Origin of the sequence: Pseudomonas sp. RIT409 (genome assembly GCF_003052515.2) — a bacterium.
Lineage (GTDB): Bacteria > Pseudomonadota > Gammaproteobacteria > Pseudomonadales > Pseudomonadaceae > Aquipseudomonas.
This window is the reverse complement of record NZ_QARE02000004.1, coordinates 115,026-169,165: the sequence shown is the minus strand read 5'-3', so window position 1 is coordinate 169,165 and position 54,140 is coordinate 115,026. Positions and strand designations below refer to the sequence as shown.

Here is a 54,140-nt window from a genome sequence, read left to right as displayed (position 1 = left end):
CTTCCTCCTCCGACAGCCCGGCCATCACAACCAGCGGGTAGCGGTCCAGGCGCTTGTAGCCATAAATGCGTAGCTCGTGGTCGAGGATCGAGCGTACGGTGGCGGTGCCCTCGTAATGCTCCTTCAGATACGTGCGAAACAGTTCGCCATCAGCGATTGACGCGCCCCTGACGTTTTCCAGCGCAGGTCGACGGGTCAGCACCGTGCCGTCGGCCAGCGCCAGCGTGATGACGCCCCGATGCCCGATATCGAAGCGGTCGAAGAAGCGGTCGAAGTAGGACAGGTCGATGGTCGCCAGCACCACCCCGGCGAAATGACCGGCCGAGTCGTTCACGCGCCGTGAAAGCGGGATGATCCAGTCGCCGGTGCTGCGGCTGCGGATGGCCTGACCGATATGAGGCAAGGTGCTGTCGATCGCCTTGTGAAACTGGAAATATTCGCGGTCGGCGTTGTTGGCATCGGAGGGGATGTGGTTCATGGACGTGCCGGCCCAGTTGCCGTCCTTGTCGTAAATGAACAGCCCTTGAATCTGTTCGACACTGGCCGCGGTGGCGCGCAGGTAGTCGTGCATGCGCGAACTGCTGGCCGCCCCGAGGCCGTCATAGGACAGTCGCTCGACGATACCGACGACAGGAATGTCGGCCTGATCGAAGGTGTCGTCTGCCTGCTGTGCCATCGAGCGTGACAGGTTGGCAGCGTTGATTTCGGCGATGTCCAGCTCGTGGGCGCGCGACTGGCGCAGCTGCCACAGGGTGATGCTGGTAATGGAGAAACACACCAAAACGGTGAAAAAACCTGTCAGCCACAGCACAGGCATGCGCTTCAGGCGCCTATTTCTGGCGTCGAAGTCCGTCGCTTCTACTTGTCTCAAACCCAACCCTCGCTGACGTCTACGATTTCAGACCCGCCGTGGGACGGACGCTAATGGGTCCGCTAACACGGTATCGCAACAGCGACCGCCTGACACAGAGCGTAGGACAAGTCGGGGATTTTGAAGGGAAAAATCGTGCGTCACAGCACCCTGCGGCCATGGATACATCCATGTCGCAGTCAAAGTGGGCCATCGGTCGTGATGACCGGTATGATCGACGCCATCTACCCGACCTCGGTGCGACATGAACTCTCCGGATTCCGGCAAAATCCCAGCTCCCGATCGCGATCGCGTGTCTGCCGCCCTGTTGGGCGGTGGCTGCGAGCCCGACCCTCGCTTCACGTTGGCCAACGAGCGTACGTTCCTGGCGTGGATCCGCACTGCGCTGGCGTTTCTGGCCGGTGGCATTGCGGTGGAGGCCTTTACGGGGGATGTCTTCACCCCTGGCTTGCGAAGGGCCGTGGCGCTGTCGCTGTTGCTGCTGGCAATGCTGGTGAGCGCCAGCGCCTGCGTTCGCTGGCTGAAGGTCGAGCGGGCCATGCGGTTGCGTCGGCCACTGCCATTGCCGGTACTGGTGCCGATTCTTTCGCTGGGTGGCGCGCTGGTGGCGGCGGGGCTGATCGTGTTCCTGCTTTACGGCGCCCCATGAGCCGCCGCGCCCCGCTAACCTTGAGCCATGACGATCCTGGTCTGCAACCGGAGCGTACGCTGTTGGCCTGGCGTCGGACGTTGATGACGCTGCTGGTGGTGTGCACCCTGTTTCTGCGCTGGATTCCGCGTTTTGGCTTGATAGCGCTGCTGCCGATCATGGTTTCGCTGGCGGCGGGCATCCTAATCCAGATCGGCCTCAATGCCCGCTATCGCAAAAGCGCCAAGGGCCTGAAGCAGGAGCGGATTCCCGCGCCGCTGCGTGAGGTCGTGGTGCTGGGGAGCACGGTGATCGTGCTCGGTTTGGTCGGAGTTTATGGGGTGGTATTCGGGTAATCCACAGCTTGTCAGCGGTTCATGTCCAGAATCATGCAGGTGGTGGTCCCGGTCGCGAACAACGACCGTCGGCGTCGTAAATCTTCCCCTCGGCCAGCGCGGTCGACCGACCCAAGTGCACCACCGTGCCTTCGGCGCGAATCGGCCCGCTTTTGTCGGTCAAGGCGCGGATGTAGCTGATGCGCAGGTCCAGGGTGGTGTACCCCTGGCCCTTCTTCAGTTGCGTGTGAATCGAGCAGCCCATGCAGGAGTCCAGCAGTGTCGCGGCGTACCCGCCGTGGACGATGCCCAGCGGGTTGTAATGCTGCGGGCCGGGTGTGCCTTGGAACACGAAGCGACCAGGCGTCCATTCGATGGGCACGAAGTCCATCAATTCTCCGATGGGCGGATGAGGGTAGATACCATTGCCGATGCCGTCGAAAAACGCCTGGGGTGTGAGCGTGGCGACCTCACTCAGGCTCATGCTCCCGGCCTTGCCCAGTCGGGCGCGCATGGCGTGTTCCTGTTCGTGCCAAAGGGCCAGGGTTTCTTCGCGAGAAGTGTTCTGCATGGACTGCGCTCCAGGAAACGGCATCCCGCGAACGGCAGGATGTCAAAAATTACACCCATAATCCCGTGCATTCATGACGGTCGCAATATCATAAATGTCCATGCAGTGACCAAAGCGTTCAATTACGCGGAACCGTTCTCCCGGAACACATGTTTGTGCATATCGGCAGTGAGGGCTTCGACTCGCTCTGTCAGCACTTTGGTCATTTCGGTGAGCCGGGTGTTCTGCTCCAGCAATTCGAGCATCTGCGCCGTGTTCTGGGCAGCCCGGGCCATTCGTTCTTCATTGGCCACCGCGAGGGCTTCACGGTGCTGGGCGTCGGCCTCGGCACTGGCTTTGTCCCGCGCGGCCTGGCGGGTCTGAGCCAGTAGAATCAGCGGTGCGGCGTAGGCCGACTGGAGACTGAAGGCCAGATTCAGAAGAATGAACGGATAGACATCGAAGCTCACCAGGCCGCTGAGGTTGGCGCCCACCCAGAGCAGTACCACCAAGGTCTGCGCCCCCAGGAACGTGGGCGTGCCAAAAAATCGTGCAAACGCTTCGGCCTTGAGTGCGAACGCGTCAGTGCCGAACGTCGGCGCCAGATGGGTGTGGGCCTTGTGAAAGCGCAGGTGGTCGGTTTGGGCGGGGGCTTCGGGAGGTACGGCGGGCATGGAACATTCCTGATATCAGAAAGAGGTTTGCCCACTATAGGCCCGTGCCCGCTGGCTTTGTACTGAACCGGCGCTGAACGTCATGGCGCATCAGTGCTGTCACCTACCGGTGCCCACCGGGTGTGGCGATGTTGATGATGGGAGCGTGCGCCGCGGGCCCCAAGCAAGGCAGCCTGAGACGGCATGCGGCTCAATCCCGGCGATCGGGGTACAGTGGCTTGGAACGGTGCATGATGTTGGCGTAGTCGTAGACATACTGGCGGCCGGCATGACTGGTCATGCGCAGGCAGTCGATGAGGTGGCGTTCTTTTTCATTCAAATACGTCAACCCATGGCGGTCACTGGACTTTAGGCGATCACGTTCATGGGCGTCAGGGAAGGTGATGACGTTCGTCATGAAATATCTCCTTGGTTAAATCCTTGTGCCCGGCTCCATATTCCGGGTGCACCTTTGTGATGCGACGGTGCACCTTACCCACAAAAACCGGGGGCCTTCAACCCTGAAATTGTTCGATCGATCACAGTGCCTGGGTAATTTCGAACCTCTGCCGGCTGCCGTTCACCATAACGTCCACTTCATCGCCGTCGAGTTTGCCCAACAGGCTTTGCCCCAGTGGCGCACGGCGTGTGATGACGGTGATCCACCTGTCATCCATTTGAAGTTTAAGGCCGGCGGCATCCGGGCCGAGGAACAGCCATTGTTCACTTCCATTCGCTGAGGCCAAGGCGATGAGGTCACCCGGCTGAATGCCCCGTTCACCATCGAAGGGTTTGAGTGTCATCTGCCGATACAGCGCCAGCGCCTGACGTATCTCTTCGACGCGCCGCGCCTGACCGGCTGCCAGGTAGGACGCCTCCAGACCCAAGGTGTCGTATTTGTTCTCGGCGATGTTTTCTTCATGGGTCGCCGCCTCATAGGCCGTCTGGGCGGCGCGAATGGCGACGTCCAGGTCCACTTCGAGGCGATCGAGAATCCTTTCCAGGACCCGTTGCTTATTCATGGGGGCGCACCTGTTCAATGCCATCAGCCGCAGAATTGATAAATGGCGGCGCGGCTTTTCTCGCTGGGAGCGGTCTGGTTCTGCTGCATCCAGAATTGGCATTTCGGGCCATTGAAACTGCGCGCGCGCTCGGCGTCTTCCGCTTCCTGGGCTTGACGCGCCTCGCTGTCGCGCAGCCGCTGGCGGTACTGGTCGAACATCGGATTGTCGCTTTCAGGTTGGGTCTGTTCGACGGGACGGGTCATTCGGTTGGCTGCGTCATTGAGCGCCTGGGCCTTTTCGGCAGGCAGCATCGTGTAGATCGACCAGCCCGTGAGCATCACAGCCAGGCCCCCGAGCCAGATGCCTGCGGCAATGGACAAGACGAGCGTGAGCGGCTTGATCGTGACGGACAATGTGCGGTGGTTGACGTACATGGCAGACTTCCCGATTGCGGTGGACGTGGCCGGATTGTCGCATGACCGGGCTGGCGATTCCGCGTCGTTATGACGGACAATCCGCTTTTTTGAGCATCCTTGAGGAGCCGGGATGAAAGCCTCTTGGGATATTTTCTGCACCGTTGTGGATAACTTCGGTGATGTGGGCGTGACCTGGCGTCTGGCCCGGCAGTTGGTCGCCGAGCACGAGATGAACGTGCGGTTGTGGATCGATGACCTCTCGGCCTTCGTCCGGCTGTGTCCTGACGCCAATGCCGGTGCGGCAAAGCAGTATTGCGAGGGGGTAGAGGTGCGCGTGTGGGCCAAGGACTGGCAACCCGTCGAGCCTGCCGACGTTGTGATCGAAGCCTTCGGTTGTCATCTGCCGCCCATGCAGATCGAAGCGATGAAAAACCGCGATCCGAAGCCTCTGTGGCTGAACCTCGACTACCTCAGTGCGGAGGAATGGGTCACCGGTTGTCACGGTCTGCCGTCGCTGCAGTCGAGCGGCATCCAGAAATTCTTCTTCTTCCCGGGGTTTCGTCCTACTACCGGGGGGTTGTTGCGGGAGGCCGGCCTGATCGAACAGCGTCACGCTTTCGAGCAAGACCCCGCAGCGCGGCAGGCTTTCCTGGCCGGCCTGGGCATTTATCCACAGCCGCAGGCCCGCTTGATGTCACTGTTTGCCTACGAGCACCCGCAGTTGGGGTCGTGGCTGGACCGCTTGGCAGAGGATTTCCCGCCCACGCACCTTCTGGTGCCGGAAGGGCGCATCCTCGGCGACGTCGAGCGCTGGTTGGGCAGCGACGGCCTGCAAGCCGGGGCGCTGCATGTGCGCGAGCGACTGACGATTCAAGTCCTGCCCTTCGTGCGTCAGGAGGACTATGACCGCTTGCTCTGGTGTTGCGCCTTCAACGTGGTGCGTGGCGAGGACTCGTTCGTACGCGCGCAATGGGCTGGGCAACCCATGATCTGGCACATCTATGCACAAGACGACGATGCCCACTGGGCCAAGCTGGACGCTTTCCTGGAGCTTTACCTGACCGGCCTTTCGGACACTGCGGCGCAGGCGCTGACTGACGTCTGGCGCGATTGGAATGCGGGTCACGACATGGCACACAGTTGGCCCGCTTTGGAGGAACACCGCGCGGAACTGGCGAGCCATGCCGAGCGCTGGTGCCTGGAACGAGCCTTGCAGGACGATCTGACGACTGCGCTGGTGCACTTTTACCGAAATTGGCTATGATACGCGGCCTTGTAGTAAGCCCTGTACGAAAAGTGGCTTTTCGTACAGGGCTTAGAAAGAACTTCAATCCAAATTCGGATACTCGTAATGAAAACTGGTAAAGAGCTTAAACCCGGTACTGTGCTGCGTATCGACAACGATCCTTGGCTGGTTCAGAAAGCTGAATTCACCAAGTCGGGTCGTAACAGCGCGATCATGAAGACCAAGCTGAAAAACCTGCTGACCGGCTACAAGACTGAAACCGTCTACTTCGCCGACGACAAGCTGGACGACGTGATCCTGGACCGTAAAGAAGCCACTCTGTCCTTCATCAGCGGTGATTCCTACACGTTCATGGACACCACTGACTACACCATGTACGAGCTGAACGCTGAGGACATCGAAGCTGTTCTGCCGTTCATCGAAGAAGGCATGCAGGACGTCTGTGAAGCCGTTTTCTTCGAAGGCCGTCTGGTTTCGGTAGAACTGCCGACCACCATCAGCCGTCAAGTGACCTACACCGAGAACTCGGCCCGTGGCGACACTTCCGGTAAAGTCATGAAGCCAGCCAAACTGGCCAACGGCACTGAAATTCAGGTCGCTGACTTCATCGAAATCGACGAGTGGATCGATATCGACACCCGCGACAGCTCTTTCAAGGGCCGCACCAAGAAGTAATATGCGCTGATTGCGCATACGAAAAAGCCCGACCATCGCGTCGGGCTTTTTTGTGGATTTTTTTCGGGGCTGTTCTGAAGGTCGGGTGAGTAAGCCGGACAGTACCATCCGGCCTGTCCGGCCCGTTTGCCTCACTTCAAGTGAACCTTCAGTTCCTGGGCCGCCTGCTGCATTGCCGATTTCACTTCCGGCACCTGACTGATGACATTCAGCAGCCCGTAGTCGTGGATCATGCCGTTGTAGCGAACGGCGGTGACCGCCACGCCTGCCTGATCCAGTTTGCGAGCATAGGCCTCGCCCTCATCACGCAGCACGTCGGCTTCCGCAGTCTGGACCAGCGCAGGTGGCAGTCCCTTCAACTGATCCGTGGTAGCGCGCAACGGAGAAGCGTAGATCTCGGCGCGTTGCTTCGGATCAGTGGTGTAGTTGTCCCAGAACCACTTCATCATGTTGCGGGTGAGGAAATGGCCCTCAGCGAACTGGTTGTACGAACCGGTATCGAAGTTGGCGTCCGTCACAGGCCACAGCAGCACCTGGTAGCGAATCGACGGGGTGCCTTTGTCTTTGGCCATCAGGCTGACGACTGCCGCCATGTTACCGCCAACACTGTTACCCGCCACTGCCAGACGCTTGCCGTCGACGTTGATTTCCTTGCCATGCTCAGCCACCCACTTGGTCGCTGCATACGCTTGGTTGATCGCGGTCGGGTAGTGCGCTTCCGGCGAAGGGGTGTAGTTGACGAAGACCGCCACCGCACCGGAGCCGTCCACCAGATCCCGCACCAGACGCTCATGGGTTGGGTAATCGCCCAGCACCCAGCCGCCGCCGTGGAAGAACATGAACACAGGCAGCGTGCCTTTTACGCCGGCGGGCCGCACGATGGTCAGGCTGATGTCCTGCCCATCGGCCTTGATGGTCTTCTGGCTGACATCGGCTTTAGGCAGTGTCAGTTTGACCCCAGCCTGTGCGCCGGTCAGTACCGCCCGGGCATCTTTGGGCGACAACTGCTCGATGGGTTTTCCCGTGCCTGAGTTCAAGGCATCGAGGAATGCTTGAGTGTTGTGCTCGACGCCGCCATCGCCTGCTGCAAAGGCATTGCCGATCGAAAGGGCGAGAAGCGAACCCGCCATGATTTTGCCGAATGTGTTCATGTTTTTCTCCTTAAGGTCGGTAGGTCAGACAGTCACGTGCAGACGGACGTCAACGTTGCCACGAGTGGCGTTGGAGTAAGGGCAGACCTGGTGGGCGGCATCGACCAGCGCTTGTGCGTCCGCCTGGTCAAGGCCTGGAAGGCTGATGTTCAGATCGATGTCCAGACCGAAACCGCCAGGGATCTGCCCGATGCCGACGTGGGCAGTGATAGATGCATCGGCAGGAATGCTGCGTTTGCTCTGACCGGCAACGAATTTCAATGCACCGATGAAGCAGGCCGAGTAACCCGCCGCGAACAGTTGCTCTGGATTGGTGGCTTCACCACCGGCACCGCCCAGTTCTTTGGGCGTAGCCAGTTTGACGTCGAGAATCTTGTCGCTGGAGACAGCACGGCCATCACGGCCACCGGTTGCGGTTGCGACTGCGGTATAGAGTGCTTTCATGATCATTCCTCACTGAGTGCTATGGGTTGAAGCCGGTAAGCTCTGCGCTAAATGTTTGTGCGCTAAGCAAGTGAGATGAAATGTAATGCGCTAATGTTTAGTGCGCAAGGTAATTTTTCGTTTTTTTTCTGTAAATCCCTTGTTTTTTGAATAACTGATTGATTTAGAAGAAGAAAAAAATTTTAAGTACGGCTTGCGCCTGTGCTGCCGCCTGGAAACGAAAAAGGCCAGCAGAGCGCTGGCCTTGGACGGGGCAGGGAAGGAGGGTCGCGTTACAGACTGTTGTGGAGATTTCCGCGCAGCCCCAGAAGATCCTTTTGCAACGCTTGCAACTGGTCGAGGCTGATGCCACTCGCGGCCAGAATGCAGTGGGGAATGCGGCGGGCCTTTTCATGCAAGGCCTTGCCTTGGTCGGTCAGCGTCAGCAGGACCACCCGCTCGTCATCCTTGCTCCGGTTCCGGCTGATCAAGCCCTCACTTTCGAGTCGCTTGAGCAGCGGGGTCAGCGATCCTGGATCGGTCAACAAGCGTGTGCTGATTTCCCCTACGGTGAGACCATCCTGTTCCCACAGTACCAGCATGGCCAAGTACTGCGGATACGTCAGGTTGAGTTCCTGCAACAGCGGCTTGTAGACCTTGGTCATCATCAGCGAGGTGGAATACAGGGCGAAACAGAGCTGGTTGTCCAGCAGCAGCTCTTCGCAACTGCCAGCACCCGCCGTGGTGCAGCTTGGGTCGGCATTCATTGAGGGTGTCCTCGGGGTGATCGATAATGAGGGCTAATTTAGCGTCATGATCTTTAATGCGCCAAATAATTTTGCTAATCGATTCGGCGACGTCTTTCTATCACGCTCGTGCGAGCTCTTTGCTTCACACTCCGTGAATCGACGTTCCACGATCCGTGAGAGCGGAAAGCCCTGTAGCCGTTTATTCGACTTCGGAGACTGCGTAGCATGCGCGCTGGATTCAGGCCGAGGGTCGCGTGTGATTGTCGATGTTGTGATGTACCTGCTGTTGGGGGCGGCCATGGGGACGCTGGGTGGTCTGTTCGGGATTGGGGGTGGCTTGGTGGCGATTCCCGCACTCGGTGTGTTGTTCGGCCTCGATCAGCAGTTGGCGCAGGGCACCGCGCTGCTCATGGTGCTCCCGAATGTGTTGGCGGCCCTCTGGCGGTACAACCAGCGCAATCGGATTTCGGCCCGCAACGCATTGATGTTGATCGGGCCCAGCTTCATTGTCTCTTGGCTGACCTCGTTATGGGCCGTGCGGGTCGAAGCTCACAGCATGCGCATGGGGTTCGTGGGGTTCCTGATCGTGCTCACGCTGTTCAATCTGGCGCAGATGTATTGGCATAAGGGCAACACGGGCACCCAGTTGCGTCATCGGCACTGGCTGTGGGCGCTTGGCGTGGGGTCGGGGGTGACGGCAGGTCTGTTCGGCGTAGGAGGCGGCGTGATTGCCACGCCGATTCTGACGAGCGTGTTCGGCGCCTCCCAGGTGGTCGCACAAGGGCTGGCGCTTTCCCTGGCAGCGCCCGCTACCGTGATTACCCTGGCCACCTACGCATCCCACGGCCACGTGAGCTGGTTGATGGGCATTCCATTGGCGATCGGCGGCCTGGCGAGCATCAGCTGGGGCGTCGCTCTGGCACACAGTCTGCCGGAGCGTCTGCTGCGTTCGCTGTTCTGCGGCTTTCTGGTGATCTGCGCCGTCATGCTGTGCTTCAGGCTCTGAGGTCTAGACCTTGAATCCCTCGGCAATATGTTCGGCCAGGCATTCGGTGATGGGCGAGGGGTTATTGGGATTGCGCAACAGCACGATGCTCGCCGCGGGTAGTTGGGGCAGCCCCTCGGCTTCACCGATCACGCGCAGGTCCGAGGTAATGAGGCTTTCCAGTTGCGCTGTCACGGCGAGCCCTGCGCTGACCACTGCCATGATCGCCGAGAGGCTGGCGCTGGTGTAAGCGATGCGGTATTCGCGGCCTGAGGCGTCCAGCGCGTTGCTGGCCCAGAGTCGGCAGAAACAGTCGCTGTTGAACATGGCCAACGGTATCGGCGTCTGTTCATGCGGATAAAAACCTGCCGCCTCAGCCCAGACGAAGCGTTCCTGACGCAGAATCTGCCCGATCTCCTTGCCCGGCTCGCGGGTCACGATGCTCAGGTCAAGGTCCTGGCGTTGCAGCAACTGGGCTGACGACTCGCAGTGAACCTCCACTTGTATCAGCGGATAGGCCTGAGCGAATCGCGAGAGAATCCCCGGCAGGAAACGCATGACGTAATCGTCCGGCGTGCCGATTTTTACGGTGCCCACCATATGCGGCTCGCGCAGGGTATTGAACACCTCGCTGTGGAGTTTGAGGATGCGCCTTGCATAGCCCAGCAACACCTGCCCCTCTGCCGTCAGATTCAGCACCCGACCGTCCTTCTGAAAGAGAGGACGCTGAACGACGTCATCCTCCAGCCGCTTCATTTGCATGCTGACGGCCGACTGCGTGCGATTGACGACTTCGCCCGCTTTGGTGAAACCGCCCTGATCGGCAATGGCAACGAAGGTGCGCAGCAGCTCGCTGTCGATGCTGGGGTAGGTGGCCATGGATCAATCTCCCAGATGCAGTGCATCAGAAACATTCGTTGGATTGATCTTAATCCTGGCGAGAGAATTTGCCCATCCCCACTTGGAGGGCAAGATGATGAAACGTCAAAAAGGTTATGTGCTGGTCCTGAAAACCCTGTCTCGCGATTCGGCGCTGGAGCGCGGTTGGCATGCAGTCGTCGAGCAACTCGCGCGCTGGCACAGGCTGCACCGTGAACGTGTACAACTGGCCAGTTTGAGCGACGACGCCTTGAAAGACCTTGGTCTGTCTAGGGCGGATGTGGCGGAAGAGTCCGAACGGCCCTTCTGGGACGACCCACTCAAACGCTGAAGCGTGCCCCGCAGAGCGCGGCTTGCCGACAGCGATGCCGATAACATGGCTGCGGCATGCCGCGTTGCTGCAATTGACCTCCACCGACGCATTTGGCGGGCTACCGACCCGCCGCACAGGTACCCAGGGATGCCAGGATCAGGTAGCGTGGCAGCTTCGACCCGGAGGTCCTGAATGCCCGCCGCCCAGCCGACTCAACAGCAATTGTCACTCAAACAAGCCCGTCGCGTTGCCTTGGCCGCTCAGGGTTTCAACGGCCGGCAGCCACCTGCAGCCATTACGGCCCGTCATGTCATCCAACTGATCGAACGCCTCGGCGTCGTGCAGATCGACTCGGTCAATGCGCTGGTTCGTTCGCACTACCTGCCGCTGTTCTCTCGCCTGGGCAACTACCCGCAAAAGCTGCTCGACCAAGCGGCCTGGAGCCAAGGGCGGCATCGCAGGCTCTTCGAGTATTGGGGCCATGAGGCGTCTTTGCTTCCCGTCGAGTTGTACCCGCTGTTGCGCTGGCGGATGCGGCGTGCCGCCCAAGGCGAAGGCATCTATCAACAAATGGCCAGGTTCGGTCGAGAGCAGCAACCCACCATCGCTCGTGTGCTGCAAGCGGTCCGCGATCAGGGCGCGTTGGGCGCCGGCAGCCTCAGTACTCGACAAGAGCGGGCCGGGCCCTGGTGGGACTGGAGCGATGAAAAGCACGCGCTTGAGTGGCTGTTCGCCGCCGGGGAAGTCACCGTGGCGGGGCGCCGGGGGTTCGAGCGGCTGTACGATTTGCCAGAGCGGGTGCTGCCACCTTCCATTCTTGCCCAGCCGGAATTGACCGAAGCCCAGGCCCAGCGCGGTTTGCTGCTCCACGCTGTCCGCGCACTGGGGGTGGGCACCGAGAAAGACCTACGCGATTATTTTCGTTTGGACCCGGCCCCGGCGAAGGCGGGGCTGGCCACGCTGAGGGAGGAGGGCGCCATCGAGCAGGTTCAGGTGCAAGGCTGGAAGCAGCCCGCTTATGCGCTGCCTGACCTGAAAATTCCTAGAAAGGTCCACACCAGCGCTTTGCTTTCGCCCTTCGATTCTCTGATCTGGGAGCGGGGTCGGACCGAGCGTCTGTTCGATTTTCACTACCGGCTGGAGATCTACACCCCTGCCCATAAGCGGGTCTATGGCTATTACGTGCTGCCGTTTCTGCACCATGAACGCATCGCGGCGCGGGTCGATCTGCGAGCTGAACGTGCCGCGGGACGGCTCGCGGTGCATGCCGTGCATGAGGAAGATCCGGGTCTTGACACCGAGGGCTTGCGGGCGCTGGCGTCGCACCTCAGGACCCTGGCTGACTGGCTAGGGTTGCCGGAGGTGCTGATCAACTGCCAGCGGACGAGCGGTGCCCGGCTACGGACTGCGTGGGTCGACAGCGGTCTTTCCCACGCCCCACGCTCTTTGGGCCATGCCTAAGCCACCGTCTCGCTGCCTGTGGCGGAGGGCGCGTCTTGTGTCGATCCCGTTGGGAAAGCTGACGTCACGAACGACGCACCTGCTTCAACGTTTCGGCGATCAGAAACGCCAGTTCCAGTGACTGATCGGCGTTCATCCGTGGATCGCAGTGGGTGTGGTATCGGTCAGACAGGCCGTCTTCGGTGATGGGGCGCGCGCCACCGATGCATTCGGTGACATTTTGCCCGGTCATCTCGATGTGGATGCCGCCCGCGTAAGTGCCTTCGGCCTGATGAACCTGGAAGAACTGTTTCACCTCCCCCAGAATCTGCGCAAAGTCACGGGTCTTGTAGCCGCTGCTGGCCTTGATGGTGTTGCCATGCATCGGATCGGAACTCCACAGCACCTTTTTGCCTTCCCGCTCGACAGCGCGAATCAGCCCCGGCAGGTGATCGCCTACCTTGTTGGCGCCCATGCGGGCGATGAGGTTGAGGCGACCTGGGTCGTTCTCCGGGTTGAGCAGGTCGATCAGGCGGATCAGATCGTCGGTGTTCATGCTCGGGCCGACCTTCACACCGATCGGGTTCTTCACCCCCCGCAGAAATTCCACGTGTGCGCCGTCCAACTGGCGGGTGCGGTCGCCAATCCACAGCATGTGCGCCGAGCAATCGTAAAAATCGTTGGTCAGGCTGTCGCGGCGTACGAAAGCTTCTTCGTAGTTCAACAACAGCGCTTCGTGCGCCGTGAAGAAACTGGTTTCCCGCAGTTGCGGCGAGGTGTCCAGGCCACAAGCGCGCATGAACGCCAGGGTTTCGTCGATACGATCGGCGAGTTGGCTGTACTTGTCCGACAATGCCGAGTTGGCAATGAAATCAAGGTTCCACTGATGCACTTGGTGCAGGTCAGCGAAGCCTCCCTGTGCGAAGGCGCGCAGCAGGTTCAAGGTGGCGGTGGATTGGTGATAGGCCTGCAGCAGACGTTCCGGATCCGGCACTCGGCTTTTTTCGTCGAAGCCGATCGCGTTGACAATGTCGCCACGGTAAGCCGGCAACGTGATCCCATCCACGGTTTCATCGTTGGCTGAGCGCGGCTTGGCGAATTGACCGGCCATCCGTCCTACCTTCACCACCGGGCAGCCCGCAGCGAAGGTCATGACGATCGCCATCTGCAGCAGCACCTTGAAGGTGTCGCGGATCTTCGCGGCGGAAAATTCGAAGAAGCTTTCCGCACAATCGCCCCCCTGCAGCAAAAATGCGCGGCCTTCGGTGACCTCGGCAAATTGTCGGCGCAGTTCTCGAGCTTCTCCGGCGAACACCAGTGGTGGGTAGCTGGCCAGCGTCCGTTCGACACGCAGCAGATGCTCGGCGTCGGGATATTGAGGTTGTTGCTGAATTGGCAGGGTCCGCCAGCTATCGGGGCTCCACGGGTGGCTCATCGTCGACTCGGAATCAAGGCAAAGGAGCCGCCATGGTAGCAGCCGCCCCGATAATTTGCGTGACCTGCCAGGGGTGCATGGCTGACAATCCCGCGTCTTCGGGATCGTCGTGCGATCCCTTGCAGCAGTCCGGCGACCAGTGGCGGTGTTGATGGCCACCGTGGGTCGAGCCGGGCGTTCTGATGGCAAACGGCAGAGAGCAGTAATGAACCAGGAGCGTGTAGAGCGCGTACTGGCCGAAGTTCATGATGACTTCGGCATGATCCGCGTGCTGGAAGTGGAGGACTATCGCTTCCTGGAATTCGGCGATGCGATTGAGCAGAGCTGTACGTTCACGGCCGATCCGAGCTGGCTGGAGTACGACTACACCCGCGCCATGCTGATTGGCGCACTGTGCCACGATGCCCCCGAGAGCGCGCTCTTCATGGGGCTCGGTGCAGGGACGTTGACGCAGGCATGCCTCAGGTTCCTGCCACTGGAAGATGTCGAGGCCATCGAACTGCGCCCGGATGTGCCCCGGCTCGCGATGGAGTACATGGGCCTGGCCGATGACCCGCGGCTTTACATACGCGTGGGCGATGCCCTCGAATTGTTGCCTTCGGCGGAAAACGCCGACCTGATTTTCGTCGATCTCTACACCGACACCGGCCCGGCGGTAGGGCACCTGGCGTGGGGATTTCTGGAACAGTGTCAACAGCACCTGAACCCTGGTGGCTGGCTGATCATCAACCAATGGGCGTCCGATGACGGCAAACCGTTGGGCGCGGCGCTGCTTCGCGGGCTCTATCACCGCCATTACTGGGAACTGCCGGTCAAGGAGGGCAACGTGATTTTGATCGTGCCTCACGACCTGGACCAGACCCTGGATATCGATGCCTTGATGGTGCGCGCCGAAGCACTGGCCCCTCAACTGGGCTACTCGCTGTTGCCATTGATCAAGACCCTGCGCGTTGCGACTTGAACGTCGCGACGGGTGGACGCTGCCGTCCAGAGGTGAAACGTTTAAGCTGCTTCCTGTGCCTTCTCGCACATTTCAGGGAAGCGACACCGAGATCGGTTTGCGCAGGGCCTGTGACAGTTGGACGCAACGCCTGGTTGTGCTGAAAAAAATCCTCACTTTTTTCGGCAATTCCGGTATAGTGCGCGCCGGTCTTTCATAGGGCCGTCGTCAAGACGTACGTTTGCGGAGCTCTCTCCGTAAACCGGTTCTCTCACGAGCTATCCTTGACGATCCATTCATCCATACGTTTTCGCAAATCCCCGCCGACAAAGCAGCCAGGGTGACCTTCGGGTCTTACACGGCACGCGCAGCTTTGAAGCATGGGTCTTTGCGGATGCACTCAGAGGCAGACCCATGACCCAGGAAACCGGCGGCTTCGCCGCTCTTGACCTTAATCCGAATATTGTTGCTGCCGTCATCGCGACCGGCTACGAAGAGCCGTCGGCGATTCAGCAACAATCGATCCCGATCATTCTCGCCGGTCACGACATGATCGGTCAGGCGCAGACTGGTACCGGTAAAACCGCCGCCTTCGCACTGCCCATCCTGAACCGCATCGACCCGGCCAAACGGGAACCCCAGGCGCTGATCCTCGCGCCGACCCGCGAGCTGGCCCTGCAAGTGGCCACCGCGTTCGAAACCTATGCCAAGCAGATGCCAAGCGTGAACGTCGTAGCCGTCTACGGCGGTGCCCCGATGGGCCCGCAACTGAAGGCCATCCGCAACGGCGCGCAAATCGTTGTCGCCACGCCGGGTCGTCTGTGCGACCACCTGCGTCGCGACGAAAAAGTCCTCGCCACGGTGAATCATCTGGTGCTGGACGAAGCCGACGAAATGCTCAAGCTGGGCTTCATGGATGACCTTGAAGTCATCTTCAACGCCATGCCGGAGAGCCGTCAGACCGTTCTGTTCTCGGCCACGCTGCCGCAGTCGATCCGCGCGATCGCCGAGCGTCACCTCAAGGATCCGAAACACGTCAAGATCCAGAGCAAGACCCAGACCGTGACCGCCATCGAGCAGGCTCACCTGCTGGTTCACGCCGACCAGAAGACCTCGGCCGTGCTGAGCCTGCTGGAAGTCGAGGATTTCGACGCCCTGATCATGTTCGTGCGCACCAAGCAGGCCACTCTCGACTTGGCCAGCGCGCTGGAAGCCAAGGGCTACAAAGCCGCTGCGCTGAACGGCGACATCGCCCAGAACCAGCGCGAGCGCGTCATCGACTCGCTCAAGGATGGTCGTCTGGACATCGTCGTCGCCACTGACGTCGCTGCCCGCGGCCTGGACGTTCCGCGTATCACCCACGTGTTCAACGTCGACATGCCGTACGACCCTGAGTCCTACGTTCACCGCATCGGCCGTACCGGCCGTGCCGGTCGCGAAGGCCGTGCCCTGCTGCTGGTCACGCCGCGCGAGCGCCGCATGCTGCAAGTGATCGAGCGTGTGACCGGTCAGCGCGTTGCAGAGGTTCGCCTGCCGGACTCGCAAGCCGTTCTCGATGCGCGCATCAAGAAGTTGACCAACAGCCTCGCGCCACTGGTGGCCGATGCCGAAGCCAGCCATGGCGAACTGCTCGACCGCCTGACCGCCGATATCGGCTGCAGCCCACGTGCGTTGGCGGCCGCGCTGCTGCGCAAGGCAACCAATGGTCAGGCGCTGAATCTGGCAGCCATCGAGAAAGAGCGTCCGCTGGTACCGAACAGTGCACCGCGTGAGCGCAGTGGCGACCGTCCTGATCGTGGCGACCGCGAGCGTCGCGCGCCGGTGCCGTTGGCTGAAGGCCGCGCCCGCTGCCGTACCGCGCTCGGTGCGCGTGACGGTATCGCCGCCAAGAACCTGCTCGGCGCTATCCTCAACGAGGGCGGCCTGGCTCGCGAAGCCATCGGTCGCATCCAGGTGCGCGACAGCTTCAGCCTCGTCGAGCTTCCAGAGGAAGGCCTGGAGCGTCTGCTGGCCAAGCTGAAGGACACCCGTGTCGCTGGCAAGCAGCTGAAACTGCGCCGCTATCGCGAAGACTGATCCGCAACAGGCGGGTCGTCTGAATAAAAAATCCCCGGCGTGTCCGGGGATTTTTTTGTCTGATTTTCCGTGGCGTCAGGGTGTCTTGCGAGAGCAGTGGAGCGTTGCTGCCAGCGTCAGCGTCGGCTCAGCGCCTTACCCAAACCGGTAGATATCCATGCCGAGCGCGCCCATGGTGAAGCCTTGGTGGGCGATGCTGAACTCACCCCCAGCGCCCCGAGCAAAATACAGCGGCAGCAAGTGCTCGTCGCTCGGATGATTGCGCACGGCATTCGGAGCCAGGCGGCGGTAATCGTGCAAGGCGACCTCATCGTCCGCGCTCAGCTTTTCCACCATCCAGTCCCGGAAGACCTGAGCCCAAGGCTCGATGCTTTCCGGCCCAGCGTGCCAATCCAGCTCCCGAAGGTTGTGAGTGATGCTGCCGGAGCCGATCACCAGTACCTGTTCTTGCCGCAAAAGGCTGAGCGCCCGGCCGACGCGGGTCTGCAGTTCGGGGCCCATGCGCGACGGCAATGACACCTGCACGATCGGCACGTCGGCCTGGGGGTACATCAATGAGAGAGGCACCCACACCCCATGGTCGAAGGGGCGACGCGTGTCCATCTGAGCCGGAAGGTCCGCAGCCGCGAGCAGCTCCATGACCCGACGAGTCATCTCCGGCTGGCCGGGCGCCGGGTACTGAACGGCGAACAACGCAGGTGGAAACCCACCGAAGTCGTGCCAGGTTTCAGGGTGCGGATTGCCATTGACACGAAGATCTTCGCTCTCCCAGTGCGCCGAAACGATCACCACTGCCTTCGGGCGTGGCAGCTCGGCCGCAAGCCGGGCCAGTGCCGGGCCGCTTTCACCAGGTTCCAGCGCAAGCATGGGCGAGCCGTGAGAGATGAACAGGCTGGGGAACATGTCGGGCGTCCTGTGCGTATAAGATGTCACCATGATCAGGCAGAACATTGATCTAAATCTAATATAAGTTTTTGTGCCGTTTGATCGATGTATCGGGAGTATTTATGGGGCCGGAGTTTTGGCTAGAGCGCTGGGCGATCAATCAGATTGGCTTCAATCAAGCGGAAGTGAATCCTTACCTCACCCAGCTGTGGCCCGAGTTGCAGGTCAAGCCTGGCGAGCGGGTATTGGTGCCGTTGTGCGGAAAAACCATCGACCTGCACTGGCTACTGGACCAGGGCCATCATGTCGTCGGTGCAGAGTTGTCCGAGAAAGCGGTCGCCGCCTGGTTCAGCGAGGCCCGGCTGACGCCGGAGACGGAGGTACGCGGGGCCTTTACGGTTTATCGCTATGGCGCCTGTGAGATCTGGTGCGGTGACTTTTTTGCTCTGCAACCGGAGGACGTCGGCGACTGCACAGCGTTCTATGACCGGGCCGCGTTGATTGCTCTACCTGCAGAGATGCGCTGGCGATACGTCGAGCAGTTGAATCGTCTGATGGCTCAAGACTCTCGTGGACTGCTGATTACGCTGGATTACGATCAATCGCAAATCGCCGGTCCACCGTTTGCGCTGGACGAAGACGAGGTGCAGCAATTGCTTTCCCCGGAGTGGCGGGTCAAGCAGGTGGGCGAATGGGACGTGTTGGAAAAAAGTGCCAAGTTCAAACAGGCGGGCGCCACGCACCTGATGGAGCATGCCTACCGACTGTTCAGGCGTTAGCTCCAAACCTCCCGTGACTGGCGATGAAACGGGCCATGAAAAAGGGCGACCGAAGTCGCCCTTTTTCATCCGACGCTGTAATCAACCGCGGCGGCGAAGCGCCTCGATGCGCTCTTCCAGCGGTGGGTGGCTCATGAACAGGCCCGCAAGGCCGTGTTTCAAGCCGCCGTTGATGCCGAAAGCGGTCAGGCTGTCCGGCATCTGCACTGGAACGCCTTGCTCCGAGCGCAAGCGTTGGAGTGCACTGATCATCGCACCGGTACCGGCCAAGCGGGCGCCAGCGTCGTCGGCGCGGTATTCGCGGCGGCGCGAGAACCACATCACGATGGCGCTGGCCAGGAAGCCCAGCACGATCTCGGCGAAGATGGTCGCGATATAGAACGCGATGCCACGGCCTTCTTCGTTCTTGAAAATCACTTTGTCGACGAAGTTACCGATGATCCGCGCGAAGAACATCACGAAGGTGTTCACCACGCCTTGGACCAGCGCCAGCGTCACCATGTCGCCGTTGGCCACGTGGCCGATCTCGTGAGCGAGTACCGCTTTCACCTCTTCCGGCGAAAACCGCTCCAACAGCCCCTGGCTCACGGCAACCAAGGCATCGTTCTTGTTCCAGCCGGTAGCGAAGGCGTTCGCTTCGTAGGCCGGGAAAATACCGACTTCCGGCATTTTGATGCCTGCGTCGCGGGACAACTGCTCGACGGTTTGCAGCAGCCATTGTTCATGGCGAGTGCGGGGCTGGGTGATGATTTCGGTCCCGGTACTCATCTTGGCCATCCATTTGGAGATGAACAGCGAGAACAGCGAGCCGGCGAAGCCAAATACGGCGCAGAAAATCAGCAGCTGATTGAGGTTGAGATCAACCCCGTTGGCCGCCATGAACCCATTGAAGCCAAAAAGGCTCAGGGTAATGCTGGCAATCAGCACGACCGCAAGGTTAGTGGCCAAAAACAGCAAGATGCGCATCATGATCTGGAATTTCTCCTCGTGAAGAATGTGTAACGCGTTGCGGGGTATATAAGGTGATGTCGGGGTCTATTCAACCGGCCGACTATTTCAAACTGTGTCGTTTTCAGCGCCTCGGTCAGTATGGACCATCGGCAAGAGGGCAGGGGGTGCAGTGGTCGGGCGGCGTGCGCTCAGGATCGTGCGCGCCCGGGGAAGCGAGCACGATCCGCGACATTCGAGTTTACTGCTTGTAGGTCTTGAGGAAATTGCCAATCCGGCCGATCGCTGCTTCAAGGTCATCGACCCGTGGCAGCGTCACCACACGGAAGTGGTCCGGCCATGGCCAGTTGAACGCCGTGCCCTGCACGATCAGCAGCTTTTCGGAGAGCAGCAGGTCCAGCGCGAATTTTTCATCATTGTGGATCGGACAGACCTTGGGGTCGATCCGCGGAAAGGCATACAGCGCCCCCATAGGTTTGACGCAGCTCACGCCCGGGATGTCGTTGAGCAATTCCCATGTCCGATTGCGCTGCTCCAGCAGGCGGCCGGGGGGCAGGATCAGGTCGTTGATACTCTGATAGCCGCCCAGCGCGGTCTGGATCGCATGCTGGCTTGGCACGTTGGCGCACAGGCGCATGTTGGCCAGGATGTCGATGCCTTCGATGTAGCTTTGGGCATTGTGTTTCGGACCGGAAATGGCGATCCAGCCGGAGCGGAAGCCTGCCACGCGATAGGACTTGGACAGGCCGTTGAACGTCAGGCACAGCAGGTCCGGTGCCAGCGATGCGGTGCAGATGTGGACGGCGTCGTCGTACAGGATCTTGTCGTAGATTTCGTCGGAGAACACCACCAGATTGTGCTGGCGAGCGATTTCCAGCATGCCCAGCAGCACTTCTTTGGAATAGACCGCGCCGGTGGGGTTGTTCGGGTTGATGATCACCATCGCCTTGGTATTGGGCGTGATCTTGGCCTTGATGTCGTCGAGATCGGGCCACCAGTTGGCCTGCTCATCGCACAGGTAGTGCACCGGATTGCCGCCGGACAGGGCCACGGCAGCGGTCCACAGCGGATAGTCCGGGGCCGGCACCAGCACCTCGTCGCCGTTGTTCAGCAGCGCCTGCATCGACATCACGATCAGCTCGGACACGCCGTTGCCCAAGTAGATGTCTTCGATACCCACACCGTCGACCTGCTTTTGCTGGTAGTACTGCATGACCGCCTTGCGGGCGCTGAACAGGCCTTTGGAGTCGCTGTAGCCTTGAGCGGTCGGCAGATTGCGGATGACGTCCTGGAGAATCTCGTCTGGCGCCTCGAAACCGAACGGCGCCGGGTTGCCGATGTTCAGCTTGAGGATGCGATGGCCTTCCTCTTCCAGGCGCTTGGCGTGCTTGAGCACGGGCCCGCGAATGTCGTAACAGACGTTGGCGAGCTTGTTCGATTTGCTGAACTGCATGGTGATTGATCCCGAAGAGAACGATCCGCCGTCAGTCAAGAAGGCGAATCTATGAGCACGACGCCATCAAAATGAATTTGTATGCCTGCAAGGCCGGTGACAGACTGGCGACTGACGAAGGCGCAATCATACGTGCCACCCGATGTGTGGAAAAGACACAGTTCGGGCTTTTTGAGTGTGGAGGTACACCCGTGGACAAGCTTGAAAAAACCCTCGAAGAATGGAAGGAAATGCTCGATCCAGAGCAGTATCAAGTCTGCCGCCTGAAGGCCACCGAGCGGCCGTTCACCGGCAAGTACAACATGACCAAGACGCCGGGCGTCTACCATTGCGTGTGCTGCAACGAGCCGTTGTTCGACTCCTCGACCAAGTTCGACTCCGGCTGTGGCTGGCCCAGCTTCTACGCGCCCATCGAGGGCAGCGCCGTGGTGGAGGTCAGGGACATCAGTCACGGTATGATCCGCACCGAGGTGGTCTGTGCCAAATGCGACGCACACCTGGGCCACGTCTTTCCGGACGGGCCGCCGCCGACAGGGTTGCGGTACTGCATCAATTCGGTGTGCCTGGACCTGGTCCCCCGTGACGCCTGATGCCGGGATATCACCGCGCACAATGCAATGGCGCGGTGGGCAGCGGCACGTTAGTTTGGCGGTTTGATCCTTTTCGAGGCCTTGCCATGAGCGACAATTTGCTGAACATCCCGGTGCAGACGATCAAAGGCGAGCAGAAAACCCTCGCCGATTACGCGGGCAAGGCGGTGCTGGTGGTGAACACGGCCAGTCAATGCGGGTTCACCCCTCAATACAAAGGCCTCGAAGCGCTGTGGCAGCGTTACAAGGATCAAGGTCTGGTGGTGCTGGGCTTTCCCTGCAACCAGTTCGGCAAGCAGGAACCGGGGAACGAAGGCGCGATTTCGGAATTCTGCGAGCTGAACTATGGGGTCAGCTTCCCGTTGTTCAAGAAGATCGACGTAAACGGCAGCAATGCCCACCCGTTGTTTGTCCAGCTCAAGAAGCAAGCCCCCGGCCTGCTGGGTTCCGAACGCATCAAGTGGAATTTCACCAAGTTTCTGGTCGGCAAGGATGGCAAGCTGGTCAAGCGCTATGCACCTCTGACCAAGCCTGAAGAGCTGACGTCCGATATCGAAGCGCTGTTGAGGTGACAACGCAGCCGCGGTTCCCTGCTAAAGCTCGGTAAGGTGATGTCTCTCAGTTGGTGGGCTGCGGCTTGGGCCGTGCGGCTGCCGTCCATTGATCCAGCACGGCGATCAGTTCTTCCCGATGAAACGGTTTGGCCAGATAGTCGTTCATGCCCGCGGCCCGGCAATGTTCGCGCTCCTCGGGGAGGGCATTGGCGGTCAAGGCAATGATCGGCAGATCGGGCCACTTTCCGCTTTGACGGATCCTGCGGGTCGCGTCGTAACCGTTCATCACCGGCATGTTGCAGTCCATCAACACCAGATCGAAATGGCTGCGTTCCAGTTGCTGCAACGCCTCGCCCCCATGGCTGGTGACGATGACCTCGCACCCCAGTTTGCTCAGCATGCCCTTGGCCACCAGCTGGTTCACCGGGTTGTCTTCCACCAGCAGTATGCGCGCCGGTTGTGCGACGGTCAGCGGGCCGCCCGGATGATCGGCAGGCAGCAAGCCATCGGTTTGCAAGACGCGCGACAACGCTTGATGCAACACGTTGCGGGAAAGCGGTCGCGCCTGTTGCTGCAGCGGCGCAAGGGCTGTCACTTGACTGGCGGGCATGAAGTTGCCGTACGCGGTCACCAGGAGAATGGGTGTCTGAGTCGCCGGACGGATGCCGATCAGGCATTCCGGGCAATCGGTGATCAACAGATCGGGTTGTACGTCTGGCTGGGGGTCATAGGCGGAAAAGTGCCGACAATGAATGCCCCACTCCGGCAAGAGCTTGCTCAGCAGTTCCGTCAGGCCGCTGTTGACCGAACTGACCACCACCACCCGGCCTTTGAGCTTTGGCCACACGGGCGCTGGCGTGTGGGCGGGCAGCGGCAGATCGGCATAGAACCGGCTGCCCACCCCAGGAGTGGAATCGATGTTCAATTGGCCGTTCATCGCCCCGCAGAGGTTGTGGGTCAGCGTCAGGCCCAGGCCCGTGCCGCCGTATTGGCGCGTGATGGCGGCTTCAGCCTGAGTGAAGGGCTGGAAGATTTTCGCCTGCGCCTCTTGCGCGATGCCGATCCCGGTGTCGCAGACTTCGATGCGTGCCTTTCCGGCATGCTGACTCAGGCGAACGTCAACGCGCCCGACGCGCGTGAATTTCAGCGCGTTTGACAGCAGGTTGCTGACGACCTGTCGCACTCGCGTCGGATCGCCGAGCACCAGTGAGGGAAAATCCGGGTCGATCAGGCAGGTGAGTTCGACGCTGGCGGCCGCGTTCTGCGACAGCAGGTTGGCGGTGTCCTCGATCAAGGTGGCCAAGTCGAACGGGATGGATTCGAGCTCCAGTTGCCCGGCGTCGAATTTCGAAAGGTCGAGAATGTCGTTGAGCAACTCCACCAGCACTTTGCCCGAGTCGTGGGCGATCGACAGTTGCTGACGCTGTTCGGCACTCAAAGGGCCGTCCAGCGACAGCGCGAGCATCCCCAGCAGCCCGTTGAGCGGGGTGCGGATCTCATGGCTCATGTGGGCCAGAAATGCCGAGCGCGCGTGGGCCATGTCCAGCGCCGTGCTGCGTGCCACCTGCAATTCTTCATTGGACTGGCTGAGCCGGGCATTGCTGGCCTTGAGCTCCTGGGTGCGGGCCGAGACCACGTCTTCCAGCTCGTTGAGGTGATCGGTGAGGCGGTCCTCCGCTTCCCTTCGGCGGCCGAATTCCAGGGCGACGTTTTCGAACTGCTGGTTGGTTACCTGCACCAGCACGCCGATTTCGTCCTGCTCATGACCGGGCGGGCAGGGCAGGGGAGCCTGCTGGGGACTGCGTGAGTCCCGGCTCGACAAGGCGCGGATGACTTTCGTCAGCGGTTTGGTCAACGTCAGGTAGAACAGGCCCATGAGAATGCCGGCGAACACCAGGCTGCGGGCAAAACCGTTGAGCAGTGTGATTTCGGCCCGCTGCAGGAAGTGACTGCCGAACGCGAACGTGTCGACGTCCAACTGCAGACTGCCGATGGGTTCATGGGGCATGTGGTCCAGCTGCAACACGTCTTCGAAATGGCGACTTTCGCCGAACAGGGAGTCGCTGAGCATGCGGTAGGAGCTTTCGGTCATCGGGCGCGACACCGCCGCGAGCAAGACCCCGTTGTTGTCGATCAGCCGTGCGCGAACCACGGCGGGCGAGTGCAACAGGCCCGAGATCAGTTCCTGTGCGAGTTCTGCATCGATGTTATAGGCGATGCGCGAGGCGGGATTGTGGCTGATTTGCAGCAGTGAGCGAATTTCACGATCGATGGAGGCGTCTTCGCTGGCATAATCGATCGCAATCTGGAACAGACTGAACAGGGTTCCCAGCACAAAGCCGATCAAGACGGTCAGGCGGGCCTGTTTGAACGACAGTCGTTGAGTGATCGGTATATCCATAAGGGCACTTGATCCAGGGGGCACTCGTACTTCGTGTGTCCATCGCGGGGCAAGCATAGCTGATCGCCGACCGGCTTTAACCAGTTAAATCAAGGAGACAACGTGGATTCTCGGTTGAACGCTTTTCTGGAACGCGCCGAATCGGTACTGGCGCGGCTGGAGCCACTGTTGCCCGCCGTGCGCGAGCCAGTGGACTGGACGCGGTCGCTGGCTGCCCGTTGGGTGCGCGAAGGCCGTGGCGGTTACCTGCTGCCACTGGAGGTGACGCTGGACATGCGTCTGTCGGATTTGATCGGCGTGGACCAGCAACGCGCACAACTGGGGCGCAATACCCAGCAATTCATCGATGGCCTGCCCGCCAACCATGCCTTGCTGTGGGGCTCCCGAGGGACGGGTAAATCCTCCCTGGTGCGTGCCTTGCTGACCGAGCATGCCGAGGCCGGCCTGCGCCTGATCGAGATCGAGCGCGACCACCTGGGCGATCTGCCCCGTGTCGTCGAGCAACTGCAGAAGCTGCCGCAGCGTTTCGTGTTGTTCTGTGACGACCTCTCGTTCGAATCCGGTGAGGGCGATTACCGCGTGCTCAAGAGCGTGCTGGATGGCTCGCTGGAACAGGCCCCCGACAACGTATTGCTATACGCCACCTCGAACCGCCGCCATCTGGTGCCGGAAAAGGAAAGCGACAACGCTCACTGGCAGCGGGGCGACGACGGTGAAATTCACCCGAGCGAGGCGGTCGAGGACAAGATTGCCCTGTCCGACCGCTTCGGTCTCTGGCTGTCCTTCTATCCTTTCACCCAGGAGCACTACCTGAACGTGGTCGAGCACTGGATCGGCGAGCTGGCGGGCAAGGCCGGGTTGCAATGGCAGCGTGACGACGCGCTCGACATTCTGGCCGTGCGCTGGGCCACAGGGCGTGGCAACCGCAACGGCCGCTGTGCCTATCAGTTCGCCCGTTATTGGGTTGGTTTGAAAATGCTGGAGCAACATCCATGATCGATTTGAATGCAGCAGGGCAGGGCCTCGAGGGTTATAGCCTGCTGGCGGCACAGTTGGAGTCGCTGCTGGCGGACGAGCGCGATTTCATCGCTAACGCCGCGCAGTTCTCCGCCTTTCTCTACACGCAACTGGAGGATCTGAACTGGGCCGGTTTCTACCTCAACCGCAACGAGGAGTTGGTGCTGGGCCCGTTCCAAGGGCAAATCGCCTGCGTGCGCATTCCGTTTGGCAAGGGCGTCTGTGGCACGGCGGCACAGCATCGCGAGACTCAGCGGGTGCTGGACGTGCATGAGTTTCCCGGGCACATCGCCTGCGACAGTGCGTCGAACAGCGAACTGGTCGTGCCATTGATCAAGGCAGGCCGTCTGATTGGCGTGCTGGATCTGGACAGCCCACGTGTGGCGCGCTTCAGCGAAGCGGACCAAGTGGGTATCGAAGCACTGGCAGCGATCTTTCTGAAACTGACGGACTGCTGAGTCCGCTGGACGGCGGGGTGCCCTCACGGTCGAAGCCGCGCCCAGACGCTGTTTGACAGCGTCCGTAGGGGAGCAGCTGAGCCGCCCCCCTATGTCGATCAGGCGATCAGTCGTAAATCGCCTTCTTCTTCCATTCGGCATCGGCGTCGTCCGCCTTCAAGCCTTGGGTCAATTCGTTGTGGTCGTCATCGCTGGGCGCAATCTGGTCGAGCACCACGGCATTGACCTTCGCCAGTTGACGCTCCATCGCCTGCAAATGAGTCTTCCAGGGCGCAGGCTCAGGCTGATTCTTCAGGTATTGCACGCCACGCTCGAACGCGAGCCGCGCCTGACCGGGTTGATCCTGACTCAGCGCCTGCTGACCCAGGTTGTTGAAGAACTCGATGTGCAGCAAGACCAGCATGTTGCGGATTTCACGAATCCAGTGCTTCGCTTCGGCGGTTTGCAGAAAGCCGTCGTGCGCCGCGCGGGTAACCTGGCCGTGCATCGCCTCCAGCAGAAAACGCACGTCCTTGGCCTTGGCTTCGGTCTGAATCGGGCTCACCGGATTGTTGACCTTGATGTTATCGCCTTGAGCGACCATCGCTTCAAGCTCGGTGGCGTGCTCCAGAATGCCGGGATTGTTGCGGCGCTCGAGCGCGATCAGGCGCTTGACCACGTTCAGTTCCAGACGCACCAGCAAAAGCTTGAGCGCGGGGCTCATCAATTGGCCGGGGAAGGTTTCGGACAACTCGCTACAGCGGCGCAAGCGATCGTTGAGTTCCACGAGGGTGCGCGCGCGTTCGACCTTCTTACTTTCGGCAACATGGTTCAAATAGCCGATCGCGATCAGGAGTACGATGCCTGTTACAACCATCAGGGTGATAATGAGTGGAGTCACCGTACAAGCCTCGATCAAGTTATGTGCGCCGAGTGTAGTGGCTATGCACTATTGCGGGAAGGCTCGTCATCGGCGCACCTATTAATAAGCTACCTGCCCGTTCTCGTGTATCGGCCATTCATTAACGAATTAGAGGGGGAAGTCATTGATTTGAATAAATTTTCATTGAGGGCTTGACGACCTCCCCAACCATCCATAGAATGCGCGCCACTTACAGCGTAAAGCACCTAGCCAAGCGCAGTAAGGAGTGAATGTTGTAGCGTGTCCCCTTCGTCTAGTGGCCTAGGACACCGCCCTTTCACGGCGGTAACAGGGGTTCGAGTCCCCTAGGGGACGCCAATGCGGGAATAGCTCAGTTGGTAGAGCACGACCTTGCCAAGGTCGGGGTCGCGAGTTCGAGTCTCGTTTCCCGCTCCATTTATAGATCTACAGAGTTCCAAGGAAGTCTGTAAGTCATTGAAAATAGACGCTTAGGCGTCTTTTTTCGTTCCAGTCAAAGCCACTCCGATCCATGGGCATCCGGACTTTTTAGTCCAGAAATTAGTCCATGAAATCCGGACTTCCACCGTGGCGGTTTGTTGCTGGAGAGGAGCGTCGAGCGTTACGAGCATCTAGCCCTGAATTTCATGTTCAGGAGCTCGTACATGGCACTCTCAGATGCAACCGTTCGCCAGGCCAAGGCCACTGGCAAGGACTACACCCTCGGCGATAGCGACGGCCTGTCACTTGGCGTGACGGCCGCGGGCGGCAAGTCCTGGCACTTCCGCTACTCATGGGCTGGCAAGCAAAATCGCATGTCTCTTGGGACCTATCCCGAAGTAGGCCTGCGTCAGGCACGGTCACTGCGCGATGAGGCGCGGCAGCCATACAGCTTGCGAACATGTTTGATGACGCGAATCTGCATCGGGACGATTTCAAGCTGTTCGCTGACCTCTTCACCAATGGCATGTTTGCGGCAGCCACATGCGCACGTCAGCTCGTGCTCGGGCAGTTCGTGGACAACCTCGATACGCGGCAAATCAGCCGGCAGTGGTTTGCGTTTACCACGGCGCTTGGTCGGTGCAACGACTTCTACGTCGCCGGCCTCATCCAAGGGTTCGGCCAGGCTTTCCGCTTCGTCGAAGAGCGGCAACTGTGGCGTCGCCGCATCGCCTGTCTGCTCGGTCTTGCGCCCGAACAGGCGCTGGCGCAACAGCGCAACTTCCTCTTCGAGATGAACGATCTTGCCCTTGTCGGACGCGCGCTCGTTGATCATCTGCTCAAGCAGTTGCTTGAGCAGAACAGGATCGTCAGGGAGGTCTTCGGGCATGGAAATCATGCCGCGGATTATACCGAATCAGACAACGTATCAAGGCGTCAAAACCTGATGCGGACGGTTGCGCCAGAGGTCGAAGCCGTCGAGTAGCCAGTTCAGTTCCTGAACGGTCAGTACAATGGCCACATCAGTCGGATCGGGTGAGGTTTTGACCGTTCCCAGTACAAGATCTTCACGCGGTTGCGCGGCTTGTTGAGGAAGACGAAAAGCACCGGGTCGAACACCGCCACCTTGATATCGAGTTCGACCAGCGCAGCCAGGCCATCGATGGACTTTCGGAAGTCGACGGGCTTGGGGTAGAGGTACACTTTTTCGACTTTGGCGTCGGGTCGCATCATGGTCGGCGAACTCCAGAAAGAAATCGGGAGCACAGCATCGGGGATCAGGTAAGCGCTTTGAATGTGGGGTTCATGGAGCGCTTACGAATGAATGGCTCTAGGCCATGCGTTTGAGCAACCGTAAGCGTCCGGGGACGCACCTTTATGAATGCGCCAGCGTCCTGATCGCGCGTGCTCCGCTTATGATCCTAAGGAACGTGGCACATACGGCAGTTCAAATGTAGGATTGACGAAAAATAGCTATGGATCTCGATATGAACCTCGCGACGCTAGCGTTATTCCTGCCCGCCTGCTTTGCCCTGAATATGGCGCCAGGGCCTAACAACCTGCTGTCTATCAGCAATGCCACACGCTACGGATACCGCACATCATGCCTTGCAGGTGCTGGTCGTTTGCTGGCATTCGCGGTGATGATTGCGCTGGCTTCGACAGGGCTGGCCGTAGTGTTGCAAACTTCAAAGCTAATCTTCTATGGAATCAAAATTGTTGGCGCAGCATATCTGTTTTACTTGGCATACCAGTTGTGGAGAGCGGTACCGCAGGCGGAAACTGAGTCAAAAAGCGCCCAGATAGGTCTATACTCGCTGGCAAGACAGGAATTCATCGTCGCCGCAGGTAACCCCAAAGCAATCCTGATTTTTACCGCGTTCTTGCCTCAGTTCGTCGACCCAACGGCAGACATTGGTTATCAGTTTACATTATTCGGTTTCTTGTTTTTGGTATTGGAATGGATCGCGATTGGCATCTATGCGTACATCGGATTGAATATGCGACGTTGGTTTGCTCTGCCTCAAGGTAAGCAAATTTTCAACCGTTGCTGCGCTGGCTTGTTATCGGCTGCCGCCTCGATGCTATTGATGACGCATCGAACTTGATGCGCAGTGAGCAGATGATGGTAGGTGGCAACCCATCTGCATGCTAGATGGGTTGCCACCTAAGCGGCAGCATCTGATCAATTTCACTTGCCCGCTGCTTCGGCAGGCGTGTGAGAACGTCCTTTTGATAAGCATACGGCTCATGTCCATTAAGCCGCGCGGACTGAATTAAACTAATGATCGATGCTACCGGTTTGCCGCTACAGCGATCTTGTGAAAGCACGCCAGGGTTGCACGTGCTGTAATTTACATGCCAGTGCTCTAGGGCGCGGCCCAATGCCGATGCCCCCACTCCCAAACTGCTTCACCTGGCGGAAAGATAGCCTACCAATCATCCAGATATACGATTGTGCAGACTTCGGGGATGGGGGTCATAGTCGTTGATGTTGCCTATACGTACCCACAGCTTCTGTGGTCACATTCAGCGACCGCAGTTGCAATGCTTTCGCTTCTGGATTCTAACGAATCTCTTCATACCCAGCCCAAAAAAGTGCTCTCCTACCCCGATAAACGCTTCACGCGATAGCGAGAAGCCCTAAGTACAAATTATATCTTAAGCGCAGAAACCGCCGCAGATAAATGATTAAATCCTCCATCAACATATATGCGCTCACCTGTGATCGCGCTTGATGCAGAGGATAAGAGGTATTGAACGAGGTCTATTATTTCCTCAGTAGAAGGTGTCCTACGAAGAGGCGCGTAGTTGGAGTATGCGTCATGAAGCAAAGGATAAATTGGATTCCCAATGGTTGGCTCGACAGGAGGCTTATGCCGGGCGTAAGGAGCTGGACACCCAGTGGCTGAGAAGAATCAACTACGCGATCATCATGACCAAGAAGGAACTGGCTGGCGTTCGGGTTGATCGCGGCTTGGCTCAACACGAGCAGAAAGAGGAGCGGCGCAAGTTGATGTCGATGACCCAGCTCTCCGAGCAGGCGCAATTCATGCGCCATGCCAAGCGTCTGCTTTCCAAGAAGGTCTACGAAGAAGTTCGCACGGCGGCTCGAAGTGAGGTGTCGGTGGTAATTCCGCTGATGCCTGAGCTTGCGCTCGATGACTGCACGTAAGGAGGCCTCGGGGGCTTCAGCCTATACGCCCGACAGTGCTCAACCCAGGAGGCGAGGCTGCGGCGCCAAAATTCTATGCCGTCCGAGCCCTGCGCCTCAGCATGGATGATGCTGGCTGAGGCGCTGACCAGCTGCCCGTGGACGCTGATGGAGCACAGTGGAAAATTTAGGCTTGCCATGCTCAGACAACTAGTCCATAATCTCGTCCACTGCAGCGGGGCAGGGCTGAAAAAGCCTAGCCTTTTCAAAGGGATAGATGCTTAATTGGCGTCTCGTTTCCCGCTCCAATTTTAAGCAGTTTCGCTCTTGGTCATCTGGCCGAAGCGAGGCTGAGTGAAACCAGAAAGTATCGTCAGGTACCTCTGGATCTGAAACGCAACACCATGGTGTTTCAGGCTGTGTCCCCTTCGTCTAGTGGCCTAGGACACCGCCCTTTCACGGCGGTAACAGGGGTTCGAGTCCCCTAGGGGACGCCATATTGCGGGAATAGCTCAGTTGGTAGAGCACGACCTTGCCAAGGTCGGGGTCGCGAGTTCGAGTCTCGTTTCCCGCTCCAAATTCACGAAAACGCCGCTCAACAGAGCGGCGTTTTCGTTTGTTCGCGATAACTGCCCTGGCCGAAGGGGGTCGCAGAACCCGCACTGCCACCCTCTTCGGCCAGCGTACATCTCTCCCGTTGTCGATCGCTCAACGCGCCGCGTGTGAATCGGTATTCTCTGCGGCCTGCTCGGCAGCCAAGCGGATGGCGTTGAATCCAGGATCGAAGCCGTGGGATACGTCGACGTGTTTGTTCAGTATCCCCTCGCGCTCGTAGATGTTCGCCGTGTTCTGTAGTCCCTTGATCACGCCGTCGTCGATGCTGACGCGTTCCATTCGGGTGTCCTGATTGATGGCCAGATGCACTTCGACAGGCAGGCCGGTGACCTTGGTCTGGGCCACCGCGTACTCCCTGGGATGGGCATTGACCCAGCGATAGGCGCGGTCCAGTCGTACGACGAAGTCATCCAGCTGTGCGCGTTTTTCGCTGATGGCCGCGCTGGTGGCTGCGAGGTAGGAATGGTTGGTCAGCAGGTCCGGTCCGTTGGGCAGGATGCGTGCGCCGTTCTGTGTCGCCACCGTGGTATAGGGCGCCCAGGTGGCCCAGGCGTCGGCGTCGCCGTTGTCCAGGATCAGGCGCGATTCGCTCGGCAGCAGGTAAACGAAGCTGACGTCGCTGGTTTTCAGACCCGCTTCGTTAAGAGCGCGAATCGCCAGGTAATGGCCGATCGAGCCGCGCCCGGTGACGATCCTTTTGCCTTTGAGGTCCGCGACGGACTTGATCGGCGAGTCGTCGCGCACGATCAGCGCCGTGGTGTAACGCCCTTTGACATGAGTGATGCTGATCACCTTCAGCGGTCCCCCGGCGCCGAGGGCGAAGACATAAGGTGCATCGCCCAGCGCACCGACATCGACCGCACCTGCGTTCAAGGCCTCGCCCAACGGCGAGGCGGACGGAAACTCGGAAAACTTGATGTCGTAAGGGACGTCTTTCAGCTCGCCGGACACCTCCAGCAAAACCTTGAGGGCCGATTTCTGGTTGGCCACCAGCAGCGGCTGCAGGGGTTGCGCAGCGTGGGTGGACGGAGTGAACGACAGGGCGAGCAGGGCGCTGAGCAGTAGCCGTTTGGCTCGCAGCGATGGATGATTCGGGGCGGATATGACGCGCGTCTCCAGGCGTTAGAAAATCAGAAATGCTGCCTCCGCCTGGAGAAGGGGTCGGCATGATGGGTTGAACGGGGCTCGGTGCCTGTGGCCGTCCGGCTGGCGGACGACCACGGAGGAGTGCCGGAAATCAGATCACCTTGAATCCATGGGTTGCGTCGCGGCCCAGTTGCTCCACCAGACCGAACTCCCAATCCAGGTACGCCTGCATCGCTTCGCGGGGTGCGTCGGTGCCCTCGTAAGGACGGCGATAGCGGTCGATGCGCGGGGACGCGAGGTGAGTTTCGCCGCTTTCGACGTCGAACCCGGCCGCGATCCAACTGGCGGTTCCGCCCTGGAGAAGAAACACCGGCTTACCGGTCAGGGCCTCGACTTCCGGCACGGCAAGGCGGGCCAGCTTGCCACTGCCGCACGTCAGCACGTAGTGCTCGGCCGCCGGAATCTTGCGCAGGGCGCTGGAGAGGTCGGCGCGCAGCGTCCACCAGGCACCGGGAATGTGGTGTTTGACGTACTGGGCGCTGGCGGTGAAATCGAGCACGGCCACCCGACCCTGTTCCTGCCACTGGCGCAGGGTCTGCGGGCTGATTTCTTCTACCTGCCAAGGCGTCGGAATCGGTGCATGCCAGGCGCCCGTTTCGCTGAATTCGGAGAGCTTGAGGCCATCGATCACATACACCTCCCAGCCCAGTTGCGCGAGCCAGGAGGCTGACATATTGGCGCGTACGCCGTTGTCGTCCAGCAGAGCAATCCGGGCGCCACGCACGCTGGCGTAGTGATCGGTTTCCTGAACCAACTGGCCGCCTGGGGTCGAGCGAGCGCCCGGCAGATGACCCGCCTCGTATTCCTCAGGGGTCCGCACGTCGAACAGGTAGGTGGTGCGTGTGGCATCGGCCTGCCAGGCCTGCAGATCGGCCAGGCTCCCGCGCTTCACGCCAGCCTTGTCTGCCACGTTGCGAGCGTCGGCGCTCGCGAGCTCAAGAGTGCGGTCACTGACGGCAGGAAAGCGTCGAGACTGGCCATGATCCAATGCCTGCCCGGCGAGCAACCAACCGATGGTACCGTTGCGCAATGCGCAGACGGGATTGGGCAGCCCGGCGTTGACCAACGACTGGGTGCCAATGATGCTGCGTGTACGCCCGGCACAGTTGACGATGATGCGCGTCTGCGGGTCAGGCGCCAGTTCGCGGGCACGCAGCACCAGTTCCGCGCCAGGTACGCTGACACCGCCGGGTATGCTCATGGTCTGATATTCGTCGAAACGGCGGGCATCGAGCACCACGACGTCGGCCTTGTCATCAAGTAACTGTTTGACTTCTTCGGCTGCAAGCGAAGGGGTGTGGCGATGATGCTCGACCAGTTCGCCGAACGCTTTGCTCGGTACGTTGACGTCGATGAACAACTCGCCACCTGCATCGCGCCAGCCCTGCAATCCGCCTTCCAGCAACCTGACGTTGCCGTAGCCCAAGTCCTTCAGTCGAATCAGCGCGATCTGCGCCAGCCCCTCACCATCGTCATACAACGTGATGACGGTATCGCGACGCGGGATGCGCGAAAACACCTCCAACTCAAGCTTCGAAAGAGGAATGTTGGCTGCGAAAAGCGGATGGCCTTCAGCGAAAGGGGCCTCCTCGCGGACGTCGACCAGGGCGACCTCTTCACGGGCCAGCAGCGCGGCGCGGATATCGGCAAACGAACGGGTGCTGTAATTCATCGGGCGGGGTTCTCTTTGGACAGGTCCCAAATGTTGGGGAGATAAGCGTTGGAGTAGCCGGAAATGAACAGCTTTTCGCTGCCGTCCGCTTGGAAAATGGCACGCTTGACGGCACCGATGTTGGCGCCGTAGACATGAATGCTGATCGACACTCGATCGTCGAACGCGTTGCTGACCTGGTGAATGTCGTTGCGGCGAGGGGAGAGCGCCTCGACATGGCCGGGGTCGAGCCGAATGGGCGCCCCTTCCTTTTCAAGGCGACCTTCGGCGTTGCGGGCGAAGCCTTGGGAGTATTCGGCACCGCGCAACAGGCCAATCAGTCCCCAGACCCGGTGATCATGGATGGGCGTGCTCTGACCCGGGCCCCAGACAAAACTGACGACGGAAAACCGCTGACGCGAGTCGGCATGCAGCAAAAATTGTTGATAGCGCGTCGGGTCGGACGCTGCGAATTCGTCAGGGAGCCAGTCGTCGTGTTTCACCAGTTGGCCCAACAGTTTACCGCCGCGATGCAGCAGATCGCCCTCGCTGGGATGACTGTCGATCAGTTCGGCCAGCGCACCGATGAAAGCGCGCAGACGTTCGGGGTGACGAGGATGGCTCATGTCGGCTCCATGACCGGTTTGGATAGCCAATATAAGCATAATAATGTCTATTAATATGCTATTTATTGATGATTAGGTTATAACGAAAAAGCATTTGCTCCGCGCCTCTTGGACGGCGGGGTATCCACTTCCGCCGATTGGAATTATGCTTTTTACCTATCTTCTCTTTCCTCTTCCATGTGCGAACAGAATGAAAATTGATGACATCGACGCCTTCGTGGCGGTGATTCGTTGCCAGTCGATCAGCCATGCCGCTGAAACGCTGGAGCTGACTCAGCCAGCCATCACCCGTCGGGTGCAAAACTTCGAGCAGGCCCTGGGTGTCGAGTTGTTCGACCGTAATACCAAGCCGCTCAAACCGACGGCCATGGGCATGCAGGTCTACCAGAAATGCCTGGCGATCCTGCGGGAAATGGATTCGCTGCGAGAGTTGGTGGCCAGCGATACGCCCCCCAGTGGCCTGCTGCGTCTCGGTGTACCGCAAACCATTGGCGATGTCGTTTTGCTGGACGCGCTGAAACACCTGCGTGGCGAGTTTCCGGATTTGCGCGCGCAGGTGGTCACCGGCTGGGGGAGCCACTTGATCGGGAAGATCGAAAAGGGTGAGCTCGATGCCGCGGCTGCGCTGTTTCCGGCCGGCAAGATTTTTCCTGAGGCGATCATGGGCGAATCCATTGGCAAAATGGAGTTGGTGGTGGTCTGCGCCAGAGAACGTCTACCGAAAAAGCCCGTCCGGCTGGCGGATTGTTATGAGCAGGGGTTTGTGCTTAACCCGGACGGCTGCGGCTTTCGCGCTGGTCTCCAGCGCACGCTGGTCGATCAAGGGTTGAGCCTGAAGGTCAATCTCGAGACCTTCGGCACCGAACTGCAATTGGGGCTGGTGGCCGACGGTATGGGCCTGGGCCTGGTGCCGCGTCCACTGCTGGAGCGCAGCGTGCATCGCGACACGTTGGCCGTGATGCCGCTGAAGGATTTCAAGCCGGTGCTTGACCTGTGGCTGATCTACCCGCGCTTCCTGGGCAATCTTCAAGCCCCGGTGAGTCTCTTCGGACGCCTGGTGGCAGAGGCGCTGAAGCAGGCACGCGAGGCGGCGTGAATGGCCTGATTGTTAATAAAAAAAATTGATAATTACCTTAGAATAAAATGTGATTTTTAAATAGCCTGCAGCGCGTTTAGGCTCCCTCGACATGTCTATTCAGACTAATAGGGAGTCATGCATGAGCAACGTCAGTCCTTTGCCGGTCTCGTCTGGTGCAAGCAGTGTGCGGGACCGGGTCACCCCGGAAGAGTGGGAAGTGCGGGTGAAGCTCGCTGCCGCTTACCGTCTCGCCGCGCTCAAGCGCTGGACTGACCATATCTACACCCACTTTTCCGCGCGAGTGCCTGGGCCGGACGAACATTTCCTGATCAATGCCTTCGGCCTGTTGTTCGACGAGATCACAGCTTCCAACCTGGTCAAGGTCGACATCGACGGCACCCTCGTCGACGACCCTACGGGCCTGGGCATCAACCATGCCGGTTATGTGATCCACAGCGCCATCCATGCCGCACGCCCCGACCTTAAAGCCGTGCTGCACACGCATACCCGCGATGGCATTGCGGTTTCGTCGCAGAAGCAGGGCTTGTTGCCGATTTCCCAGCACGCTCTGGCGTTCTCCGGGCGAGTGGCCTATCACGGCTACGAGGGGATCGCGCAGGACCTTGGCGAGCGTGAGCGTTTGGTGGCGGATCTCGGAGACAAGAGCGTGATGATCCTTAGAAACCACGGCCTGCTCACGGCGGGGATCAGTGTCGAGCATGCATTCAAGCAACTGCACAATCTTGAATACGCCTGCAACATCCAGGTAGCGGCCCAGGCCGCGGGCAATGCCGAGTTGATTTTCCCGCCGCAAGACGTGGTCAAGAAAGTCGAAGACCAGACCAAGGTGTTCCACGATGGCAACGGGCCTGGCGTCAAGCGGCATTGGAATGCGTTGATTCGCGAGTTGGATCGCCACGGGACGGACTACAAGGATTGACCCCTGAGCCACGCACACCGCTTGTCGTTGTCGCGTGGCTCGGAACCCATCGATGGCCCGCCGCGATGGGTTCGATCCTGTTCCGGTCAGGCGACTTTTCCGTGTTTTTCCCGCTCCCGCCGGGCCACGCGTTCTCGGGTCAGCGGGATCAGCTTTTTCCCGTAATCGATGGCGTCTTCCAGCGGATCGAACCCGCGAATCAGGAAGGTGGTGATGCCCAGGTCGTAATAATCCAACAGCGCGTCAGCGACCTGTTCCGCCGTGCCGACCAGCGATGTCGAGTTGCCTTTCGCCCCGAGCAGTCCGGCGATGCCGGTCCACAGGCGTTTGTCCAGGCGCGTGCCTTGCTCTGCTGCTGCAAGTAGACGCCGGGACCCTTCGTTCGCAGGCTCGCGACGGGGCGTGCCGTTCGCCTTCGCCAGCGCCGCAGCACGTTCCAGGATGCTGTCGGCTCGCGCCCAGGCCTCTTCCTCGGTGTCGGCGAGAATCGGACGCAGAGACAGGCTGAAACGCACGGTGCGTCCGTGTTTCGCCGCTTCTTCCCGCACCCGTTGAACGATGTCCCTGACCTGTTCATAGGTTTCGCCCCACAAGGCGTACACATCGGCGTGTCTGCCGGCCACTTCAATGGCGGCTTGGGAAGCCCCTCCAAAATACACGGGGATGTGGGGAAGTTGGGGGGATTTGACCCGAGAATGGGCACCCTCGAATTGGTAGTAGGTGCCGTGGTGATCGAAGGGCGTGTCCGCGGTCCATTCCTGACGCAGCACGCTCAGGTACTCATCGGTCCGCGCATACCGCTCGTCCTTACCGATAAAGCTGCCGTCGGCCTTCAGCTCCTGATCGTCGCCACCGGTAATGATGTGGATTGCGGTGCGCCCTCCATTGAACACGTCCAGCGTCGCAAACTGTCGTGCCGCCACGGTGGGGGAGATGAACCCCGGTCGATGAGCGACCAGAAACTTCAGTCGGGTCGTGACGCTGGCGGCGTAGGAAGCAATGAACGCGCTGTCCGGACTGTCCGAGTGGTAGGCCACCAAGGCCCGGTCGAATCCGGCCTCCTCGTGGGCCCGTGCCACCTTTTCGACATACGCGGGTTGGACAGCGGCTCCGCTGCGAGGGTGGATCTCGGAGAAAGGCTGCGTGGCAATGTAACCGATGAATTCTAGGCTCATGGCAGTTCCTTGTGAGGTAGGCCGAATGGGCGGGAGCGCACCGTCGCGCAAGTCCGTTCTGCAACATAAGGGTCTGCTACACGTCTGTGAAATTCGATTTGGCGCTAAGCTAATTATGAAAAATATGCATTCATATTCCTATAGAGCTGAGAAATAAGAATATTAGCTTATTGCCAATCGTCATTTCTATCCTCATTTTTATGCGCTTAGGCTATCTCCTCAACGAGCAACACTTGGCGTTTCTTGATGCGAAATGCGCCAGTTGCTTCACTTCAAATGCGTTTTGCAGGGATGTCGTTGCATGGGGTTTATCAGTCGTGGGGTTGGGCGCAAGGGTGGTGCGCTGTTGCTGTCATGTGTAGCGCTGCTGGCCAGTGGGTGTGGCGATGAGGACCACCATCGAGCGGCCGTCGTCGACGCGGTGGATTGGTCGAAGGTCAAGTTAATCCTCGGCGATCAGGCCAAAGGCCTGCGGACGGTGGTCGAGGCGTCGAAGGCGTTCGATGACATCCCTTACCAGGTGGAGTGGGCGAACTTTCAGGGCGCTGCGCCGTTGTTCGAGGCACTGCGCGCCGGTGCCGTCGACCTTGCTCCAGCGGGTGATACGCCTGTCCTGGCAGCTGCCACGGGTGGCACACCGTTGCGTATTGTCGCGGTCAGGCGAGGCCAATCGCGCAGCATCGGAATCCTGGTGCCACCCGACTCGGACATCAAGACCGTGGCCGATCTGAAAGGCCGAAGTGTGTCGATCTCATCGGCCCGAGGCAGCATTTCTCAGTACCTGCTGATCCGCGCGCTGGAGAACGCAGGTGTCAAGGAGTCGGACGTCAACATCGGATTCGTGATGCCGACCGACGCGCTTTCTGCGTTTCATGCCGGCAAGATCGACGCCTGGGCGACGTTTGGTATTTACCAGGCCTTCGCCGAAGAGAATGGCGCGCGGCTGCTGCTCAGCGGAGAAGGGATCAACACCGGGCTGACGTTCATCACGGCGTCGGACAAGGCTTTGGCTGACTCGGTCAAATGCCAGGCCCTGAACGACGTGCTGCAACGCCTGGCCAAGGCGTTCGATTGGGCGAGGGCGAACCCGGAGCGTTACGCGCAGGTGTTCTCCAGTGCCAACAACGTTCCGCTGCCGGTGTCGCAGCGGCTACAGAGTTGGGGAGTGGAGTCCTTGCAGCCCGTCGAGCCGTCCGATATCGCCGCATTGCAGGGGGTCGACGACCTTTTCGTGGCGAAGAAGATATTCCCGCGGCCGGTGCAGGTGTCCGCACTGGTGGACCGTGAGGTATTTCCGAGCGCTCACGGGGTGTTGTTGCGGTGAACGGGGTTGGCAGCCAGTAACCGAATCGCTCGAGAACGGCGAACATCGCGCCGGTTGCACAGTAGTGTCTGTGACAGACACCGGAATGACAGTAGCTCTCATGGGCAACTCGCCTACCCCATGAGAGCTGTACCGATCAGCCGTCCGCTCAGTGGCGAGACGCTTCCTGATCCATCGCCAGCAATTGCTTTTCCTGATCCCAATCGAACGGCTCCTCGTTCTGCTCGGCTTCGTAACGGCGCTCTTCCAATGCCGTGTACAGGTCGATTTCCTCGTCGGGCATGTAATGCAGGCAGTCGCCGCCGAAGTACCACAACAGGTCGCGCGGCACCAAGTGGGCGATTTGCGGGTACCTCTGGATGACCTGACACAGCAGGTCCTGGCCCAGGTACTGGCTTTCGATGGGTTCGACCGGCAGCAAGGCGAGCAATTCGTCATACCGTTCGATGAACAGCGCATGGCTTTCTTCGGGCACCTGTTCGGCTTCACCGAGCGCGACCAGAATGCTGCGCAGGTGCGTCAGCAGGTTGAGAGTGCGGTCGAGATTGGCGTCGGCCATGATGAAGTCCTCAAAGACAAAAACAGGCGCGGGAGTATAGATCCCTGCACGGGTGACCGATACCCCAATGAGGACTGGTGGCAATCCCTCGCCACTCGTTGCGACGGGTTGTGACATGCGGCGGCAGGGTAAGCGAGCGAGAATGAAAGCAGCTTTCCTCCGCGCGCCCGGCAAGATTGCCGGGCCGCCGTGAACAGCCCCGGCCGTTCTCAGTGCCAGAGGCCGGCCAGGTAGCGATGCCCGGCTTCGGTCAAAGCGAGGTTCGCATACGGATGATTGGGATTCGGCTGGCGGGTGACGAAGCCGATGAGCAGCAAGGTTTGCAGGGTTTGGGTCGGTCTGCCGCTGTAGATATCCTCCCCAGAGGCAATTTCGGCAAGCAGGCAGCGGTGGGTCAGGCGTTGATCGATCATGGTGCGTCCCCTTGGTGTTTTCTTGTTGTTACCGGGGAGTCTAGGCCAATCTTCGAGGATGTGCAGGCTAGAGCGGTGGATTTAAAAAAATCCAAGTAAAACCGGGTGAGGTGGGACGGGCTCGATTGTTACGAAGCCCGTCTGTCGGCGCTTGCACCGACGACCAGACGCAGTCGTCCGATCGCGGCGCCAAATCCCACCTGCCCAGGCTCAGCGTTACCGGATTTTTCCGTCGGAGGGTTTCAACTGCTCTTTATCGAAGTCATCCACATCGATGACTTTGCGTCGCGCGGCTTGCGCTGCGTGCAGTTTCTGCGCCTCGGAGGCTTGCAACACACCGGCACGCAATGCGGCGTCGATCAGCGGCTCGCCGCCAGCGGCCTTGAACTGGCCGCCTTTGACTGCTCGGTGCAGTTTTTCGTGCAAAGGGTTGGCTTCGTTCAGCAGATCGACGGCCCGCTGCAGGGCGCCAACGGGGTCGTCCTCGGAGGTCGGGCGATAACAGCCAGCCAGGATCGACTCCAGGGCGGGATCACCTTTGGCGCGGCCCAGGATGTGTGCAACTTCGGCGTCCAAGGCATCGGACGGCCCTTTGTGACGGCGGCCCAGTGGAAACACGATCACCCGTAGCAGAGCGCCGACGATGCGATTCGGGAAGTTGCTCAACAGTGCATCCAGCGCACGCTCGGATTGGCCAAGGGCCTCTTCCATTGACCAGCGAAACAGCGGCACCAGTGCCTCGGGACAGTTCAGATCGTGATAACGCTTGAGGGCGGCGGAGGCGAGGTACAGATGGCTGAGCACGTCGCCCAACCGCGCCGACAGCCGCTCGCGACGTTTGAGCTCGCCGCCCAGCACCATCATGCTCAGGTCCGCCAGCATGGCGAAGGCCGCCGCCTGCCGATTCAGCGCACGGAAGTACCCTTGACTCAGACGGTCGCCCGGTACGCTTTCGAAATGACCCAAGCCGAGGTTGAGCACCAGCGTGCTGGAAGCGTTGCGCACCGCGAAACCGATGTGTTGCAGCAGCAAGTCGTCGAACTCCGCCACCGCGCGGTCATGATCCTCACGCCCGGCGAGGGCCATTTCCTTCAGCACGAAGGGGTGGCAGCGAATCGCACCCTGGCCGAAAATCATCAAGTTACGCGACAGAATGTTCGCGCCTTCGACCGTGATGAAAATCGGCGCGCCCTGCCACGAGCGTCCCAAGTAGTTGTTGGGGCCCATGATGATGCCTTTGCCACCGTGCACGTCCATGGCGTGGGTGATGCATTCGCGGCCGCGCTCGGTCAGGTGGTACTTGAGAATGGCCGAGAGCACCGAGGGTTTTTCCCCCAGGTCCACGGCATTGGCGGTCAGCATGCGTGCGCTGTCCATCAGCCAGGCATTGCCCCCGATGCGCGCCAGCGATTCCTGAATCCCCTCGAAGGCAGCGAGCGGCACGTTGAACTGCTCGCGAACCCGGGTGTACTGCCCGGTCACCAGGCTGGTGTATTTCGCCGCCCCGGTGCCAACCGCAGGAAGTGAAATCGATCGGCCCACGGACAGGCAGTTCATCAACATCATCCAGCCTTTGCCGAGCATTGGCTGGCCACCGATCAGGTAGTCCAGCGGGATGAAGACATCCTTGCCCGAGTTGGGGCCGTTCATGAACGCTGCACCCAAAGGCAGGTGGCGACGGCCGATGTTCACGCCCGGGGTGTCGGTGGGGATCAGCGCCAGGCTGATGCCCAGGTCTTCTTCCTCACCCAGCAGATGCTCGGGATCGTAGGCCTTGAACGCCAGACCGAGCAGCGTGGCCACCGGCCCCAGCGTGATGTAGCGTTTTTCCCAGTTCAAGCGCAGGCCGATGACCTCTTCGCCCTGCCATTGGCCTTTGCAGACGATGCCAGTATCGGGCATCGCCCCGGCATCCGAGCCCGCCAGCGGACCGGTGAGGGCAAAACAGGGAATGTCATCGCCTCGTGCGAGCCGCGGCAGGTAGTGATTGCGCTGCTCGTCGGTGCCGTAATGCAGCAGCAATTCGGCCGGGCCGAGGGAGTTGGGGACCATCACGGTCGAGGCGAGGTCGCCACTGCGGGTCGCCAGCTTCATTGCGACCTGCGAGTGAGCATAGGCCGAAAAGCCTTTGCCGCCGTAGGCCTTGGGGATGATCAGGGCGAAGAAACCGTGTTCCTTGATGTGCGCCCAGGCTTCGGGTGGCAGGTCCATGTCCTGGCCAATCTGCCAATCGCTGACCAACGCGCAGAGCGCTTCGGTCGGACCGTCGATAAAGGCCTGTTCCTCTTCGGTCAGTTGGCTTTTCGGATAAGCAAGGAGGGTGTTCCAGTCCGGACGACCGCTGAACAATTCGCCGTCCCACCAGACGGTCCCGGCGTCGATGGCATCGCGCTCGGTGTCCGACATGGGGGGCAGGACTTTCTGGAACCAAGCGAACATCGGCGCACTGAAATAGCGGCGACGAAGGTCGGGCAGGGCAAGCGGCAAGGCGACCGCCAGCCACAGCAACCAGGGGATGATCATCCAGCCATGGGCATGGCTGAAAGCCCCCATCAGCAGCAGGTACACCGCCACGACCCCCAAGGCGGGGAACGGCGCGATCCGCCGGTGGGCCAGCCAGGCCACGCCCAGCACCAGCCCCACAATCCACAACAACAGCATAAGCATCCCTCCATGATGACGGCGCCATCGAGCACCATCGGCAACCCGGGCAGCCGCTCTGGCCCGCGCATCGTTAGTGACACTGCATGGTAAGGGGAGTTCGGAGCGTGGCCGATGTGCATGAAGGTGTGGCTCGAATACCCCCTTCGCCTCGGCCGGGTTTTTTCCCTCGGGCGTGACCAGGAGACAGCCAACGGTGAATTCAGCATCCAGTGCTGTTCGATGGAGTAGACTGAGTTGCCGCAGGCATATGCCACTAACTCGTCCGATCGCGCACAGGGGAACACCTCATCATGTTGAAAATCTGGGGCCGCAAGAACTCGTCCAACGTTCGCAAGGCGTTGTGGATCGCTGAAGAGCTGGGGCTGGCGTACGAGGCGATCAACGCTGGCGGCGCGTTCGGGCTCAATAACCAGCCCGAGTACCTGGCCAAGAACCCCAATGGCGTGGTGCCGATGATTGAAGACGGTGATTTTGTGCTATGGGAATCCAACGCCATCGTGCGCTACCTGGCCGCGCAATACGCTGCAGATTCGGCACTGTTCCCTCGCGATCCGAAGGCCAGGGCACAGGCGGACAAATGGATGGACTGGACCACCTCGACCTTCGCTACGCCTTTTCGCACCGTATTCTGGGGTGTGTTGCGCACTCCGCCGGAGCAGCAGGACTGGGCCCAGATCAACGCGGCCAAAGCGACGATCGAGGGGTTGTTGCGCATCGTCGAGGATGCACTCGCTGCACAGCCTTATCTCTCGGGATCTGAATTCGGCATGGGTGACATTCCGCTGGGCAGCTTCATTTACGCCTGGTTCGAAATGCCGATTGAACGTGTCGAGCAGCCTCACCTCAAAGCCTGGTACGAGCGTTTGCAGCAGCGTCCTGCGTTCCGCAAGGCGGTCATGACGGCGTTGACCTGATACGAAAGCGTCAGATCGATAAGTACTATCGATAGATCTCGCTGTACTTGCGCGACGTCGGCACGCAACATTGGGGTCCGCGTCGCGCTTGCCTTTGAATACTTCGGCGGCGATTGCCTCCGTTGCTCGCAACGCCCGCGTGTTTCTTTCGTTTAATTTTCCTTTCCTTTTATTGGTGTGTTTCCGTCATGAGTTCAGCCCTGTCCATCCGACAGCTAACCAAGACCTACGGCAACGGCTTCCAGGCCCTCAAAGGCATCGACCTGGATGTTGCCGAAGGCGATTTCTTCGCTTTGCTCGGCCCCAACGGCGCGGGCAAGTCCACCACCATCGGCATCATCTCGACCCTGGTCAACAAGACATCGGGCACCGTGAACATCTTCGGCCACGATCTGGACAGCCAACCGGCGCAGCTCAAACGCTCGATCGGCGTGGTGCCGCAGGAATTCAATTTCAACCAGTTCGAGAAGACCTTCGACATCGTCGTGACCCAGGCGGGCTACTACGGTATCCCCCCGAAAGTCGCCAAGGAGCGTGCCGAGCAGTACCTGACGCAGTTGGGGCTCTGGGACAAGCGCGGCGTGCAGTCGCGCTCGCTCTCGGGCGGGATGAAGCGGCGCCTGATGATTGCCCGTGCGCTGATTCATGAACCGCGTCTGCTGATCCTCGATGAACCGACGGCGGGCGTGGACATCGAACTGCGCCGCTCGATGTGGACGTTCCTCACCGAGCTGAATCAGAAAGGCATCACCATCATCCTCACCACCCATTACCTGGAAGAGGCTGAGCAGTTGTGCCGAAACATCGGGATCATCGATCACGGCACCATCATCGAAAACACCGGCATGAAGACGCTGCTCAACACGTTGCACGTCGAGACGTTTCTGCTGGACCTCAAAGACCCGCTGCCGGCCGCCCCGCAATTGGCCGGTTACCCGGCGCGCCTTGTGGATAACCACACGCTCGAAGTGCAGGTCGACAAGACCGTCGGCATCACGGCGTTGTTCAGCCAATTGGCGCTGCAAAACATTCAGGTGCTGAGCCTGCGCAACAAGACCAACCGCCTGGAGGAACTGTTCGTGGGCCTGGTGGAAAAAAACCTGTCGAAGGTGGCGATATGAGTTCGGAACTGCGCCCCAACCTGATTGCGATGAACACCATCGTTTATCGCGAAGTCCGCCGGTTCATGCGCATCTGGCCGCAGACGCTGCTGCCCCCGGCGATCACCATGGTGTTGTACTTCGTGATCTTCGGCAACCTGATCGGTCGGCAGATCGGCGACATGGGTGGCTTCACTTACATGCAGTACATTGTGCCGGGGCTGATCATGATGTCGGTGATCACCAACTCATACGGCAACGTCGTGTCCAGCTTCTTCGGCGCCAAGTTTCAGCGTTCGGTGGAGGAGCTCATGGTGTCCCCGGTTTCGCCACATACCATCCTGATCGGCTACACCATCGGGGGTGTGCTGCGCGGATTGGCCGTGGGCGTGATCGTGACGATCCTGTCCATGTTTTTCACCGATCTGCAGGTGCATCACCTGGGCGTCACGGTGGTGGTGGTCGTGTTGACCGCGACGATCTTTTCGCTGCTGGGCTTCATCAATGCGGTGTTCGCCCGCAATTTCGATGACATCTCGATCATCCCTACCTTCGTGCTGACGCCGCTGACCTACCTGGGCGGGGTGTTCTATTCGATCAACCTGTTGCCGCCGTTCTGGCAAACCGTTTCGCTCGCCAACCCCGTGCTGCACATGGTCAACGCTTTCCGCTTCGGGATTCTGGGGGTTTCGGACATCCGGATCAGCATTGCGCTGGCCTTCATGGTCGTGGCGACCGTCGTGTTGTATTTCGGTTGCGCGCGGCTGCTGGTCAGTGGGCGCGGGATGCGGCAGTAATACCTGACCTGTAGAGGCGCGCTTGCCCGTGATTGCGGGGTGTCAGTCACCCTCCGTGTTGTTTATGCGGATGTCATCGCGGGCAAGCGCGCTTATACGGGTTGGCGGCGGCAATCAAATTCGTGGTCTTTCAACTGCGAAGGCGTTGGCGCCGTTTCCATTGCCGTCCGACCCACCAGCGCCAGTAGGCCATCGTTGCGAAGTACCCCACTACCCCCAGCACCACGCCTGCCACCACCGAGCCCAGCAGGAACGGCTGCCATAACGTCGATAATTGCCCGCTGATCCAGTCCCAGCTCATCTCGTCCGGGAAGTGCCGGGGTGGCAAGCCCATCAGCAGCGCGCCGATCTTGTACGTGCAATAGAACACCGGCGGCATCGTCAACGGGTTGGTCAGCCAGCACAGGCTCACGGCGATAGGCATGTTGGCCCGCACCCAAACGGCAAGACACGCTGCCAGCAGCATCTGCAACGGCATGGGCATCAGCGCCGCAAACAGCCCCATCCCCATGGCGCGCGCCACGGAATGTCGATTGAGGTGCCAGAGGTTCGGGTCGTGCAGCAAGGTGCCGAGAAAGCGTAAGGATTTGTGTTCCCGAATGCTGTTCGGATCGGGCATGTACCGCTTGATCAACTGGCGTGGCATACGGGAAATCCGAGGGGCTGGGCGGGGAGGTCGAGAAAGTATGCATGGATGATGGCGGATGGAAATTCAGACATTGTGACAATTAATAAATGCGCGATGGATTCAGTGCGCTAAGTCATGAAGGTGAATGTCATCGGTCGATGAAGGGAAGCCTTATGCGCACAGGGATGGTGGCGCTTGCACTGGGGTTGCTGGTGCTGCGTTTTCTGCCGGCATTACCGCCGGTCTGGTTGATAGTGGCGATGCTGTGGGTCGGGCTCATGGCCTTGCCATTTCGCACCTATCCGCTGGCGTTTTTTCTGTTCGGGTTGACCTGGGCAACGGTGTCAGCGAAAGGCGCGCTTGAGGATCGGCTGCCCGAGCGCTTCGATGGCCAGACCCTCTGGCTGGAGGGCACCGTGGTCGGTTTGCCCAGTGTTGCGGAAGGGGCCACGCGCTTTCAGCTCGACAACCTCGTGTCGCGGCGCACCCCCTTGCCCGAACGCATTCGGGTCGCATGGTATGACGGGCCGCCCGTGAACAGTGGCGAACGCTGGCGGCTGGCGGTCAAACTCAAGCGCCCGGGCGGCCTGGCCAACCCTGATGCGTTCGATTACGAAGCCTGGCTGCTCGCCCAGCGGATCGGTGCCACCGGTACGGTGGTCGACGGCACGTTGCTCGCGGCCACCGGCACAGTGTGGCGCGATGCGATAAGGCAACGCCTGCTCGCCGTCGACGCACAAGGGCATGAGGGCGGCCTGGCCGCGCTTGTGCTCGGGGATGACTCGGGTTTGAGCGCGAAGGACTGGCAGGTGCTGCAAGACACCGGCACCGTGCACCTGTTGGTGATTTCCGGCACGCACATCGGCTTGCTCGCAGGGCTGCTATATGGCCTGGTCGCCGGGCTCGCCCGCTTGGGCCTGTGGCCCCGCGTCATCCCGTGGCTGCCATCAGCCTGTGGGCTGGCCTTCGCTGGCGCATTGGTCTATGGCTTTCTGGCCGGGTTCGGTGTGCCGGTGCAACGCGCCTGCGTCATGCTGGGGTTGGTGCTGATATGGCGCCTGCGTTTTCGCCATCTGGGCGTGACCTGGCCGTTGCTGATCGCGCTGAATCTGCTCTTGCTCGCGGATCCTTTGATCAGCCTGCGTCCCGGGTTCTGGTTGTCATTCACCGCGGTTGGCATCCTGATTCTGATTTTTGCCGGGCGACTCGGTCCCTGGCATGGGTTGCACAGTTGGTCGCGATCGCAGTGGCTCATCGCCGTCGGCCTGTTGCCGGTGCTGCTAGCCCTCAATCTGCCCGTCAGCTTGAGTGGTCCGCTGGTCAACCTGATCGCGGTGCCTTGGGTCAGCCTTTTCATCTTGCCCATGGCGCTGTTCGGCACCTTTTTTCTCGCCATACCACCCCTTGGCGAGACATTGCTCTGGCTGGCGGGTGGTTCGATGGAGGGGCTTTTCCGCTTTCTTTCCTACATGGCGCAGGCCTTGCCCGCCTGGACGGGGCCAGCGGTCCCGGTCTGGGTCTGGCCCATGAGCCTGTTGGGCGCCGTGCTCCTGTTGTTGCCTGCTGGCGTCCCCCTGCGTCCGCTTGGTTGGCCCATGCTCCTGCTCTGCGTGTTCGCGCCGCGGGAGGTGGTGCCGCCCGGCGAGGTCCGCGTTCAGCAACTGGACGTCGGGCAGGGGCTGGCGATTTTACTGCGTACCCGCGACCACGCCTTGCTGTACGACGCCGGCCCACGGTTTGGTGAGTTCGATATCGGCGAACGCGTGGTGTTGCCGGCGCTTCGCCGCGCAGGGATAGGGACGCTGGACGTGATGCTGCTCAGCCACGCCGACGCCGACCACGCGGGCGGCGCCCAGGCCGTAAAGCGCGCCTTGCCCGTGGTGCGCACCCTGGGTGGGGACATCGAACGCATGCCACCCGGCTTGTCTGTTCAACGTTGCAACAAAGGTGAAACCTGGACCTGGAACGGGGTGACGTTTTCGACATGGCTGTGGGACCAGGCAGCGGAGGGCAACCAAGGGTCCTGTGTGTTACGGGTGGACGCCGCAGGCGAGCGGTTATTGCTGACTGGGGACATTGACGCCCAGGCCGAGCAGGCGCTGCTGGATGAGGGCGTCGACGTGCGCGCCCGGTGGCTGCAGGCGCCCCACCACGGCAGCCGGACCTCCTCGTCAAAACGCTTCCTGCAAGCGGTGTCGCCCGAAGGCGTGCTGATTTCCCGGGGCCGAAACAACGCCTTCGGGCATCCCCATCCGCTGGTCATGTCCCGCTATCGCTGGTTGGGTATCGAGACCCATGACAGCGCCGAACGCGGTGCTATTACCCTTCAACTAGGCGCCTTCGGCAAGGCGAAGGCGGAGCGGGAGGTACGGCGATTCTGGCGAGATTGAAGTGTGCGTTCGGTGATCGGCGGGTTCGGCGAGGCGTCAACCCTATGGTAGAGTGGCGCCACTTTTTTTCAGGGGGTGGTTGCTGTGTGGGAGCTGGTCAAATCGGGTGGCTGGATGATGCTGCCGATCATTTTGAGTTCCATCGCCGCCGTCGGGATCATCATCGAACGTCTGTGGACCCTGCGCGCCAGCCGCATTACGCCACCACATTTGCTGGGTCAGGTATGGCGCTGGATTCAGGACAAGCAACTGAGCAGCGAAAAACTCAAGGAGCTGCGTGCCGATTCGCCCTTGGGTGAGATCCTCGCCGCCGGTCTTGCCAATTCCCGACACGGTCGCGAGATCATGAAAGAGTGCATCGAAGAAGCGGCCGCTCGGGTGATTCATGATCTGGAGCGCTACCTGGCGACCCTCGGCACCATCGCTGCCATGGCACCCCTGCTAGGGCTGCTGGGTACCGTCTTGGGCATGATCGACATCTTTGGCTCGTTCACCGCCACCGGCATGACCGGCAACGCCGGGATGCTCGCCGGGGGGATCTCCAAGGCGCTGATCTGCACCGCCTCGGGCCTGACCGTGGCAATCCCGACTATTTTCTTCCACCGCTATCTGCAAAGCCGGGTTGATGAACTGGTGGTCGGCATGGAGCAGGAAGCCATCAAGCTGGTGGAAGTGGTGCAGGGTGACCGTGACGTCGACTTGACCGACGCCAAACCCGACCTCAAGGCCGCTGCCCGCGGCGAGGGTCGCAAGAAGTGAAATTCCGCCGTCGCAAGCCCCGCGAGACCATCGACATCAATCTGGTGTCGCTGATCGACGTGGTGTTCATCCTGCTGCTGTTCTTCGTGGTCACCACCACGTTTACCCGCGAAACCCAACTGCGTGTGGACCTTCCCCAGGCGGTGACCGGGGCGTCTGCCGACGATGTCGATAAAAAGCACGTGGACATCACGATCAACGCCGATGGCGTCTATTCGGTGAACAACACCCTGTTGGCCGACAGCAAACTCGAGACCCTGATCGACGCCCTGCAGAAAGAGTCGGGCGGCGACACCAGCCTGGCGTTGTCCATCAGTGCGGATGGAAAGACGCCGCATCAAGCGGTGATCACGGCCATGGATGCGGCGGGCAAGCTGGGTTTCGCCCACCTGCGCATGACCACTGTCGAGGCGGCTTCGGCTAATTGATGGCACTCACCGATCGCTTGCTCGATGCCTGGTACAACGGCCATCCGGCGCTGGTCCTGTTGCGGCCGCTGGAAGCCCTCTATCGACGCGTGGTCGACCGCAAGCGGGCACGCTTCGTCGCCGGTGCAAGCGAGGTGTACCGGCCGACGGTGCCCGTGATCGTCGTGGGTAACATTACCGTGGGTGGCACGGGGAAGACCCCGCTGATTCTCTGGATGATCGAACACTGCCGCCAGCAGGGCCTGCGCGTTGGCGTGGTCAGTCGCGGTTATGGGGCCAAACCTCCCAGCCTGCCGTGGCGCGTCCGTGCCGATCAGCCGGCCGAACAGTCCGGAGACGAGCCGCTGCTGATCGTCAAGCGCACCCAGGTGCCGCTGATGATCGACCCTGATCGTGCTCGCGCCGTACGGGCGTTGCTCGCGGCAGAACCACTGGACCTCATTCTCTCCGACGACGGCTTGCAGCATTATCGGCTCGCTCGCGATCTGGAGCTGGTGCTGATCGATGCCGCGCGAGGGCTGGGCAATCGCCGTTGCCTGCCCGCCGGTCCGCTGCGCGAACCGGTCGAGCGGCTGAACAGCGTCGATGCGCTTTTGTACAACGGCGCACGCAGTGACCGCGACGACGGTTTCGCGTTTCATCTGCAGCCCTCTGCGCTGGTCAATCTGGTGACGGGAGCGCGCGCGGGGCTGGATCATTTTCCAGCCGGTCAGGCCGTGCATGCCGTGGCGGGCATCGGTAATCCGCACCGTTTCTTCAATACGCTCGAAGGACTAAACTGGCGGCCGGTCCCACATGCCTTCCCCGACCATGCCCAGTTCACCGCAGATGCCTTGGCGTTCACGCCCTCCCTGCCGCTGGTCATGACCGAGAAAGACGCTGTGAAGTGCACCCCTTTTGCAGCGCCGGACTGGTGGTACCTGGCCGTGGAAGCGGTACCTTCTCCGGCCTTCGTCGATTGGTTCGATACGCAGTTAACCCGGCTTCTGCCATGACTCGCTCAGGATTTTTTATGGACACCAAATTGCTCGACATCCTTGCCTGCCCGGTCTGCAAAGGCCCGCTCAAGCTCAGCGCCGATAAGACCGAGCTGATCAGCAAGGGCGCAGGCCTGGCTTATCCGATCCGTGATGGCATTCCGGTCATGCTGGAAAGCGAAGCGCGCACCCTGACCACCGAAGAGCGGTTGGACAAATGACGGCTGGATTCACCGTTGTCATTCCGGCGCGTTATGGCTCCAGTCGTTTCCCCGGCAAACCGTTGAAAACCATCGCGGGCAAGCCGATGATCCAGCACGTCTGGGAACAGGCGCGCAAAAGCAGTGCGCAGCGCGTGGTCGTGGCCACCGATGACCCGCGGATCGTCGAGGCCTGTGAAGGGTTCGGAGCCGAAGTGCTGATGACGCGCGACGACCACAACTCCGGGACCGACCGGCTGGCGGAGGTGGCCGCGCAACTGGGCCTTGCCAACGATGCCATTGTGGTGAACGTGCAGGGCGACGAGCCGATGATTCCACCGGCGGTGATCGACCAGGTCGCCGAGAACCTCGCCGCCCATCCCGAAGCCCGCATGTCGACGCTGGCCGAACCGATCGAGGATGTCACGGCCCTGTTCAATCCGAACGTGGTCAAAGTCATTGCCGACATCAATGGCCTGGCCCTGACCTTCAGCCGGGCGCCGCTGCCATGGGCTCGCGATGCCCTGGCCCGAAGTCGCGACGAATTGCCCGAGGGCGTGCCCTATCGCCGTCACATTGGCATTTACGCTTACCGCGCCGGGTTCCTGCACGATTTCGTCAGTTGGGGGCCGTGCTGGCTGGAAAATACCGAAAGCCTCGAACAACTGCGGGCGCTTTGGCACGGCGTGCGCATTCACGTGGCCGATGCAGTGGAGGCGCCCCCTGCTGGCGTCGACACAGCAGAAGACCTCGAGCGCGTTCGACGCTTGCTGGAGGCCTGATCGTGCGTGATCGTCGTGCTCAGGTAATCACAGTGCAGGCCTGCTCATGAGCCTGGATATCCACGCTGACATTTCGCTCAAGCCCTTTAATACGTTTGGCGTCGATGTCAGGGCCCGGCTGTTCGCCGAGGCCCATTCGGATGCCGATGTCCATGAAGCGCTGGCTTATGCCGCCGAGCATCGTCTTGAGCTGCTGGTGATCGGCGGCGGCAGCAACCTGTTGTTGACCCGGAACGTCGACGCCCTCGTGCTGCGCATGGCCAGTCGTGGGGTCCGGATCGTTCGCGAGGATTGCGACATGGCCATTGTCGAAGCGGAGGCCGGCGAGCCTTGGCATCCTTTCGTTCAGGACATGCTTGCCAGGGGGTTGTCAGGGCTGGAAAACCTGAGCCTCATCCCGGGCACCGTCGGGGCTGCTCCAATGCAGAACATTGGCGCCTATGGCGTGGAGCTGAAGGATGTTTTCCACAGCCTGACAGCGCTGGACCGCGAGACCGGCGAACAGCGCGAGTTCGATCTCGCTGCCTGTGCTTTCGGTTACCGCGACAGCCTGTTCAAACATCAGCCGGGCCGCTGGCTGGTGCTGCGGGTGCGTTTTCGCTTGAGCTACCCGGCCAGGTTGAACCTGGATTACGGCCCGGTGCGTCAGCGCCTGCAGGAGCAAGGTGTCACGGAGCCAACGCCGATGCACGTGAGTCGAGCGATTTGCGCGATACGCAGCGAAAAATTGCCTGACCCGGCCGTGCTGGGCAATGCAGGCAGTTTTTTCAAGAATCCCCTGGTGTCTGCCGAGTTGGCTGCGCGAATTGGCGAAGCTCACCCCGGGCTGGTGGCTTATCCACAGGCCGACGGCCAAGTGAAGCTCGCCGCGGGTTGGTTGATCGAGCAGGCAGGCTGGAGGGGGTATCGGGACGGCGATGCCGGGGTTCACGCGCTTCAGTCACTGGTGCTGGTGAATTACGGCCGTGCGACCGGATGCGATCTGTTGAATCTGGCAGAGCGCATCCAGGCCGATGTTCACGCCCGCTTTGGGGTTACGCTGGAGATGGAACCGAACCTCTATTGAAGGACGCTTGCGATCGCCATTCCGTTGCCCGAGCGTCTTTCGGGGCATCAGGCAACGCATGGCACGCCCCATTTGGCCTGACGTTTGCATTTTCGATTGAAAACCTCCGATCAGAGATAACGCATGCGTGAAACCCTGTGCGCCATCGTCCTTGCCGCGGGGCAGGGGGCACGTTTCCGGCAGGTTGCCGGCGCCCATCGCAATAAGCTGCTCGCCCAATGCATGGGCCGCGACGGTGTCGAGCGTGCCGTACTCGAACATGTGCTGGAAAATCTGCGCACGGTCGTCGATAAGACCGTCCTGCTGACACGTCCCGAGTACACCAGCGTGGCAGAGCTGGGCTTGCGCCACGGCTGCGAGGTGGTGGTGCTGGATTCGCCCGGAATGGGCGACAGTATCGCAGCGGCGGTGGCAGCCGAGCCCGATCACCGTGGCTGGTTGATCGTCTTGGGCGACATGCCATTCATTCAAGTGGAGACCCTGGAGTGCGTGGCGCAATCGTTGACCGCTGATCTCATCAGCGTTCCGGTCCATGGGGGGCAGTATGGCCATCCGGTGGGTTTTGGGCGCAGTTTCGGTCCGGCGCTGAGGGGGCTGGCAGGAGAGAAGGGTGCCAGGCGCCTGTTCCAGGGTGTCGAGGTCAACCAGCTGTTGGTCGATGACCCAGGCGTGTTGTGGGACGTGGATGTACCCGCCGCACTGGTTTTCAAATAAGCCGGTCATGTTCCCGACAAGGGCGGTAACCTGTAGCGCCTAAATGGCGCGCATTAAAAAGCCCCACCTGTGTGACACAGGCGGGGCTTTTTACGTGCCGCTGATATTACAAGGACTTAGGCGCTTTGCTTTCGTCCAGTTCCTCACCGTTTTCAGTCACGACCGCCTTGGCGGGCTCGTGAGTGACGGGCGACGATGCTGCCGGTTCAACGGTGACTTCTGCTGCCACCGGGGCCGGTGCCTCTGTCGACGATGTGGCGGCGGCCTCGGCTTGCTTTTGCAGGCGCTCGGCTTCCAGACGACGGCGACGAACCTCGCGAGGGTCATTCGCTGCCCGGCCGGTGCTGGCCATCGGCAAGGACGGCTTTTCGGTGCTCGCTGCAGTGGCTGCTGGCGCCGCTGCAGGCGTCGGCTCGGCAGCCACCGGTGCTGCAACGATTTCCGGTGCTGCAGTCTCGGCAGGCGTCTCGACCGAAGCCGGAGCGGCTGCGACGGGCGCTTCCACCACAGGTTCGGCAGCTTTTGGAGCTTCCACTGGCGCAACGGCAGGGGCCTCAACGACAGGCGCTGGTGCTTCCGGGGCTGGCTCGGCGGCTGGCGCTTCCGCCGCGATTGCTGCGGGCGTCTCTGCCTGTGCGGCCGCCTTCACTTGGCGCTCGAACGGGCTCAGCGAGGCGTCGAATTGTGCCACTTCAACTTCAGGCATGACCGAACGTCTGGCCGGTGCCGCTGGCTGTTCCACGGCCGGCGCTTCAACGTGTTCGGCAGGTGCAACTTCTGCCGCCGCGGATTCCACCGCTGCGGTAGCACGTTCAGCCTGATGCTGGGCTTCGGCTTCTGCCGGAGCACTGATCACCACTTCGGCAACCGCTTCGGTCACGACCAG

The 54,140-nt window shown here is 60.5% G+C and carries 55 protein-coding genes, 4 tRNA genes and 4 pseudogenes (2 of these 63 cut by a window edge); 35 read left to right on the top strand and 28 right to left on the bottom strand.

The features are described 5' to 3' along the window. A protein-coding gene (locus DBP26_RS07215; RefSeq protein WP_108237195.1) for a diguanylate cyclase crosses the window boundary here: on the bottom strand, window positions 1-817 show its 5' portion. Its footprint begins 668 nt before the window's first position; the window shows 817 of its 1,485 coding nt (coding positions 1-817); its start codon is at window positions 815-817; its stop codon lies beyond the left edge, outside the window. A gap of 298 nt (window positions 818-1,115) precedes the next feature. Here DBP26_RS07215 and DBP26_RS07210 point away from each other — a divergent pair, with 298 nt between their 5' ends. Both DBP26_RS07210 and DBP26_RS07205 read left to right on the top strand, forming a co-directional pair. After that, the gene (locus DBP26_RS07210) at window positions 1,116-1,520 is read left to right on the top strand and encodes a DUF202 domain-containing protein (RefSeq protein WP_108237194.1); all 405 of its coding nucleotides are present in this window, start codon (window positions 1,116-1,118) and stop codon (window positions 1,518-1,520) included. Further along, complete coding sequence (locus DBP26_RS07205; RefSeq protein WP_108237193.1) at window positions 1,517-1,855, top strand: DUF202 domain-containing protein; 339 nt, start codon at window positions 1,517-1,519, stop codon at window positions 1,853-1,855. Before DBP26_RS07210 ends, DBP26_RS07205 begins: the two co-directional genes overlap by 4 nt. An 11-nt stretch (window positions 1,856-1,866) precedes the next feature. On the opposite strand, the pseudogene DBP26_RS07200 reads toward DBP26_RS07205, so the two are convergent. The 5 genes and pseudogenes from DBP26_RS07200 to DBP26_RS07180 form a co-directional block, all read right to left on the bottom strand. Further along, window positions 1,867-2,405: pseudogene (locus tag DBP26_RS07200) on the bottom strand (PaaI family thioesterase). 122 nt (window positions 2,406-2,527) lie between these two features. Then, window positions 2,528-3,058, bottom strand: coding sequence for a DUF1003 domain-containing protein (locus tag DBP26_RS07195; protein ID WP_108237192.1), 531 nt, complete (start codon window positions 3,056-3,058; stop codon window positions 2,528-2,530). Between the two features lie 190 nt (window positions 3,059-3,248). Next, window positions 3,249-3,455 carry a hypothetical protein gene (locus DBP26_RS07190; protein ID WP_108237191.1) on the bottom strand — a complete coding sequence of 69 codons (207 nt, stop codon included), beginning with the start codon at window positions 3,453-3,455 and terminating at the stop codon, window positions 3,249-3,251. Between the two features lie 121 nt (window positions 3,456-3,576). After that, window positions 3,577-4,059 carry a transcription elongation factor GreAB gene (locus DBP26_RS07185; RefSeq protein WP_108237190.1) on the bottom strand — a complete coding sequence of 161 codons (483 nt, stop codon included), beginning with the start codon at window positions 4,057-4,059 and terminating at the stop codon, window positions 3,577-3,579. A gap of 23 nt (window positions 4,060-4,082) precedes the next feature. Beyond that, entirely contained in the window at window positions 4,083-4,475 is a 393-nt protein-coding gene (locus DBP26_RS07180) for a hypothetical protein (RefSeq protein WP_108237189.1), read from the bottom strand. Window positions 4,476-4,587: 112 nt separating this feature from the next. On the opposite strand from DBP26_RS07180, the gene earP reads away from it, so the two are divergent. After that, a complete protein-coding gene (gene earP / locus DBP26_RS07175; RefSeq protein WP_108237188.1) occupies window positions 4,588-5,721 on the top strand; it encodes an elongation factor P maturation arginine rhamnosyltransferase EarP in 1,134 nt (377 codons plus the stop codon). An 87-nt stretch (window positions 5,722-5,808) separates the two neighbouring features. Next, a complete protein-coding gene (gene efp / locus DBP26_RS07170; protein WP_108237187.1) occupies window positions 5,809-6,378 on the top strand; it encodes an elongation factor P in 570 nt (189 codons plus the stop codon). A 131-nt stretch (window positions 6,379-6,509) separates the two neighbouring features. Here the strand turns inward: efp and DBP26_RS07165 are convergent, their stop codons facing one another. The 3 genes from DBP26_RS07165 to DBP26_RS07155 form a co-directional block, all read right to left on the bottom strand. Continuing rightward, complete coding sequence (locus DBP26_RS07165) at window positions 6,510-7,529, bottom strand: alpha/beta hydrolase (protein WP_108237186.1); 1,020 nt, start codon at window positions 7,527-7,529, stop codon at window positions 6,510-6,512. A 24-nt stretch (window positions 7,530-7,553) separates the two neighbouring features. Continuing rightward, window positions 7,554-7,973, bottom strand: a complete 420-nt coding sequence (locus DBP26_RS07160) for an organic hydroperoxide resistance protein (RefSeq protein WP_108237185.1) — start codon at window positions 7,971-7,973, stop codon at window positions 7,554-7,556. Window positions 7,974-8,245: 272 nt separating this feature from the next. Next, a complete protein-coding gene (locus DBP26_RS07155) occupies window positions 8,246-8,719 on the bottom strand; it encodes a MarR family transcriptional regulator (protein WP_108237184.1) in 474 nt (157 codons plus the stop codon). A gap of 241 nt (window positions 8,720-8,960) precedes the next feature. Here DBP26_RS07155 and DBP26_RS07150 point away from each other — a divergent pair, with 241 nt between their 5' ends. After that, on the top strand, window positions 8,961-9,707 hold the full coding sequence (locus tag DBP26_RS07150; RefSeq protein WP_177411025.1) for a sulfite exporter TauE/SafE family protein: 747 nt from the start codon (window positions 8,961-8,963) through the stop codon (window positions 9,705-9,707). 3 nt (window positions 9,708-9,710) lie between these two features. Here the strand turns inward: DBP26_RS07150 and DBP26_RS07145 are convergent, their stop codons facing one another. Then, window positions 9,711-10,565 (bottom strand): LysR substrate-binding domain-containing protein, encoded by an 855-nt coding sequence (locus DBP26_RS07145; RefSeq protein ID WP_108237182.1) that lies wholly within the window; start codon window positions 10,563-10,565, stop codon window positions 9,711-9,713. Between the two features lie 97 nt (window positions 10,566-10,662). On the opposite strand from DBP26_RS07145, the gene DBP26_RS07140 reads away from it, so the two are divergent. Next, window positions 10,663-10,896, top strand: coding sequence for a DUF1127 domain-containing protein (locus DBP26_RS07140; protein ID WP_108237316.1), 234 nt, complete (start codon window positions 10,663-10,665; stop codon window positions 10,894-10,896). A gap of 174 nt (window positions 10,897-11,070) precedes the next feature. Then, window positions 11,071-12,339, top strand: coding sequence for a winged helix-turn-helix domain-containing protein (locus DBP26_RS07135; protein WP_108237181.1), 1,269 nt, complete (start codon window positions 11,071-11,073; stop codon window positions 12,337-12,339). Between the two features lie 64 nt (window positions 12,340-12,403). Here DBP26_RS07135 and DBP26_RS07130 read toward each other — a convergent pair whose 3' ends face one another. Then, window positions 12,404-13,753 (bottom strand): 3-deoxy-7-phosphoheptulonate synthase class II, encoded by a 1,350-nt coding sequence (locus tag DBP26_RS07130; RefSeq protein WP_108237180.1) that lies wholly within the window; start codon window positions 13,751-13,753, stop codon window positions 12,404-12,406. A gap of 205 nt (window positions 13,754-13,958) precedes the next feature. Between DBP26_RS07130 and DBP26_RS07125 the strand changes: the two genes are divergently transcribed. Next, complete coding sequence (locus tag DBP26_RS07125; protein WP_108237179.1) at window positions 13,959-14,714, top strand: spermidine synthase; 756 nt, start codon at window positions 13,959-13,961, stop codon at window positions 14,712-14,714. A gap of 393 nt (window positions 14,715-15,107) precedes the next feature. Beyond that, window positions 15,108-16,769 carry a DEAD/DEAH box helicase gene (locus tag DBP26_RS07120; protein ID WP_108237178.1) on the top strand — a complete coding sequence of 554 codons (1,662 nt, stop codon included), beginning with the start codon at window positions 15,108-15,110 and terminating at the stop codon, window positions 16,767-16,769. A gap of 135 nt (window positions 16,770-16,904) precedes the next feature. Here the strand turns inward: DBP26_RS07120 and DBP26_RS07115 are convergent, their stop codons facing one another. Then, window positions 16,905-17,672, bottom strand: a complete 768-nt coding sequence (locus tag DBP26_RS07115) for a class III extradiol ring-cleavage dioxygenase (protein ID WP_108237177.1) — start codon at window positions 17,670-17,672, stop codon at window positions 16,905-16,907. A gap of 104 nt (window positions 17,673-17,776) precedes the next feature. Between DBP26_RS07115 and DBP26_RS07110 the strand changes: the two genes are divergently transcribed. Next, window positions 17,777-18,433, top strand: a complete 657-nt coding sequence (locus DBP26_RS07110) for a thiopurine S-methyltransferase (RefSeq protein ID WP_108237176.1) — start codon at window positions 17,777-17,779, stop codon at window positions 18,431-18,433. Window positions 18,434-18,514: 81 nt separating this feature from the next. Here the strand turns inward: DBP26_RS07110 and htpX are convergent, their stop codons facing one another. After that, entirely contained in the window at window positions 18,515-19,402 is an 888-nt protein-coding gene (htpX, locus tag DBP26_RS07105) for a protease HtpX (RefSeq protein ID WP_108237175.1), read from the bottom strand. A gap of 220 nt (window positions 19,403-19,622) precedes the next feature. Further along, complete coding sequence (locus DBP26_RS07100; RefSeq protein WP_108237174.1) at window positions 19,623-20,834, bottom strand: pyridoxal phosphate-dependent aminotransferase; 1,212 nt, start codon at window positions 20,832-20,834, stop codon at window positions 19,623-19,625. A gap of 191 nt (window positions 20,835-21,025) precedes the next feature. On the opposite strand from DBP26_RS07100, the gene msrB reads away from it, so the two are divergent. Together msrB and DBP26_RS07090 are read left to right on the top strand one after the other, a co-directional pair. Continuing rightward, entirely contained in the window at window positions 21,026-21,424 is a 399-nt protein-coding gene (gene msrB, locus DBP26_RS07095) for a peptide-methionine (R)-S-oxide reductase MsrB (protein WP_108237173.1), read from the top strand. An 86-nt stretch (window positions 21,425-21,510) separates the two neighbouring features. Next, complete coding sequence (locus DBP26_RS07090; RefSeq protein WP_108237172.1) at window positions 21,511-21,996, top strand: glutathione peroxidase; 486 nt, start codon at window positions 21,511-21,513, stop codon at window positions 21,994-21,996. Window positions 21,997-22,042: 46 nt separating this feature from the next. Here DBP26_RS07090 and DBP26_RS07085 read toward each other — a convergent pair whose 3' ends face one another. Then, window positions 22,043-24,379 (bottom strand): response regulator, encoded by a 2,337-nt coding sequence (locus tag DBP26_RS07085; RefSeq protein ID WP_108237171.1) that lies wholly within the window; start codon window positions 24,377-24,379, stop codon window positions 22,043-22,045. Between the two features lie 102 nt (window positions 24,380-24,481). Between DBP26_RS07085 and DBP26_RS07080 the strand changes: the two genes are divergently transcribed. Both DBP26_RS07080 and DBP26_RS07075 read left to right on the top strand, forming a co-directional pair. Beyond that, complete coding sequence (locus tag DBP26_RS07080; RefSeq protein WP_108237170.1) at window positions 24,482-25,375, top strand: ATP-binding protein; 894 nt, start codon at window positions 24,482-24,484, stop codon at window positions 25,373-25,375. Further along, window positions 25,372-25,854, top strand: coding sequence for a GAF domain-containing protein (locus DBP26_RS07075; protein ID WP_108237169.1), 483 nt, complete (start codon window positions 25,372-25,374; stop codon window positions 25,852-25,854). The genes DBP26_RS07080 and DBP26_RS07075 overlap by 4 nt, the downstream gene beginning before the upstream one ends. A gap of 106 nt (window positions 25,855-25,960) precedes the next feature. On the opposite strand, the gene DBP26_RS07070 is transcribed toward DBP26_RS07075, so the two are convergent. Continuing rightward, window positions 25,961-26,734: a hypothetical protein gene (locus DBP26_RS07070; RefSeq protein WP_177411023.1), complete on the bottom strand. Its 774-nt coding sequence runs from the start codon at window positions 26,732-26,734 to the stop codon at window positions 25,961-25,963. Window positions 26,735-26,997: 263 nt separating this feature from the next. Here DBP26_RS07070 and DBP26_RS07065 point away from each other — a divergent pair. The 3 genes and pseudogenes from DBP26_RS07065 to DBP26_RS07055 all read left to right on the top strand — a co-directional run. Then, a tRNA-Glu gene (locus DBP26_RS07065) sits at window positions 26,998-27,073 on the top strand. 2 nt (window positions 27,074-27,075) lie between these two features. Continuing rightward, window positions 27,076-27,151: transfer RNA gene (locus DBP26_RS07060), tRNA-Gly, on the top strand. 227 nt (window positions 27,152-27,378) lie between these two features. After that, window positions 27,379-27,594: pseudogene (locus DBP26_RS07055) on the top strand (Arm DNA-binding domain-containing protein); the annotation flags it as partial. On the opposite strand, the pseudogene DBP26_RS07050 reads toward DBP26_RS07055, so the two are convergent. Further along, window positions 27,591-28,052: pseudogene (locus tag DBP26_RS07050) on the bottom strand (IS66 family transposase zinc-finger binding domain-containing protein); the annotation flags it as partial. The pseudogenes DBP26_RS07055 and DBP26_RS07050 sit on opposite strands and share 4 nt — an antisense overlap. Window positions 28,053-28,159: 107 nt before the next feature. Beyond that, window positions 28,160-28,387, bottom strand: a complete 228-nt coding sequence (gene tnpB, locus DBP26_RS07045) for an IS66 family insertion sequence element accessory protein TnpB (protein WP_108237168.1) — start codon at window positions 28,385-28,387, stop codon at window positions 28,160-28,162. 254 nt (window positions 28,388-28,641) lie between these two features. Between tnpB and DBP26_RS07040 the strand changes: the two genes are divergently transcribed. Then, entirely contained in the window at window positions 28,642-29,262 is a 621-nt protein-coding gene (locus DBP26_RS07040) for a LysE family translocator (RefSeq protein WP_108237314.1), read from the top strand. A gap of 43 nt (window positions 29,263-29,305) precedes the next feature. On the opposite strand, the pseudogene DBP26_RS07035 reads toward DBP26_RS07040, so the two are convergent. Further along, window positions 29,306-29,464: pseudogene (locus tag DBP26_RS07035) on the bottom strand (transposase domain-containing protein); the annotation flags it as partial. Between the two features lie 508 nt (window positions 29,465-29,972). Between DBP26_RS07035 and DBP26_RS07025 the strand changes: the two are divergent. From DBP26_RS07025 to DBP26_RS07010, 3 genes are all read left to right on the top strand, one after another. Further along, complete coding sequence (locus DBP26_RS07025) at window positions 29,973-30,329, top strand: hypothetical protein (protein ID WP_108576137.1); 357 nt, start codon at window positions 29,973-29,975, stop codon at window positions 30,327-30,329. A 400-nt stretch (window positions 30,330-30,729) separates the two neighbouring features. After that, a tRNA-Glu gene (locus tag DBP26_RS07015) sits at window positions 30,730-30,805 on the top strand. Window positions 30,806-30,809: 4 nt separating this feature from the next. Beyond that, window positions 30,810-30,885: transfer RNA gene (locus DBP26_RS07010), tRNA-Gly, on the top strand. A 131-nt stretch (window positions 30,886-31,016) separates the two neighbouring features. Here DBP26_RS07010 and DBP26_RS07005 read toward each other — a convergent pair. From DBP26_RS07005 to DBP26_RS06995, 3 genes are all read right to left on the bottom strand, one after another. Continuing rightward, window positions 31,017-32,027 (bottom strand): ABC transporter substrate-binding protein, encoded by a 1,011-nt coding sequence (locus DBP26_RS07005; protein ID WP_108237164.1) that lies wholly within the window; start codon window positions 32,025-32,027, stop codon window positions 31,017-31,019. 133 nt (window positions 32,028-32,160) lie between these two features. Next, complete coding sequence (locus tag DBP26_RS07000; RefSeq protein ID WP_108237163.1) at window positions 32,161-33,741, bottom strand: rhodanese-related sulfurtransferase; 1,581 nt, start codon at window positions 33,739-33,741, stop codon at window positions 32,161-32,163. Continuing rightward, window positions 33,738-34,346: a cysteine dioxygenase gene (locus DBP26_RS06995; RefSeq protein ID WP_108237162.1), complete on the bottom strand. Its 609-nt coding sequence runs from the start codon at window positions 34,344-34,346 to the stop codon at window positions 33,738-33,740. The genes DBP26_RS07000 and DBP26_RS06995 overlap by 4 nt, the downstream gene beginning before the upstream one ends. A 190-nt stretch (window positions 34,347-34,536) precedes the next feature. Here DBP26_RS06995 and DBP26_RS06990 point away from each other — a divergent pair, with 190 nt between their 5' ends. Together DBP26_RS06990 and DBP26_RS06985 are read left to right on the top strand one after the other, a co-directional pair. Further along, window positions 34,537-35,442 carry a LysR family transcriptional regulator gene (locus tag DBP26_RS06990; RefSeq protein WP_108237161.1) on the top strand — a complete coding sequence of 302 codons (906 nt, stop codon included), beginning with the start codon at window positions 34,537-34,539 and terminating at the stop codon, window positions 35,440-35,442. 121 nt (window positions 35,443-35,563) lie between these two features. Further along, entirely contained in the window at window positions 35,564-36,364 is an 801-nt protein-coding gene (locus DBP26_RS06985; RefSeq protein ID WP_108237160.1) for a class II aldolase/adducin family protein, read from the top strand. Between the two features lie 86 nt (window positions 36,365-36,450). Here the strand turns inward: DBP26_RS06985 and DBP26_RS06980 are convergent, their stop codons facing one another. Next, window positions 36,451-37,539, bottom strand: a complete 1,089-nt coding sequence (locus DBP26_RS06980; RefSeq protein WP_108237159.1) for an LLM class flavin-dependent oxidoreductase — start codon at window positions 37,537-37,539, stop codon at window positions 36,451-36,453. A gap of 301 nt (window positions 37,540-37,840) precedes the next feature. Between DBP26_RS06980 and DBP26_RS06975 the strand changes: the two genes are divergently transcribed. Continuing rightward, window positions 37,841-38,863, top strand: coding sequence for an ABC transporter substrate-binding protein (locus DBP26_RS06975; RefSeq protein WP_108237158.1), 1,023 nt, complete (start codon window positions 37,841-37,843; stop codon window positions 38,861-38,863). A 148-nt stretch (window positions 38,864-39,011) separates the two neighbouring features. Here DBP26_RS06975 and DBP26_RS06970 read toward each other — a convergent pair whose 3' ends face one another. From DBP26_RS06970 to DBP26_RS06960, 3 genes are all read right to left on the bottom strand, one after another. Beyond that, window positions 39,012-39,422, bottom strand: a complete 411-nt coding sequence (locus tag DBP26_RS06970; protein WP_108237157.1) for a PA2817 family protein — start codon at window positions 39,420-39,422, stop codon at window positions 39,012-39,014. A 209-nt stretch (window positions 39,423-39,631) separates the two neighbouring features. After that, window positions 39,632-39,835 carry a hypothetical protein gene (locus DBP26_RS06965; protein ID WP_108237156.1) on the bottom strand — a complete coding sequence of 68 codons (204 nt, stop codon included), beginning with the start codon at window positions 39,833-39,835 and terminating at the stop codon, window positions 39,632-39,634. A 216-nt stretch (window positions 39,836-40,051) separates the two neighbouring features. Continuing rightward, a complete protein-coding gene (locus DBP26_RS06960) occupies window positions 40,052-42,496 on the bottom strand; it encodes an acyl-CoA dehydrogenase (RefSeq protein WP_108237155.1) in 2,445 nt (814 codons plus the stop codon). A gap of 293 nt (window positions 42,497-42,789) precedes the next feature. Here DBP26_RS06960 and DBP26_RS06955 point away from each other — a divergent pair, with 293 nt between their 5' ends. The 3 genes from DBP26_RS06955 (at window position 42,790) to DBP26_RS06945 (ending at window position 45,310) form a co-directional block, all read left to right on the top strand. Then, window positions 42,790-43,413, top strand: coding sequence for a glutathione S-transferase (locus DBP26_RS06955; protein WP_108237154.1), 624 nt, complete (start codon window positions 42,790-42,792; stop codon window positions 43,411-43,413). A 188-nt stretch (window positions 43,414-43,601) separates the two neighbouring features. Continuing rightward, complete coding sequence (locus DBP26_RS06950; protein ID WP_108237153.1) at window positions 43,602-44,534, top strand: ABC transporter ATP-binding protein; 933 nt, start codon at window positions 43,602-43,604, stop codon at window positions 44,532-44,534. After that, complete coding sequence (locus DBP26_RS06945) at window positions 44,531-45,310, top strand: ABC transporter permease (protein WP_108237152.1); 780 nt, start codon at window positions 44,531-44,533, stop codon at window positions 45,308-45,310. The genes DBP26_RS06950 and DBP26_RS06945 overlap by 4 nt, the downstream gene beginning before the upstream one ends. Window positions 45,311-45,440: 130 nt before the next feature. On the opposite strand, the gene DBP26_RS06940 is transcribed toward DBP26_RS06945, so the two are convergent. Beyond that, window positions 45,441-45,956: a DUF2062 domain-containing protein gene (locus tag DBP26_RS06940; RefSeq protein WP_108237151.1), complete on the bottom strand. Its 516-nt coding sequence runs from the start codon at window positions 45,954-45,956 to the stop codon at window positions 45,441-45,443. A 155-nt stretch (window positions 45,957-46,111) separates the two neighbouring features. Between DBP26_RS06940 and DBP26_RS06935 the strand changes: the two genes are divergently transcribed. The 8 genes from DBP26_RS06935 (at window position 46,112) to DBP26_RS06900 (ending at window position 53,254) form a co-directional block, all read left to right on the top strand. Further along, window positions 46,112-48,328: a DNA internalization-related competence protein ComEC/Rec2 gene (locus DBP26_RS06935; RefSeq protein WP_108237150.1), complete on the top strand. Its 2,217-nt coding sequence runs from the start codon at window positions 46,112-46,114 to the stop codon at window positions 48,326-48,328. A gap of 84 nt (window positions 48,329-48,412) precedes the next feature. Then, on the top strand, window positions 48,413-49,087 hold the full coding sequence (locus DBP26_RS06930; RefSeq protein ID WP_108237149.1) for a MotA/TolQ/ExbB proton channel family protein: 675 nt from the start codon (window positions 48,413-48,415) through the stop codon (window positions 49,085-49,087). Beyond that, on the top strand, window positions 49,084-49,515 hold the full coding sequence (locus tag DBP26_RS06925; RefSeq protein WP_108237148.1) for a biopolymer transporter ExbD: 432 nt from the start codon (window positions 49,084-49,086) through the stop codon (window positions 49,513-49,515). Before DBP26_RS06930 ends, DBP26_RS06925 begins: the two co-directional genes overlap by 4 nt. Beyond that, window positions 49,515-50,510, top strand: coding sequence for a tetraacyldisaccharide 4'-kinase (lpxK, locus tag DBP26_RS06920; protein WP_108237147.1), 996 nt, complete (start codon window positions 49,515-49,517; stop codon window positions 50,508-50,510). The genes DBP26_RS06925 and lpxK overlap by 1 nt, the downstream gene beginning before the upstream one ends. A gap of 17 nt (window positions 50,511-50,527) precedes the next feature. Continuing rightward, complete coding sequence (locus DBP26_RS06915) at window positions 50,528-50,713, top strand: Trm112 family protein (protein ID WP_108237146.1); 186 nt, start codon at window positions 50,528-50,530, stop codon at window positions 50,711-50,713. Beyond that, window positions 50,710-51,474, top strand: coding sequence for a 3-deoxy-manno-octulosonate cytidylyltransferase (kdsB, locus tag DBP26_RS06910; protein ID WP_108237145.1), 765 nt, complete (start codon window positions 50,710-50,712; stop codon window positions 51,472-51,474). Before DBP26_RS06915 ends, kdsB begins: the two co-directional genes overlap by 4 nt. A 46-nt stretch (window positions 51,475-51,520) precedes the next feature. Beyond that, entirely contained in the window at window positions 51,521-52,540 is a 1,020-nt protein-coding gene (murB, locus tag DBP26_RS06905; protein WP_108237144.1) for a UDP-N-acetylmuramate dehydrogenase, read from the top strand. 123 nt (window positions 52,541-52,663) lie between these two features. After that, window positions 52,664-53,254, top strand: coding sequence for a nucleotidyltransferase family protein (locus DBP26_RS06900; protein WP_108237143.1), 591 nt, complete (start codon window positions 52,664-52,666; stop codon window positions 53,252-53,254). A 106-nt stretch (window positions 53,255-53,360) separates the two neighbouring features. Here DBP26_RS06900 and rne read toward each other — a convergent pair whose 3' ends face one another. Further along, window positions 53,361-54,140, bottom strand: partial view of a ribonuclease E gene (gene rne / locus DBP26_RS06895; protein ID WP_108237142.1) — the 3' portion only. The gene runs 2,430 nt beyond the window's last position; the window shows 780 of its 3,210 coding nt (coding positions 2,431-3,210); its start codon lies off the right edge, out of view; its stop codon occupies window positions 53,361-53,363.

Bases quoted from the DNA above. Each gene is read 5' to 3' on its own strand.
- DBP26_RS07210 (WP_108237194.1), top strand. From the start codon at position 1,116: ATGAACTCTCCGGATTCCGGCAAAATCCCAGCTCCCGATCGCGATCGC.
- DBP26_RS07205 (WP_108237193.1), top strand. From the start codon at position 1,517: ATGAGCCGCCGCGCCCCGCTAACCTTGAGCCATGACGATCCTGGTCTG.
- DBP26_RS07195 (WP_108237192.1), bottom strand. From the start codon at position 3,058: ATGCCCGCCGTACCTCCCGAAGCCCCCGCCCAAACCGACCACCTGCGC.
- DBP26_RS07190 (WP_108237191.1), bottom strand. From the start codon at position 3,455: ATGACGAACGTCATCACCTTCCCTGACGCCCATGAACGTGATCGCCTA.
- DBP26_RS07185 (WP_108237190.1), bottom strand. From the start codon at position 4,059: ATGAATAAGCAACGGGTCCTGGAAAGGATTCTCGATCGCCTCGAAGTG.
- DBP26_RS07180 (WP_108237189.1), bottom strand. From the start codon at position 4,475: ATGTACGTCAACCACCGCACATTGTCCGTCACGATCAAGCCGCTCACG.
- earP (WP_108237188.1), top strand. From the start codon at position 4,588: ATGAAAGCCTCTTGGGATATTTTCTGCACCGTTGTGGATAACTTCGGT.
- efp (WP_108237187.1), top strand. From the start codon at position 5,809: ATGAAAACTGGTAAAGAGCTTAAACCCGGTACTGTGCTGCGTATCGAC.
- DBP26_RS07165 (WP_108237186.1), bottom strand. From the start codon at position 7,529: ATGAACACATTCGGCAAAATCATGGCGGGTTCGCTTCTCGCCCTTTCG.
- DBP26_RS07160 (WP_108237185.1), bottom strand. From the start codon at position 7,973: ATGAAAGCACTCTATACCGCAGTCGCAACCGCAACCGGTGGCCGTGAT.
- DBP26_RS07155 (WP_108237184.1), bottom strand. From the start codon at position 8,719: ATGAATGCCGACCCAAGCTGCACCACGGCGGGTGCTGGCAGTTGCGAA.
- DBP26_RS07145 (WP_108237182.1), bottom strand. From the start codon at position 10,565: ATGGCCACCTACCCCAGCATCGACAGCGAGCTGCTGCGCACCTTCGTT.
- DBP26_RS07140 (WP_108237316.1), top strand. From the start codon at position 10,663: ATGAAACGTCAAAAAGGTTATGTGCTGGTCCTGAAAACCCTGTCTCGC.
- DBP26_RS07135 (WP_108237181.1), top strand. From the start codon at position 11,071: ATGCCCGCCGCCCAGCCGACTCAACAGCAATTGTCACTCAAACAAGCC.
- DBP26_RS07130 (WP_108237180.1), bottom strand. From the start codon at position 13,753: ATGAGCCACCCGTGGAGCCCCGATAGCTGGCGGACCCTGCCAATTCAG.
- DBP26_RS07125 (WP_108237179.1), top strand. From the start codon at position 13,959: ATGAACCAGGAGCGTGTAGAGCGCGTACTGGCCGAAGTTCATGATGAC.
- DBP26_RS07120 (WP_108237178.1), top strand. From the start codon at position 15,108: ATGACCCAGGAAACCGGCGGCTTCGCCGCTCTTGACCTTAATCCGAAT.
- DBP26_RS07115 (WP_108237177.1), bottom strand. From the start codon at position 17,672: ATGTTCCCCAGCCTGTTCATCTCTCACGGCTCGCCCATGCTTGCGCTG.
- DBP26_RS07110 (WP_108237176.1), top strand. From the start codon at position 17,777: ATGGGGCCGGAGTTTTGGCTAGAGCGCTGGGCGATCAATCAGATTGGC.
- htpX (WP_108237175.1), bottom strand. From the start codon at position 19,402: ATGATGCGCATCTTGCTGTTTTTGGCCACTAACCTTGCGGTCGTGCTG.
- DBP26_RS07100 (WP_108237174.1), bottom strand. From the start codon at position 20,834: ATGCAGTTCAGCAAATCGAACAAGCTCGCCAACGTCTGTTACGACATT.
- DBP26_RS07090 (WP_108237172.1), top strand. From the start codon at position 21,511: ATGAGCGACAATTTGCTGAACATCCCGGTGCAGACGATCAAAGGCGAG.
- DBP26_RS07085 (WP_108237171.1), bottom strand. From the start codon at position 24,379: ATGGATATACCGATCACTCAACGACTGTCGTTCAAACAGGCCCGCCTG.
- DBP26_RS07075 (WP_108237169.1), top strand. From the start codon at position 25,372: ATGATCGATTTGAATGCAGCAGGGCAGGGCCTCGAGGGTTATAGCCTG.
- tnpB (WP_108237168.1), bottom strand. From the start codon at position 28,387: ATGATGCGACCCGACGCCAAAGTCGAAAAAGTGTACCTCTACCCCAAG.
- DBP26_RS07040 (WP_108237314.1), top strand. From the start codon at position 28,642: ATGAACCTCGCGACGCTAGCGTTATTCCTGCCCGCCTGCTTTGCCCTG.
- DBP26_RS07025 (WP_108576137.1), top strand. From the start codon at position 29,973: ATGCGTCATGAAGCAAAGGATAAATTGGATTCCCAATGGTTGGCTCGA.
- DBP26_RS07000 (WP_108237163.1), bottom strand. From the start codon at position 33,741: ATGAATTACAGCACCCGTTCGTTTGCCGATATCCGCGCCGCGCTGCTG.
- DBP26_RS06995 (WP_108237162.1), bottom strand. From the start codon at position 34,346: ATGAGCCATCCTCGTCACCCCGAACGTCTGCGCGCTTTCATCGGTGCG.
- DBP26_RS06990 (WP_108237161.1), top strand. From the start codon at position 34,537: ATGAAAATTGATGACATCGACGCCTTCGTGGCGGTGATTCGTTGCCAG.
- DBP26_RS06985 (WP_108237160.1), top strand. From the start codon at position 35,564: ATGAGCAACGTCAGTCCTTTGCCGGTCTCGTCTGGTGCAAGCAGTGTG.
- DBP26_RS06980 (WP_108237159.1), bottom strand. From the start codon at position 37,539: ATGAGCCTAGAATTCATCGGTTACATTGCCACGCAGCCTTTCTCCGAG.
- DBP26_RS06975 (WP_108237158.1), top strand. From the start codon at position 37,841: ATGGGGTTTATCAGTCGTGGGGTTGGGCGCAAGGGTGGTGCGCTGTTG.
- DBP26_RS06970 (WP_108237157.1), bottom strand. From the start codon at position 39,422: ATGGCCGACGCCAATCTCGACCGCACTCTCAACCTGCTGACGCACCTG.
- DBP26_RS06965 (WP_108237156.1), bottom strand. From the start codon at position 39,835: ATGATCGATCAACGCCTGACCCACCGCTGCCTGCTTGCCGAAATTGCC.
- DBP26_RS06960 (WP_108237155.1), bottom strand. From the start codon at position 42,496: ATGCTGTTGTTGTGGATTGTGGGGCTGGTGCTGGGCGTGGCCTGGCTG.
- DBP26_RS06955 (WP_108237154.1), top strand. From the start codon at position 42,790: ATGTTGAAAATCTGGGGCCGCAAGAACTCGTCCAACGTTCGCAAGGCG.
- DBP26_RS06950 (WP_108237153.1), top strand. From the start codon at position 43,602: ATGAGTTCAGCCCTGTCCATCCGACAGCTAACCAAGACCTACGGCAAC.
- DBP26_RS06945 (WP_108237152.1), top strand. From the start codon at position 44,531: ATGAGTTCGGAACTGCGCCCCAACCTGATTGCGATGAACACCATCGTT.
- DBP26_RS06940 (WP_108237151.1), bottom strand. From the start codon at position 45,956: ATGCCACGCCAGTTGATCAAGCGGTACATGCCCGATCCGAACAGCATT.
- DBP26_RS06935 (WP_108237150.1), top strand. From the start codon at position 46,112: ATGCGCACAGGGATGGTGGCGCTTGCACTGGGGTTGCTGGTGCTGCGT.
- lpxK (WP_108237147.1), top strand. From the start codon at position 49,515: ATGGCACTCACCGATCGCTTGCTCGATGCCTGGTACAACGGCCATCCG.
- DBP26_RS06915 (WP_108237146.1), top strand. From the start codon at position 50,528: ATGGACACCAAATTGCTCGACATCCTTGCCTGCCCGGTCTGCAAAGGC.
- kdsB (WP_108237145.1), top strand. From the start codon at position 50,710: ATGACGGCTGGATTCACCGTTGTCATTCCGGCGCGTTATGGCTCCAGT.
- murB (WP_108237144.1), top strand. From the start codon at position 51,521: ATGAGCCTGGATATCCACGCTGACATTTCGCTCAAGCCCTTTAATACG.
- DBP26_RS06900 (WP_108237143.1), top strand. From the start codon at position 52,664: ATGCGTGAAACCCTGTGCGCCATCGTCCTTGCCGCGGGGCAGGGGGCA.